The 56,768-nt window shown below is 61.8% G+C and carries 56 protein-coding genes, 1 CRISPR repeat array and 1 riboswitch (2 of these 58 cut by a window edge); of the genes, 20 read left to right on the forward strand and 36 right to left on the reverse strand.

The features are described from left to right. From ADJ70_RS08040 to ADJ70_RS08070, 7 genes are all read right to left on the reverse strand, one after another. Window positions 1-1,383 carry the 5' portion of a glycoside hydrolase family 1 protein gene (locus tag ADJ70_RS08040; RefSeq protein WP_050340655.1) on the reverse strand. 60 nt of this gene lie to the left of the window's left edge, so 1,383 of the gene's 1,443 nt are visible here — the first part of the coding sequence; the start codon lies at window positions 1,381-1,383; its stop codon lies beyond the left edge, outside the window. 55 nt (window positions 1,384-1,438) lie between these two features. After that, on the reverse strand, window positions 1,439-2,359 hold the full coding sequence (locus ADJ70_RS08045; RefSeq protein WP_172674467.1) for an AEC family transporter: 921 nt from the start codon (window positions 2,357-2,359) through the stop codon (window positions 1,439-1,441). A gap of 13 nt (window positions 2,360-2,372) precedes the next feature. Then, window positions 2,373-3,833: a glycoside hydrolase family 1 protein gene (locus ADJ70_RS08050; protein ID WP_050340657.1), complete on the reverse strand. Its 1,461-nt coding sequence runs from the start codon at window positions 3,831-3,833 to the stop codon at window positions 2,373-2,375. 160 nt (window positions 3,834-3,993) lie between these two features. Then, window positions 3,994-5,271: a PTS sugar transporter subunit IIC gene (locus ADJ70_RS08055; RefSeq protein ID WP_050340658.1), complete on the reverse strand. Its 1,278-nt coding sequence runs from the start codon at window positions 5,269-5,271 to the stop codon at window positions 3,994-3,996. A gap of 116 nt (window positions 5,272-5,387) precedes the next feature. After that, on the reverse strand, window positions 5,388-5,699 hold the full coding sequence (locus tag ADJ70_RS08060) for a PTS sugar transporter subunit IIB (protein WP_050340659.1): 312 nt from the start codon (window positions 5,697-5,699) through the stop codon (window positions 5,388-5,390). Between the two features lie 192 nt (window positions 5,700-5,891). Beyond that, window positions 5,892-6,212, reverse strand: a complete 321-nt coding sequence (locus ADJ70_RS08065) for a PTS lactose/cellobiose transporter subunit IIA (protein WP_050340660.1) — start codon at window positions 6,210-6,212, stop codon at window positions 5,892-5,894. Between the two features lie 12 nt (window positions 6,213-6,224). After that, complete coding sequence (locus ADJ70_RS08070; protein ID WP_050340661.1) at window positions 6,225-8,108, reverse strand: BglG family transcription antiterminator; 1,884 nt, start codon at window positions 8,106-8,108, stop codon at window positions 6,225-6,227. A gap of 885 nt (window positions 8,109-8,993) precedes the next feature. Between ADJ70_RS08070 and ADJ70_RS15325 the strand changes: the two genes are divergently transcribed. The 3 genes from ADJ70_RS15325 (at window position 8,994) to ADJ70_RS15335 (ending at window position 10,093) form a co-directional block, all read left to right on the forward strand. Next, window positions 8,994-9,383 carry an ATP-binding protein gene (locus tag ADJ70_RS15325; protein ID WP_253273145.1) on the forward strand — a complete coding sequence of 130 codons (390 nt, stop codon included), beginning with the start codon at window positions 8,994-8,996 and terminating at the stop codon, window positions 9,381-9,383. A gap of 48 nt (window positions 9,384-9,431) precedes the next feature. Continuing rightward, the gene (locus ADJ70_RS15330) at window positions 9,432-9,644 is read left to right on the forward strand and encodes a hypothetical protein (RefSeq protein ID WP_253273146.1); all 213 of its coding nucleotides are present in this window, start codon (window positions 9,432-9,434) and stop codon (window positions 9,642-9,644) included. 62 nt (window positions 9,645-9,706) lie between these two features. Continuing rightward, window positions 9,707-10,093 (forward strand): hypothetical protein, encoded by a 387-nt coding sequence (locus ADJ70_RS15335; protein ID WP_253273147.1) that lies wholly within the window; start codon window positions 9,707-9,709, stop codon window positions 10,091-10,093. Between the two features lie 72 nt (window positions 10,094-10,165). Here ADJ70_RS15335 and ADJ70_RS08080 read toward each other — a convergent pair whose 3' ends face one another. From ADJ70_RS08080 to ADJ70_RS08135, 13 genes are all read right to left on the reverse strand, one after another. Further along, window positions 10,166-10,528 carry an arsenate reductase family protein gene (locus ADJ70_RS08080; RefSeq protein WP_050340662.1) on the reverse strand — a complete coding sequence of 121 codons (363 nt, stop codon included), beginning with the start codon at window positions 10,526-10,528 and terminating at the stop codon, window positions 10,166-10,168. 731 nt (window positions 10,529-11,259) lie between these two features. Further along, the gene (locus tag ADJ70_RS08085; RefSeq protein WP_050340663.1) at window positions 11,260-12,681 is read right to left on the reverse strand and encodes an FtsX-like permease family protein; all 1,422 of its coding nucleotides are present in this window, start codon (window positions 12,679-12,681) and stop codon (window positions 11,260-11,262) included. Between the two features lie 9 nt (window positions 12,682-12,690). Next, window positions 12,691-14,778, reverse strand: coding sequence for an ABC transporter permease (locus ADJ70_RS08090; protein WP_050340664.1), 2,088 nt, complete (start codon window positions 14,776-14,778; stop codon window positions 12,691-12,693). Next, window positions 14,768-15,538 carry an ABC transporter ATP-binding protein gene (locus tag ADJ70_RS08095; protein WP_050340665.1) on the reverse strand — a complete coding sequence of 257 codons (771 nt, stop codon included), beginning with the start codon at window positions 15,536-15,538 and terminating at the stop codon, window positions 14,768-14,770. Before ADJ70_RS08095 ends, ADJ70_RS08090 begins: the two co-directional genes overlap by 11 nt. A gap of 28 nt (window positions 15,539-15,566) precedes the next feature. Then, window positions 15,567-15,722, reverse strand: a complete 156-nt coding sequence (locus tag ADJ70_RS14610) for a hypothetical protein (protein WP_157051459.1) — start codon at window positions 15,720-15,722, stop codon at window positions 15,567-15,569. A gap of 269 nt (window positions 15,723-15,991) precedes the next feature. After that, window positions 15,992-17,056: a sensor histidine kinase gene (locus tag ADJ70_RS08100; protein WP_050340666.1), complete on the reverse strand. Its 1,065-nt coding sequence runs from the start codon at window positions 17,054-17,056 to the stop codon at window positions 15,992-15,994. Window positions 17,057-17,065: 9 nt separating this feature from the next. Continuing rightward, a complete protein-coding gene (locus tag ADJ70_RS08105) occupies window positions 17,066-17,728 on the reverse strand; it encodes a response regulator transcription factor (RefSeq protein WP_050340667.1) in 663 nt (220 codons plus the stop codon). Between the two features lie 379 nt (window positions 17,729-18,107). After that, window positions 18,108-19,871 carry an ABC transporter ATP-binding protein gene (locus ADJ70_RS08110; protein WP_050340668.1) on the reverse strand — a complete coding sequence of 588 codons (1,764 nt, stop codon included), beginning with the start codon at window positions 19,869-19,871 and terminating at the stop codon, window positions 18,108-18,110. Window positions 19,872-19,873: 2 nt separating this feature from the next. Continuing rightward, a complete protein-coding gene (locus ADJ70_RS08115) occupies window positions 19,874-21,796 on the reverse strand; it encodes an ABC transporter ATP-binding protein (protein ID WP_083443902.1) in 1,923 nt (640 codons plus the stop codon). A 645-nt stretch (window positions 21,797-22,441) separates the two neighbouring features. Continuing rightward, on the reverse strand, window positions 22,442-22,675 hold the full coding sequence (locus ADJ70_RS08120) for a hypothetical protein (RefSeq protein WP_050340669.1): 234 nt from the start codon (window positions 22,673-22,675) through the stop codon (window positions 22,442-22,444). Window positions 22,676-22,740: 65 nt separating this feature from the next. Next, window positions 22,741-23,421: a TetR/AcrR family transcriptional regulator gene (locus ADJ70_RS08125; protein WP_050340670.1), complete on the reverse strand. Its 681-nt coding sequence runs from the start codon at window positions 23,419-23,421 to the stop codon at window positions 22,741-22,743. A 252-nt stretch (window positions 23,422-23,673) separates the two neighbouring features. Beyond that, on the reverse strand, window positions 23,674-24,414 hold the full coding sequence (locus ADJ70_RS08130; protein WP_083443904.1) for an ATP-binding cassette domain-containing protein: 741 nt from the start codon (window positions 24,412-24,414) through the stop codon (window positions 23,674-23,676). Between the two features lie 3 nt (window positions 24,415-24,417). Then, window positions 24,418-26,634, reverse strand: a complete 2,217-nt coding sequence (locus ADJ70_RS08135; RefSeq protein ID WP_050340671.1) for a hypothetical protein — start codon at window positions 26,632-26,634, stop codon at window positions 24,418-24,420. Between the two features lie 261 nt (window positions 26,635-26,895). Here ADJ70_RS08135 and ADJ70_RS08140 point away from each other — a divergent pair, with 261 nt between their 5' ends. The 6 genes from ADJ70_RS08140 (at window position 26,896) to ADJ70_RS08160 (ending at window position 31,885) form a co-directional block, all read left to right on the forward strand. Next, a complete protein-coding gene (locus ADJ70_RS08140; RefSeq protein ID WP_050340672.1) occupies window positions 26,896-27,876 on the forward strand; it encodes a VanZ family protein in 981 nt (326 codons plus the stop codon). 554 nt (window positions 27,877-28,430) lie between these two features. Then, entirely contained in the window at window positions 28,431-29,057 is a 627-nt protein-coding gene (locus tag ADJ70_RS08145; protein ID WP_050340673.1) for a DUF4230 domain-containing protein, read from the forward strand. 4 nt (window positions 29,058-29,061) lie between these two features. Beyond that, window positions 29,062-29,211 carry a hypothetical protein gene (locus tag ADJ70_RS14615; RefSeq protein WP_157051460.1) on the forward strand — a complete coding sequence of 50 codons (150 nt, stop codon included), beginning with the start codon at window positions 29,062-29,064 and terminating at the stop codon, window positions 29,209-29,211. Window positions 29,212-29,547: 336 nt separating this feature from the next. Continuing rightward, entirely contained in the window at window positions 29,548-30,297 is a 750-nt protein-coding gene (locus ADJ70_RS08150; protein ID WP_050340674.1) for a methionine ABC transporter ATP-binding protein, read from the forward strand. Continuing rightward, window positions 30,290-30,964: a methionine ABC transporter permease gene (locus ADJ70_RS08155; protein ID WP_050340675.1), complete on the forward strand. Its 675-nt coding sequence runs from the start codon at window positions 30,290-30,292 to the stop codon at window positions 30,962-30,964. The genes ADJ70_RS08150 and ADJ70_RS08155 overlap by 8 nt, the downstream gene beginning before the upstream one ends. Window positions 30,965-31,039: 75 nt before the next feature. Beyond that, on the forward strand, window positions 31,040-31,885 hold the full coding sequence (locus ADJ70_RS08160; RefSeq protein WP_050340676.1) for a MetQ/NlpA family ABC transporter substrate-binding protein: 846 nt from the start codon (window positions 31,040-31,042) through the stop codon (window positions 31,883-31,885). Between the two features lie 201 nt (window positions 31,886-32,086). Here ADJ70_RS08160 and thiC read toward each other — a convergent pair whose 3' ends face one another. The 9 genes from thiC to ADJ70_RS08205 all read right to left on the reverse strand — a co-directional run bounded on the left by thiC (window position 32,087) and on the right by ADJ70_RS08205 (window position 41,071). Then, complete coding sequence (gene thiC, locus ADJ70_RS08165) at window positions 32,087-33,397, reverse strand: phosphomethylpyrimidine synthase ThiC (RefSeq protein WP_050340677.1); 1,311 nt, start codon at window positions 33,395-33,397, stop codon at window positions 32,087-32,089. Between the two features lie 40 nt (window positions 33,398-33,437). Continuing rightward, entirely contained in the window at window positions 33,438-34,256 is an 819-nt protein-coding gene (thiD, locus tag ADJ70_RS08170; protein ID WP_050340678.1) for a bifunctional hydroxymethylpyrimidine kinase/phosphomethylpyrimidine kinase, read from the reverse strand. After that, window positions 34,253-34,999 carry an HAD family phosphatase gene (locus ADJ70_RS08175; RefSeq protein ID WP_050340679.1) on the reverse strand — a complete coding sequence of 249 codons (747 nt, stop codon included), beginning with the start codon at window positions 34,997-34,999 and terminating at the stop codon, window positions 34,253-34,255. Before ADJ70_RS08175 ends, thiD begins: the two co-directional genes overlap by 4 nt. Further along, window positions 34,996-35,709: a thiamine phosphate synthase gene (gene thiE, locus ADJ70_RS08180; RefSeq protein ID WP_050340680.1), complete on the reverse strand. Its 714-nt coding sequence runs from the start codon at window positions 35,707-35,709 to the stop codon at window positions 34,996-34,998. The genes ADJ70_RS08175 and thiE overlap by 4 nt, the downstream gene beginning before the upstream one ends. Continuing rightward, window positions 35,696-36,517, reverse strand: coding sequence for a hydroxyethylthiazole kinase (thiM, locus tag ADJ70_RS08185; RefSeq protein WP_050340681.1), 822 nt, complete (start codon window positions 36,515-36,517; stop codon window positions 35,696-35,698). The genes thiE and thiM overlap by 14 nt, the downstream gene beginning before the upstream one ends. A gap of 91 nt (window positions 36,518-36,608) precedes the next feature. Then, window positions 36,609-36,692, reverse strand: a riboswitch (TPP riboswitch). A gap of 2 nt (window positions 36,693-36,694) precedes the next feature. Next, window positions 36,695-36,889: a hypothetical protein gene (locus ADJ70_RS14950; RefSeq protein ID WP_050340682.1), complete on the reverse strand. Its 195-nt coding sequence runs from the start codon at window positions 36,887-36,889 to the stop codon at window positions 36,695-36,697. An 878-nt stretch (window positions 36,890-37,767) separates the two neighbouring features. Beyond that, window positions 37,768-38,730 carry a YitT family protein gene (locus ADJ70_RS08195; RefSeq protein ID WP_050340683.1) on the reverse strand — a complete coding sequence of 321 codons (963 nt, stop codon included), beginning with the start codon at window positions 38,728-38,730 and terminating at the stop codon, window positions 37,768-37,770. A 173-nt stretch (window positions 38,731-38,903) separates the two neighbouring features. Then, the gene (locus tag ADJ70_RS08200) at window positions 38,904-39,743 is read right to left on the reverse strand and encodes an HAD family hydrolase (RefSeq protein WP_050340684.1); all 840 of its coding nucleotides are present in this window, start codon (window positions 39,741-39,743) and stop codon (window positions 38,904-38,906) included. Between the two features lie 149 nt (window positions 39,744-39,892). Continuing rightward, window positions 39,893-41,071 carry a LacI family transcriptional regulator gene (locus tag ADJ70_RS08205; RefSeq protein WP_050340685.1) on the reverse strand — a complete coding sequence of 393 codons (1,179 nt, stop codon included), beginning with the start codon at window positions 41,069-41,071 and terminating at the stop codon, window positions 39,893-39,895. A 296-nt stretch (window positions 41,072-41,367) separates the two neighbouring features. Here ADJ70_RS08205 and ADJ70_RS08210 point away from each other — a divergent pair, with 296 nt between their 5' ends. Further along, window positions 41,368-42,411 carry an aldose epimerase family protein gene (locus ADJ70_RS08210; RefSeq protein ID WP_253273148.1) on the forward strand — a complete coding sequence of 348 codons (1,044 nt, stop codon included), beginning with the start codon at window positions 41,368-41,370 and terminating at the stop codon, window positions 42,409-42,411. A gap of 491 nt (window positions 42,412-42,902) precedes the next feature. On the opposite strand, the gene ADJ70_RS08215 is transcribed toward ADJ70_RS08210, so the two are convergent. Further along, window positions 42,903-43,358 (reverse strand): DIP1984 family protein, encoded by a 456-nt coding sequence (locus ADJ70_RS08215; RefSeq protein ID WP_050340686.1) that lies wholly within the window; start codon window positions 43,356-43,358, stop codon window positions 42,903-42,905. 516 nt (window positions 43,359-43,874) lie between these two features. Here ADJ70_RS08215 and ADJ70_RS08220 point away from each other — a divergent pair. Further along, window positions 43,875-44,993: a 5-methyltetrahydropteroyltriglutamate--homocysteine S-methyltransferase gene (locus ADJ70_RS08220; protein WP_050340687.1), complete on the forward strand. Its 1,119-nt coding sequence runs from the start codon at window positions 43,875-43,877 to the stop codon at window positions 44,991-44,993. Between the two features lie 452 nt (window positions 44,994-45,445). Here the strand turns inward: ADJ70_RS08220 and ADJ70_RS08225 are convergent, their stop codons facing one another. From ADJ70_RS08225 to ADJ70_RS08250, 6 genes are all read right to left on the reverse strand, one after another. Next, window positions 45,446-46,129, reverse strand: a complete 684-nt coding sequence (locus ADJ70_RS08225; RefSeq protein ID WP_050340688.1) for a B3/4 domain-containing protein — start codon at window positions 46,127-46,129, stop codon at window positions 45,446-45,448. A 428-nt stretch (window positions 46,130-46,557) separates the two neighbouring features. Further along, a complete protein-coding gene (locus ADJ70_RS08230) occupies window positions 46,558-47,073 on the reverse strand; it encodes a hypothetical protein (RefSeq protein WP_050340689.1) in 516 nt (171 codons plus the stop codon). Between the two features lie 40 nt (window positions 47,074-47,113). Further along, complete coding sequence (locus ADJ70_RS08235; RefSeq protein WP_157051463.1) at window positions 47,114-47,599, reverse strand: DUF4355 domain-containing protein; 486 nt, start codon at window positions 47,597-47,599, stop codon at window positions 47,114-47,116. Between the two features lie 195 nt (window positions 47,600-47,794). Continuing rightward, entirely contained in the window at window positions 47,795-48,043 is a 249-nt protein-coding gene (locus ADJ70_RS08240) for a hypothetical protein (protein WP_050340691.1), read from the reverse strand. An 83-nt stretch (window positions 48,044-48,126) separates the two neighbouring features. After that, complete coding sequence (locus tag ADJ70_RS08245) at window positions 48,127-48,561, reverse strand: hypothetical protein (RefSeq protein WP_050340692.1); 435 nt, start codon at window positions 48,559-48,561, stop codon at window positions 48,127-48,129. A 112-nt stretch (window positions 48,562-48,673) separates the two neighbouring features. Further along, on the reverse strand, window positions 48,674-49,087 hold the full coding sequence (locus ADJ70_RS08250; RefSeq protein ID WP_062393124.1) for a minor capsid protein: 414 nt from the start codon (window positions 49,085-49,087) through the stop codon (window positions 48,674-48,676). 283 nt (window positions 49,088-49,370) lie between these two features. Here ADJ70_RS08250 and ADJ70_RS08255 point away from each other — a divergent pair, with 283 nt between their 5' ends. The 9 genes from ADJ70_RS08255 to istA all read left to right on the forward strand — a co-directional run. Next, on the forward strand, window positions 49,371-49,571 hold the full coding sequence (locus ADJ70_RS08255; RefSeq protein WP_050340694.1) for an HK97 family phage prohead protease: 201 nt from the start codon (window positions 49,371-49,373) through the stop codon (window positions 49,569-49,571). Window positions 49,572-49,610: 39 nt separating this feature from the next. Next, window positions 49,611-50,249: a phage portal protein gene (locus tag ADJ70_RS08260; RefSeq protein WP_050340695.1), complete on the forward strand. Its 639-nt coding sequence runs from the start codon at window positions 49,611-49,613 to the stop codon at window positions 50,247-50,249. Then, entirely contained in the window at window positions 50,167-50,781 is a 615-nt protein-coding gene (locus ADJ70_RS08265) for a hypothetical protein (protein ID WP_157051464.1), read from the forward strand. Before ADJ70_RS08260 ends, ADJ70_RS08265 begins: the two co-directional genes overlap by 83 nt. After that, window positions 50,742-51,449, forward strand: coding sequence for a hypothetical protein (locus ADJ70_RS08270; RefSeq protein ID WP_050340697.1), 708 nt, complete (start codon window positions 50,742-50,744; stop codon window positions 51,447-51,449). Before ADJ70_RS08265 ends, ADJ70_RS08270 begins: the two co-directional genes overlap by 40 nt. 100 nt (window positions 51,450-51,549) lie before the next feature. Beyond that, window positions 51,550-51,777 carry a hypothetical protein gene (locus ADJ70_RS08275; RefSeq protein WP_050340698.1) on the forward strand — a complete coding sequence of 76 codons (228 nt, stop codon included), beginning with the start codon at window positions 51,550-51,552 and terminating at the stop codon, window positions 51,775-51,777. 253 nt (window positions 51,778-52,030) lie between these two features. Beyond that, window positions 52,031-53,791: an IS1634 family transposase gene (locus ADJ70_RS08280; RefSeq protein ID WP_050340699.1), complete on the forward strand. Its 1,761-nt coding sequence runs from the start codon at window positions 52,031-52,033 to the stop codon at window positions 53,789-53,791. Between the two features lie 68 nt (window positions 53,792-53,859). Beyond that, a complete protein-coding gene (locus ADJ70_RS08285; protein WP_050340698.1) occupies window positions 53,860-54,087 on the forward strand; it encodes a hypothetical protein in 228 nt (75 codons plus the stop codon). Between the two features lie 267 nt (window positions 54,088-54,354). After that, entirely contained in the window at window positions 54,355-54,531 is a 177-nt protein-coding gene (locus ADJ70_RS14625; protein ID WP_157051465.1) for a hypothetical protein, read from the forward strand. Between the two features lie 302 nt (window positions 54,532-54,833). Next, window positions 54,834-55,544: direct repeats of the CRISPR family, unit length 33 nt; unit sequence GTTTCAATCCACGCGCCCCGCACGGGGCGCGAC. 140 nt (window positions 55,545-55,684) lie between these two features. Next, a protein-coding gene (istA, locus tag ADJ70_RS08290; protein WP_050340700.1) for an IS21 family transposase crosses the window boundary here: on the forward strand, window positions 55,685-56,768 show its 5' portion. It continues 413 nt past the right edge of the window; the window shows 1,084 of its 1,497 coding nt (coding positions 1-1,084); it begins with the start codon at window positions 55,685-55,687; the stop codon falls past the right edge of the window.

Genomic DNA, 56,768 nt, shown 5'->3' on the forward strand with positions numbered 1-56,768 from the left:
CTTGCGACTGCGCGCGAGCGTTCCCGTGCCATCATCGTGCTTGTCGACGAAGATGAATCCGTAACGCTTGCGCATCTCGCCGGTTCCGTTGGAGACGAGGTCAAGGGGACCCCACCAGGTATAACCCATGAGGTCCACGCCATCGGCAACGGCCTCACGCATCGCCGTGACATGTCTTCTCAGATAGTCAATGCGGTACGTGTCATGAACGGACCCATCGTCCTCGACCACGTCCTGCGCACCAAGCCCGTTCTCGACAACCATCAGAGGAATCTGATAGCGGTCATAAATCTCGTTCAGAGAGAAGCGCAGACCGTCGGGGTCAATCTGCCAGCCCCACTCCGAGGCGGCCAGATAGGGATTCCTGCCGCCTCCGGCAACATTGCTGCCACCCACCTCCTCCAGGTCATCATGCGTCCCGACGAGATTGGTCATGTAGTAGGAGAGGCCGAAGAAGTCTACTGTGCCCTCGCGCAGGACCTCCTCGTCACCAGGCTCCATCTTGAGGTGGACGTCACTCTGGGCCCACAGCCGCTTGGCATAGCTTGGGTAGCAGCCTCTCACCTGCACGTCTGAGGTATACCACACGTGCTGTCGCATGTTGTGCTGGTTCTTCAGCTCGTCAGCAGGATCGCAGGTCGCGGCATAGGTCTGGAGGAAGACGGTCATGCAACCCATCTTGAACTGCGGATAGCGCTCGTGCGCATACCTCACCACCCTCGCAGAGGCAACAAGCTGGTGGTGCAGGGCCTGCAACCGGTCATTTGGCGAGACCTCAAGCTTGTCGCGCGAACCCTCGAAACCACGGAGGATGGAGGTGCCAAACATGGCACCAAAGCCCAGGGTCGAGCAGTTGATCTCGTTAAAGGTAAGCCAGTACCTCACCTTATCCTTGTAGCGCTCGAACAGAACATGGCACAGCTTCTCGTAACAGGCAATCAGCTCGTGCCCAAGCCAGCCGTTAAAGCGCCTGACGAGGGCGTAGGGGGTCTCATAATGCGAGAGCGTTACCAAGGGCTCGATCCCATGCCTCAGGCACTCATCGAAGATGGCATCGTAGAACCTGAGGCCGGCCTCGTTCGGCTCGGTCTCGAGGCCGGTGGGAAAGATGCGACACCAGTTGATGGAGGTACGAAAGACGTTAAAGCCCATCTCGGCAAAGAGGGCTATGTCCTCCTTGTAGTGATGATAGAAGTCTATGGCCTCATGACTCGGATAGAGTTGCCGAGGATCGATGTCGACCGTGATGACCTTCTGCTTGTTGAACACCCCTCCCTTGCAGTGATCGGGTACCGAGTCACCCTTGCCATCAAGGTCCCACGCACCCTCGAACTGGTTCGCGGCGCAGGCGCCGCCCCACAGGAACCCCTTCTTGAAACCCATGACCAACCCCTCTCCATAGAGACGTAACAGAGCAAGACGGCAAAGCAAACGAAACCTACGAGAGCACCATCATGCCCAGCCCGAGCATCAGAGGCATGGTCGCGAGCGAAAGCAACGTCGAGAGCGAGACGAGTCCTGCCCCATATTCGTAGTTACCCTTATACTTCTGACTGAGCATGGCACACATCGCCCCCACTGGCGTGGCAAAGGTAATGAGCACGACCATTTTGATGTCAGCGGATATGAGCTGCGCAGGCAGCAGCCAGAGCAGTGCGCAACAAAGAAGCGGAGACACCACGAGCCTCAGGAGGCTCACCTTGTAGATGCGCAGGTCGCGTATCATGTGTCCAAGCCTCGTCTGTGCCAGGTAACAGCCCAAGACAATCATGGCGCCCCCCGTGTTTATCGAGCCTAGCGTCGAGCAGGCGACACTCAGAAAGTCTGGCAGCCGCACGCTCAGCAGAAAGAGAGCGAAGCCCAAAAACAGGGTGGTGACCGCAGGATTCGTGAGCACCTTGGCAAGCGAGACCTCCTGAAAAGACCCCGTAACAAGATAGACTCCGTAGGTCCATACGAAGAAGATCGAGACTGCGATGCATACCGTGACGTAGAGCACATACTCCTGGCCAAGGATGCTCTGGACGAGCGGAATGCCCACAAAGCCCGTGTTCGAGAAGATGACGCCAAAGCGAGAGATCCTGCCCTCGCCGCCACAGAAGATCCTAGCAACGAGGGCGCACATAAGCAGGATGACGATGGTGAGAAGCGCACAGGCTCCTGCGTTCACGAGCTTCTCCATGCGAAAGGCCCCCAAAAAGGAGGTGACCATGACCGCAGGCGAGGCGACATACATGACGACATTCGCCAGGTCCCCCACGCCCGCGTCACTGAGAAGATGCGCACGGTAGGACACATATCCTACGGACAACATCACGAGCATGGCCAGGACCTGCGTGATGAGTATCGTGAACGGCACGTCCATGACCCTACTACAGGACCTCTCCGTTCGACGCAATGACCCCTTGGTACCACCAGAAGCTCTTCTTACGGCTACGGGCATAGCTGCCGTTGCCGTCATCATCAAGGTCCACGTATATGAAGCCATACCGCTTGCTCATCTCGCAGGTGGAGAGCGAGACCAGATCGATGCAGCCCCAGGGGGTGTAACCCATGACCTCCACGCCATCGGCGATGGCGGCGGCAATGGCCTTGATGTGGCTGCGGAAGTAGTCGATGCGGTAGTCATCGTCGATCGAACCGTCCTCGTTCATGACGTCATGGGCGCCCAAGCCATTCTCGACGATGAAGAGGGGCCTCTGATAGCGATCCCACAGGTCGATGAGGGCATACCGCAGGCCCTGAGGGTCAACCTGCCAGCCCCAGTCCGAGGTCTCGAGGTAGGGGTTCCTGACCCCTGTGGCAAGGTTACCCCCAACCTTCTCGCGCCTGTCGGCATCCGTGGAGTCTACCAGCGACATGTAGTACGAGAACGAGACGAAGTCAACCGGGTACTGCGCGAGAATCGCCTCGTCGTCGAGGCCAAAGTCCACGCGAATACCCCTGTCCTGCCAGTAGCGCCATACCCAGGAGGGATACGCGCCACGCACCTGCACGTCGGCATAGAGGTAGTTCTCTCGGTTGTCACGCTGGGCAAGCAGCATGTTCTGGGGATCACAGTTCAGGGGATAGGTGAGCGTGCGCGTGAGCATGCAGCCCATCTGTGCGCCCGGCACCAGCTGGTGCAGGAGCTTGGTCGCGAGTGCAGAGGCGACGAACTGGTTGTGAACGCACTGGTAGATGATCTGTTCGAGCTCATCTGCAGGATAGCGGTCCTCGCAGATGCCTATCGTGGTCCAAGGGTGGCGAAAGACGGAGTCAATCTCGTTGAAGCTGAGCCAGTACCTGACGAGATGCCCAAAGCGCTCGAAGCACACCCTGGCGTAACGCACGAAGAGGTCGATGACCTTACGATCACGCCATCCGTCATAGTGGTTCGCAAGATAGAGGGGCTGCTCGTAGTGATGCAGGGTGACAAGCGGCTCAATGCCCCTCTCCCGGAGGTAGGAGAGCAGACCCTCATAGAACGCGACACCCTCCTCGTTGGGTTTTTCCTCCGTGCCCGTGGGGAACAGGCGTGCCCACTGAATCGAGAGGCGCAACGTCTTAAATCCCATCTCGGCAAAGAGGTCGATGTCCTCCTTGTAGCGGTGATAGAAGTCGATGCCATGGCGACGAGGATACTCGTGTAGGTCATCAGAGGCCATGGCGGCCTCGATCTGCGCGGAGGTGATGCCATGGAGCGCCTTGTAGTCACGTTTGTCGACGTGAGGCTTATACGCTACGACATCGGCGACCGTAAGGCCCTTGCCCCCAACGTCCCAGGCCCCCTCGCACTGGTTCGCCGCCGTGGCTCCACCCCACAAGAAGCCATCTGGAAATGCCTTGCCCATATCTTGTCTCCTTTCGCTTGATGCGATCTGTCTCCAAGTCAGGCGTGCTCGACCCATGCCGACCACGACGTCTAGGCCTCTTCACCTATGACTGCGCCGCCTGAGCTTCCTTGGCCGATTCGTTCTTAGCCTCGCGGTTTGCAATGAGGACAAAGGGCACTCACACGGCCGTGCATATCACAAGGGTGACCAGCTGAACGACGATACCTTGCCAGCCGAAGCTCATGAACGCATTGAGCAGCACGGGCACACCAAAGGGCACGTCGAAGGTATTGCAGGACAAGAAGCCAACATTCATGGCGACCATTGCTATGGCAGCCGATATCGACGAGTTGAGGATGAAGGGAATCGCGAACGTGGGGTTAAGCACCAAAGGGTAACCAAAGACGACTGGCTCCGAGATGCCCATGATCCCGGGGAAGAGGGCAAGCTTTGCCACGCCACGGTGGTCATCGCGCTTGGAGAACAGAAAGGTGGCAAACAGCAGGCAGAGCGTCATGCCGGCACCTCCCTGGACGACGAAGCACATCCAGAACCCCTGGGTAAAGATGCGGTCGGGCGCACCTCCGGCCGCAAGGGCAGCGGTGTTGGCGGCTATGGCCGTTGCCCAGATGGCATTGCGCACGGGACTTACGACAAGACCGCCATGGATGCCCAAGAACCAGAAGAGCTGAGAGAGCATGATGGCAACGAGAATGCCGGGCATCGTCTGGAAGAGGCCTTCCATGGGTGCCTGCAAGATGGCATACACGAGCTCGTTGATGTACTGACCAGAGACAAGCTTGACAAGCAGGCCCACGATGCATGTCACGAGTAGGGTAACGGCAACGGGAAGCATGACGTTGAAGGACTTGGTGATGCCCGCAGGCACCGAGGGAGGCATCTTGATCTTGATGGCCTCAACCGTGCAGAGCCAGTCAAAGAACTCTGCCACGAAGATAGCCGTCAACATGCCCACAAAGAGTCCCTGCGCGCCAAAGATCGTCTGACCCATGGCAGCAAGACCGGTTGCCTTGGTGGTCCCGTCAGCCAGGGTCTGTCCCGCACCAAGAAGCTTCGTGAGGTCCGCCGTGAACGTCGAGGGAACCATCGAGACGTAGGCGGCAATACAGATGACGCCGGTCACAACAGGGTCGGCATCATTGTGCTTGGCTATGTTATGAGCAATGAGATACATGACGGGAATCGTCATGAACGACAGGCAGCAGAAGTTGAGGGCCGAAAACGCGGGACCCAGCTGAGCCGCTGCGGGGACGACCTGCGCGAGACCGGTTGTCTTGGATGCGATAAGCGAGTTGAGCAGCGAGCCAAACGAGCCGACGATGACGAAGGGCATGAACACCGTGAAGGCGTCCTTGATAGAGTTGAGGTACTTGTTACTGTCAACCCATTCCGCGATGTCGAGAAGCTTGTCCTCGAAACCTTGGCTAAATGCCATGAAAGCCTCCTATCCCTATATGTGTAGTATGGGTTCAATACGATGATGGGCTGAGGGAAGCCGGCGCACGACCGCAGTCGGGCGCCGATGCTTAAGCGACCCCCCTTGCGCAGATGCTACTTCTTGAATCCGGCAGCCAGCTTGTCTGCCTGCGCCAAAACGGCAGCACCATCTCCGCGCCCATATGCGGTGGCCTCGATGACATCCACCGGTGCGGCACCATTGACGATCTTGTCGACCTTGCGCCTGATGTGGCGAACCTGCGGACCCAGAAGGAGGACGTCGAAGTTACCGATCTCGGACTCGATGGATCCCTGCTCGACCGCCCAGATCCTGTCATCGCGACCAGCAGCCTTCGAGGCCTCCTCCATCTTTGCGACCAAGATCGAGGTGGACATTCCGGCGGCGCAGGCAAGCATGATTCTCATGATTCCCTACCTTTCCGCAGGCATGATAGCCTGCAACCATGCGGGGTCCCTCTGACCCCGACATCCTTACGTCAGCTGACGGGCACCCTCCGTGTCAGTGGAGGCAAACTGGCCTTTCCTTGAGCAAGGACCAACCTTTATGGCGCGTCGCCTCGTCTTGATGCAAGACGAGGCCTCCCCCATCGATGGCACCTAGCCCTTCTCGGCGAGCCGCCGATAGAGGTTTATGAAGCGCTCGGCAAGGTCGATGCACATGATGGCCATCGTGAGGTGGTCCTCGGCGTGAAGCAGGATGAGATGCACCTCGACAGGCTTGCCCTGTGCCTCTTGCTGAATCATCGAGAACTGGACGTCATGCGACCCCTTCATCTCATGACGAGCCTCTGCGAGGCTGCGCTCGGCACCCTCGAAGTCACCCTCATCCGCCAGATCAATGGCCTCCAGCGCGCAAGACTTCGCGATGCCTGCATGCGAGATGATCTCCATGGCCAGTTCGTACTTGTCTTCCTCCATTACCGCTCCTATCTACGTGGGGTTTTTGCACTCAATGAGGGACACGAAACCATCGTGCCTCTGCTCCCGTATAACCTGCGCAACCCTCGTGGCATCTGTGACGAAGCGAGCCGTAGCACGGTAGAATCCCTGCAGCTCCCTACCCTTCTCTCGCGCGACCGATGTCAACAGCACCAAACGCACGGGCTTACCTCCCCAATCAACAGGCCATTCATTGATGCCCACACAGACGACGGTCTCGTTACCCATGGCCTCCATGGGGTGGGGGATCGCGACCTGATTTCCAAACGACGTCTGCGCGACCTCCTCGCGACGCCAGACGAGATCGCGAAAGCCCGTTGGAAGCCTTCTCCTCTCGCACAGCTGGTCAATGAGGTAGTCGAGCAGCGACTCCTTGCTATCGAACTCGAGGTGCGCGAGAAACAGGTCTGGGGGGAAGCAGGCTGACACATCATCTGCCTGACCCCTACCAAGAAGGCTTCGCACGTTAGAGATATCCACGTCCTCCAGAAAGTTGCTCACTACGAGCGTGGGTCGGGAAAGCCTCTTGCCCAAAGGGACCGTGGAAATCACGTAGTCAATGCCCGTGAGGTCGATGTCTTTGATGCACGAGGCATCACAGGTGACAATCCTATCGATGTACGTCCCAAACTCCTGGCGAAGCCGACACTCGAGCAACCGGGCGCTCCCCTCGCCAGTCGCGCAGACGACGAGCAAACTTTTCTTGTCGAGGGCGGTCCGCGCGCGCTCAAGGGCCAAGGCGAAGGACAGGGCAATGTAGCCCACCTCGTCCTCGGTCAGATCAAACCCCCATGCATCGACCAGCAATGGTGCGCAGTCCAGCGCCATGTGATAGGCAAGCGGATAGTGCTGCTTGATGTCCTGCAGGATAGGGTTCGCGACGGACATGTGATGCCTCATCCTCACGGACAAGGGGACAATGTGACGAGCGAGGTTCATCCTCAGCTCAAGATCGCCACCAAGGTCAAAACGGAAGTCCAGCCGCACGAGCTCGATCATGCGCGCGACAAGTTCCCATACCTCATCGGAGATGACTGGTTGCCCGTCCTCATCCTCACCATCAATCATCTGCTTACCTCCCAGGTGGATGGCAATGTAGGCCACTTCCTCCTCTGGGAGCTCGATGTCGAAGCACTTCTCGATGGAACGAGCGACGCTCTGGGCGACATCGTAACTTCGCTCTGACCGCAGCCGCTCCATCTCGACGGCATCCATGGGCACATAGCAGTGCTTCCTGATACGCATGATCGCTATGGCTATGTGGACGAGGAGATTGCGGTACACAAAGTCCTGCATCCCAGAGGCGACCGAAGAGATGCACTGGTCTATCTGGCCAAGCATCAGGGAACTACCGCTTGCTTCGATGAGATCAGATGCCTCGGAATCAACCACGAGGGAGGCAAGGCAGAGCCTGCGGTCAACCTCTGATCCCACAACCCGTATCCCATGGTGAGGACGCCTCTCGAGTGAGAGATCGAACTTCTTTAGGGCGGACTCCACGTGACGCAGGTCTCCCGAGATGGTAGTGCGCGACACATAGAGCAACTCGGACAGCTCATCCAAGGTTATCCAGTCGCTGCGGGAAAGGAGGTCATCGGCCAGGTAGGCAACGCGCTCCCTAGGCATGGAGGGCAGCCTGACACGGCCGGACCCCTCTACGAGGCGATCGAGGGCAGTCCCGTCCTCCACCACCAGGCGATAGCCCCTGCCGCGCTCCGCCTTGACGTGCGCAACACCCCTCAGCGCCATGTTAGCCCTCTTCACATACGTGCGCACGGTTCGCGTACTCACCGAGAACGACTCGGCGAGCTCCTCCGCAGGTGTGGTCTCCCTCTTACGAAGCCGGTCTATGAGTTCACGCAGCCTTGCCTCCACGACGCCTCTCCCCATACGCAGAATCTAGGCGAATCGAGAGCGCGACTCCATAGCAAAAACTTCCAACGGTACAGGAAGAGGACTTGTGCAATGCCAGGGCACCCCCACACAGAGCCCTTTCACCCGGGTTATTTCCTCTCCTCCAGCAAGACAATCCTCCAGCGAGACAAGCTGCCCTGTACCGCATCGCGGTAAACAGCCGTGGGGCGCTTGCTCTGGAAGAAAACCGTACATTATGTGTGAACTGGGGACGCAGGAGTGTACACAGATTGGTCGCGAGGGCCTCTCGGCATCGTTTTGGGCCATTTGTGTACACTGTTGTGGCGCGAGGGTGGTGGGCAGCCTCGGGCCGCAATAGTGTACACAAATCAGTTGTGAGGACCTCTTGGCATCGTTTTGGGCCATTTGTGTACACTGTTGCGGCGACCAGCAACCGTGGGGACGCAATAGTGTACACAGATTGGTGATAAGAGCCGTGGGGCGCCGGTTTGGGGCATTTGTGTACACTATCGCGCTGTCGTAATGGCCGCAGAGACGCAATAGTGTACACAAATTGGTCGCGAAGGCCTCTCGGCGCCGAATTGGGCCATTTGTGTACACTGTTTAGATACGAGTTACAGCGAGTGATACGAGTGACTCAACCACCCATGATCTGCCCGTGGCGCCGATGAGACCTGCGCTAGCAGGGCACCCACAGCGCACGGGAGAGTAGACCAGCTATACGTAGATGCGCTCACCCGGCGTAGCATGCGCCTACCCAGCCCCCTTACGCGGGGACAATGCTCCTTCAGGCGCATGCTCTCTCGTGCAACAGAGTGCCAGCTCAGGATAGAATAGAAAAGAAAGGAAAACTTAGGAAAAAAAGGAAAGGACACGACTCGCGTCATGAGAGACACGGTATTCTCCCCCTCCTTTGGCAACCGTCCCAGCCAGCTGGTCGGGCGGGACCAAGTGCTCACGGCCCTCCTCGACGGCCTGCTCACGAAGCCGGGAAGCCGAGAGCGGGCAAGCCTCCTCTTGGGCCAAAGAGGGTCTGGGAAGACGGTCCTCCTCCTTGAACTTGGTGACTGTGCTCGAAAGCGGGGCCTTGCCGTGGCAACGCCGACCATCGTCTCGTCCGACATGCTGGAGCGCATCCTCGAGAAGCTGTGGGTCGAATGCGACCGCATGCTCGGCACACGGGGACCGCACGTCATAGGTGGGGGCATCTCTGCGCTGGGGTTCTCTGCCAACCTGCAGTTTGCTGCGCAACAAGAGGCGACGGGAAGCTTTTAGAGGCAGCTCGCAGGACTTGTCGACAGGTTCAACCAGCACGGCATACCCGTGCTCATCCTCACTGACGAGGTGCAGGCGAACAGCGAGCACATACGACAGCTTGTCATTGCCTATCAGGAGCTGATCGGGCAGGGGGCAGACCTTGCACTGTCCATGGCAGGACTTCCGGGTGCCATCTCCGCCACCCTCAACGATCACGTGCTCACGTTTCTCAACAGGGCCACGAAGGTCAGACTGGCCCCATCCCCATCGGGGAGATAGACGCCTTCTTTGAGGACTCCTTTCGCAAGCTGGGACTCAGCATATCTCCCGCCCTCAGGAGAGTGGCTGCCGAGAGTACCCTGGGATCTCCCTACCTGCTGCAGCTGGTTGGCCATTACCTCTGCCTGAGGGGTCAGCCTGGCACAGAGCTTGGGAGGGTGGAAGTCGATGCCGCACTTGCCTTATCACGAAGCGACTTCGAGACGGACGTATGCAGGACGACGCTCAACGCGCTCTCGGAGGTGGACGTCAACTTCTTGGTATCCATGTCCGAGGATCAGGGCAGCAGCAGGATCTCTGACATCGCCGCACGGCTCGGCGTCAGCCGGGACTACGCACAGAAGTACCGCAAGCGGCTCATTGACGCGGGCGTCATCCAGCCTGCAGGACGTGGTCGCCTGAGTTTCTCGGTGCCCTACCTCGCACACTACCTGCGAACCTCCCGGTAACGCGCCCGTCGGCCCGCACGAACGAGTGCCTGACCTACCGATTGCTGTAGGCAGACCCATGCCCACGTCCCCCTAAAGACCGAGCGCCTCAGCCCACGTCCCTTCCCTGAAGCCGGGGATGGCAAAGTCCTCACCCACGAGCAGCGGGCGCTTGACGAGCATGCCATCGGTGGCGAGCAGGTCATAGCACTCGGCATCGGTCATTCCGGCATCGAGCTTGGTCTTGACGTCCAGCTCACGGTACCGCATGCATGAGGTGTTGAACAGGCGGCGCACGGGTAGGCCCGAGCGCTCGTGCCAAAGGGCGAGCTCCTTTGCCGTGGGGTTGTCGGCCACTATGTCGCGGTCGACATAGCCAACACCGTGCGCATCCAGCCATTTCTTGGCCTTCCTACAGGTAGAGCACGTAGGGTATTCCAGAAGCAGTACGCTCATTGCATCTCCTATCCACGAACGGGGCTGAGTGACCCGTCGATGGGCATCCACTCCCCCTCATATGAGGAAGAGCGAACGATGATCCTGTTCGCACGAATCGATCCTCGACTTTGACCAACCTCATCATCGCAGCCTACCTCACACGCAAGCTCGACATCGTGAGAGAGCTGCGAAAGAGCACACCCCTGCCTGACTCGTGTGACCGAAGCGCCGAAACGTCCCGAGACCTGGATGCTCGAGTAGGATCACTACGCGTCTGTCTCGACTGACCACCCTGGATCCGTTCGATCGTGGCCACCATCATGACCTGCCATCTGCCGCCATAGGCTTTTGCTCCTTGTCAAAGCAGCTAGCGACACACACTGCCACTCGGCAGTGAACGTACGGGTGCTTCACGTTCAGGGGCGAGTGGCAGTGTATCCTACACTGCCACTCGACGGTGAGCGTACCGCATCGGTACGATCGAGGCCGAGTGGCAGTGCGGAGGGTACGATCGAGGGCGAGTGGCAGTGCGACTCTTACTGCCACTTGGCGGTGAACGTACCGAGCAGCACGTTCAGAGCCGAGTGGCAGTGCGGAGGGTACGTTCAGGGGCGAGTGGCAGTGCGGTTCATACCACCAAGTCCAATCCGCCACCGCGCCCGACCTCGCCAAGGCCCTGGCATCTCTCCAATGGTTGTGTCTGGCCATTCTCTGGTGAGAAGCACGCTCGCCCACCCCGTCCCCAGGCGTCAGGCCGCCCCGCCCGCCGCCTCGGGTCCCGCCCCGCCGGCCGTCGCAGGCGCCAGCCATCCCAGGACACTGCGCTTGCAGCCACGATAGGTCACAAGCAGGTAGGCGACAAACACCACCATTACCACTGCGAGGACGAGCGTGAAGTTGACGTTCTCGACGGGTATGCCCAGCATATCTAACATCCCCGCGGCCACCATGAAGCCAAATGCGTCGTGCACGACAGCCATCGTCCCCGGGAACAGGAAGTAGACGGCCACCTGCGCCAGAAGCGCCCGCGAGAGGGCGTCCCTCTCGGCCCCAAGCTGCGTCAGCTCAACGAAGCGCTCACGGCTCTCGGAGGCCTCGCTCATCTGCTGCAGGGCAAGCACCGCCGCAGCAGAGACCATGAACGTCACGCCAAAGAACAGTACGATGTAGACGAGGGTCCCCGTTCCCGCCAGCATCTCAAGATCACCACCTGCCTGCTCGACGTCCACGACAGAGCGTATGCCAACGGCAAGCGAGAGGGCGCACACACCCACCGAGAGAAGCGCACTCGCGCAGGTGAGGGCGGCGCAACTGCTTTCCACGTGGGCCTCGACCTGACGGGTCACGAAGCAGGTGAGACCCTTGAGGTACACGCCGCGACGGCTCCTGACCACTGCGGGGATGAGGGCGGCAAGTGCGCGAAGCAACCAGAACGTCCCCATGCAGGCGAGGATGGACGCAGGTATCATGAGCCCCAGGAACCCGACCACGGTCCAGCAGAGGAAGTACACGATAGAAAGACAGACAAGACCCTTGACCACGTCGCGCCCAATCGAGTGATGCCGTCGCGCACGAGCCACCTCAGGCACATGGCGCGCTTGCATGAGATCGAGCAGCGACGTCCTCCCAAGCTCACGGAGAGCCCCGATCGCCGAGGCGACCAGGACTGCGGCAAAGCCCGCAGCCGTAAAGGTCATGCCGACCGTCGACACCACCACGACCGGCCGCCACGTGAGCCTGAAGGCCCATGCGGCAAGCATCGCGAAGACGGGAGAGAGCACGATACCGACAGCGATGCCACCCGCCAGGGCAGCGAGGGCGACCGCTCCGCACTCCATGAGCAGCACGCGCGCCACGGCCGCCTTGCCCATGCCCGCAAGCTGGAGCGTGGCAAGCTCCGCCTTGCGACGACGCACCAAAAAGCGGTTGGCGTAGCGGGCCAAAAAGCAGAACACCACGATCGAAAAGACCCCCACAGGGATGATATACTCCATCACCCGGGCGAAGACGTCAAGCGAGAACTGGCCCGTGTCCAGTACAAGCAGGTAGTCTCGGCAGGATGCAAAGGTGTAGAGCAGACAGGCGCAGAAGGCGAAGGTGGCAAAGTAGACCGAGTAGTCTCCCACGCTCCTGCGGATGCTCCCCACCGCGAGCTTTCTCTCCAACGACATGATCTCCCCCTATCCTCGTGCCTTGGACGTACGGTAAGACACGATGCCACGCGCCATGAAGTAGGTCACCATGAGGTACGTGCCATAGACGGCCACGAAGGCAACGGCCGTGATGAGGATGGGAATGGCCCAGTTGCTGCCTTGACCGATGAGGCTCACGACCGTCATCACCTGGGAGAGCGCAACCGCGCTGTGCGCCAAGGCCACCACAAGCGGCAGCAGGAAGAAGGTGAGGGTCTGCGCGAGGAGCGATCCCATGGACATCTTTGTGGGGCAGCCGAGCTCGGACAGGAGCAGGTAGCTGGGTGCCGCGTCCGAGGCGCTGGAGAGCTGCTGGATGGCGAGGATGGCCGCGCAGGCGATCACGAGCACGAATCCGATGTAGATGGCAAGATAGGAGATGATGGCGCTCGAGCCCCGGGAGGTGGTCTCGGCCTCAGTACGCGTAGTGCCCAGGACTATCCCCACATCATCCTTTGCGCTACTGAGGGTTTCCAGGGCTTGCGACATGAACCTATCGCCCTCGGCCTTGGGCACGGAGTAGTTGAGATTCACGTAGATGATGGTAGGCTTGATATCCGCGAGTAGGTCATCGGGCACGACAAAGACGCCTGAGGAACTATACGAGTTTGAGAGCGTGGACGCCGAACTCTCGTCCACCACGTTCGAGACAGGCTTGAGCGCGCGCCCTCTCAGGCTGACGGTGGGACGTGCAGCCAGCAGGTCGTTGTATACCCTCACGAGCGCACCGCCGGCGTTGCTGGCAACCATGTAGCCGTCACTGCCCATGTCCACTGCATCGAGCCCACCCATCCTGCGTAAGCTGTTGTAGTCCGATGCCGAGATCAGTGACAGGGGGATGTCACGGTAGGTGTTAGTAAGGGGACTATCCGGAAGGCTCACCCCCGCCCTCCTGGACAGGGTGTCGATGGTGAGAGGGTCGCTATCATCGACGTCGTTCGCATAGTGGCTTGACACCTTCACCACCTGACTGGAGATGGCAGAGAGATCGATGCCGTGGGCCGCAAGCAACGCATCGGCGTCATACTGGTACGTCACGCCCCTGCCCCCCTTGTCGTCCGCATGCCCGTAGCGCAGCGAGAGCGAGGCGTCATAGGGCGTCTGGCGCCGTATGCTATCGCTGATTCCCGCGCAGATGCCCAGACCACTCGAGACGCTCGTGATGGCCAAGAAGAGGATGAGCGAGATGACGCCCATCGAGAGGGAGACCGTGTTTATCCTCGAGGAGAGCTGGCGCACCGTGAACATGTTGAGGCCTCGGTAGTAGCTGCCCTTGAACGCGTGCGCGACATGCAGCAGGACACCCGAAAGCGCATAGAAGAGCACGAGCGTCCCCACAGTGACGATGCCCGTGGTGAGGAAGAACCCGCCGAACTGCTCAGCCGAGTTGATGGGCAGGCCGTCTTTGAGCAAGCGGGCGTAGGACCAGATGATGAGCGCAAGCCCCAGCATGATGCCCACCACACTGACGGGGAGGCTGCGCACGCGCGTACGCTCGTTGACGCGCGACGCCCCCATGAGCTCGACAAGCCTGACCTTGTGCAACGTGCGCAGGTTAAAGACGAGCATCACGACGAACACAAGCGAGAAGCAGATGAGGGTGAAGAGGGCCGCCTCGGGCGAGAAGCGAAAGCTGAAGTTGGTGACCGTCTCGTTGAAGAGGGCCGCCGTCACAAACACCAGGATCTGAGAGAAGAGCACACCCATGGCGAGCCCCACCAGAAGCGAGGCAATGGACGCAAGGAGCGTCTCGAGCACGAGGATCAGCGAGACCTGACCCTGCCTCATACCCAGCAGCTGGTAGAGGCCAAACTCCCTCTTGCGACGCTTGACCAGGTAGTTGTTGGCATAGACCATGAGGAAGCCCAACACGAAGGCTAAAAACACCGTGACGAAGCCCATGAGCATCGCGACGGTCTTCACCATCTGACGCGTGTCCTCAGAGAGGAAGTCCGCCTGTCCGGAAATGGTATTGAACGCGTAGAACACCGTCACGCCCAGCACGAGCGTGACAAAGTAGACCGTGTAGTCGCGCAAGGACTTGCGCACATTGCCCAAGGCCAGCCTAAAGAACATCGGACTGCCCACCCCCCATCGTCGCGACGACCTCCATGATGCGATCGAAGAAGGTGCGCCGAGGCAGGTCGCCACGGTGGAGCTCCGTGAAGATCTTCCCGTCGCGGATGAAGAGCACACGCCTGCAGTAGCTTGCCGCGAACGTGTCGTGCGTAACCATGAGGATCGTGGCCCTGAACTGCGTGTTCAGGGCATCGAAACGCTCAAGGAGGAGCTTGGAGTTCTTGGAGTCAAGGGCGCCCGTCGGCTCATCGGCGAGCACGAGCGTGGGGTCGTTGATCATGGCCCTACAGGCTGCCACGCGTTGGCGCTGGCCACCTGAGGCCTGGTAGGGAAACTTGTCGAGCACCTCACGGACCCCCAGGGTCGCAGAGATACGCTCTACGCGCTCGTCTATCTGGGCCGGCGCGACGCGGGCGATGGTGAGGGGCAGCGCCACGTTCTCGCGACAGGTCAGCGTGTCGAGGAGGTTGGAGTCCTGGAAGATGAAGCCCAGCTGCTCACGCCTGAACGTGGACAGCTGCTTGGCGCGCATGTGCGTCACGTTCGTGCCGTCGATGAGGACGCTGCCCGCCGTAGGACGATCGATGGTGGCAATGCAGTTGAGCAGCGTCGTCTTGCCAGAACCCGAGGGTCCCATGATAGCGACGTACTCACCGCGATCGATGGAGAAGGACACGCCATCGAGCGCACGGGTGGCGTTGCCAAACATCCCGCCATAGACCTTCTCGACGTTCGTAACCTCTAGTGCCTTGCTCATATTAAGTCCCTTTCCTTTGTTGCGAAGACTAGCGAGGTGATACCCAGAGGAGCACCACGATGCCGACGCATATGCCAACGTAGCAGATGGACCAGGCGATCCACTCGAAGGGTGACAGGTTGCCCGCAAGCAGGCGCTCGTTGGCCTCCCAGAGCCTCTGTGCCTTGGGGTTCATTCGCCTCATGATGTCCTCCTTGTCTTGTGTGCCAAGCTATACCATCATCTTGGCGCGAGACGGGTTGGCATGCCATCGAAGCCGCTTACGAAAGGGTGACACTTTCGTAAGCTTGCACGGCGTCGTGGGCAGGAGGCGGGGTGAGGTCGCGGGGCGGCGTAGACGGAAGGCGAAGCTCGGGCGGGGCGGGTGGCGACGGGTCGGGGCGGGTGGCATGGCGGGCCAAGTGACGGCGGGGCGGGTGGCGACGGGTCGGGGCGGGTGGCGACGGGGCGAAGCTAGTCTAGGCGGTCCACATAGTGCATGCGGTTGGTGGGAAACGTGATGCTCACGCGCGTCCAGCTCCCCTCAACGGACTCCATGCCCACGGAGAGGCCCATCTTGTCGCAGAGCCGCTTGACCAAAAACAGCCCGATGCCCGTAGACTTGCCCAGGCTCGTTAGCCTGCCGTTCTCCCCCACGAAGCCTTTGTCGAAGACGCGAGGCAGGTCCGAGGCCGGGATACCCCGGCCGTTGTCCGTCACCTTGAGCACGACGCGCTCGTTTGCGAGACCCTCGTCATAGCGCACTGCGGCAAAGCACAGAAGCGCCTCGTCGCGACCCCACTCCCTGGGCGCACGGTACTTTGCCGCGTTCTCTATGAGCTGACCCAGCACGAAAGCGACCCACTTCACGTCGGCGAAGACCATCATGTCCAGACCGTCTGTCCTGACGCTCACCTGCTGGTCGATGAGGGAGCGCGCGTGCGCCCTTACCGCACCATGCACGAGGGCCGAGACCTCCACCCTCCGGATCACGTAGTCGCGGTCGAGGCTGCCGGAGCGGGCATAGTAGAGGGCCTGCTCCACGTAGCCGTCTATGCGCCCCAGCTCTCGCGAGACTGTGGAGGAGGCCTGACCCGGGTTGTTATCGCACACCAGACGTGCGGCAGCGATGGGGGTCTTCACCTCGTGCACCCACGCCTCGACGAAGTCGCGGTAGTCAGCGCCCTCCGCGCGTATGGCATCGACCCGTGCACGATAGTCCTGCGCGAGGGCATCCATGACCTCCCACGCGAGCTGGCCCTCGAGGAAGCGCGGCTCATCGACGAGGTCGGCCACGGCAAGGGGACTCGCCTCGTGCGGGACCAAGGCAGAGGCCACCAAAAGATTCCAGAACTCGCTCCGGGGCACGTAGCCCACGAGCAGCCTCAGGACGGCGGCCACAAGCAGGATGCCCGAGACGAGCGCGACGATGGAGTCTTCCGTACCCACACCGCGTAGCACCAAGACCACAATAAGCAGCGAGAGCGCGGTGATGTAGATGGCGACGGCACGGTCCCTGAGGTAGCGAAAAAAGCTCATGCCCACGGCCTATACCGAGTACCCCTGCCCGCGTCGCGTCACGAGCAGATCGCCCTTGCCAATCTTGGCGAGCGTCTGGCGCAGGCGGTTCACATTCACGGTAAGTGTGTTGTCGTCCACGAACGCGTCGGAATCCCACAGCTCGCACATGATGGTCTCGCGCGGGACGATGGTACCCGCATTGCGCATGAGAAGCGACAGTATGCGAAGCTCGTTCTTGGTGAGCTCGACCGTCTTCCCATCGGCAGAGGCGACGGAGCGCGACGCGTCCAAGCTGAGGCCCTTGTGCGTGAGAATGGCGCTGGTGGCGCCCCCGACGCGTCGGAGCAGCGCCTCCACGTGGGCGAGCAGGACATAGCTGCTGTAGGGCTTTGGCACGAAGTCGTCGGCACCAAGCGTCATGCACATGACCTCGTCCATCTCTGTCGAGCGACTCGTAACGACAATTATGGGCACGCTCGCCCGCGAGCGCAGCTCTCGGCAGACAGCCGTGCCGTCAAGGCCCGGAAGGCCAAGGTCGAGCAGGACCAGATCGGGAGAGCTTGCGAGCACGTCCTCGACCACGTTGCCAAACGAGTGAAGCACAAGGGGCTCGTGTCCGTTCTTGCTGAGCAGCTCAGAAAGGGAGCTGCGGATGGCCTCGTCGTCCTCGATGACCGCTATCCTTGCCATACGTCTTGCCTCACCTGTCCTGCGACACCTTCGCCGCCCCCGTCTGCCTCGTCCACCCGTGCGCGCTCGTGCAGCCCCACGCCTTGTTACGCTAGCGTGTGGCCTCTCACTATAGCCGATTTCGCCATCTGTTAGGTAAGTGGGCAGGGGGTGTAAGTGGCGGAGGACGGCGGGGGCGGAAAGTGCCCCGCAGACTGGCGGGTACCGAAAAAAATTTGCCAACTGGGCAAACGTCTTGGGGAAGGTACCCGCCAGATTGGCGGGTGGTTCTGCCTCGATGGGCGGGTCGCCCTCGCCGGGTGGGGTTGCTGGCAGGCGGGTCACCCTCGCCGGGGTGTGGCCGCCGGCGAGGGCACCAGTGCTCGCCCTGCTCGCCTGCCTACGCCTTGGCGAGCTTCCAGCCTATGGAGCGCTCGCGCATGTCCACGAAGCTGCGGTAGAGTCCATCTTTTGCCATGAGCTGCTCGTGAGTCCCCTGCTGGACGATGCTCCCACCATCGAGCACGACTATCTGGTCCGCGTCGCGTACGGTCTTGAGGCGGTGCGCGATCATGATGACCGTCTTGCCTCGCTCCAGCTCGGCGATGGCCCCCTGCAGATCCTGCTCGTTCTCGGGATCGACGTTGGCCGTGGCCTCATCCAGGATCACGATGGGCGCGTCCTTGAGGATGGCCCGAGCGATGGAGAGCCGCTGCCGCTCGCCACCAGAGAGCATGTCTCCCCCCTCGCCGATGACGGTGTCATAGCCCTTCTCCAGAGAATCGATGAAGTCCGCGCAGCAGGCACGGCGTGCCGCCGCGACCACCTCCTCGTGCGTGGCGTCAGGATGGCCGAACTTGATGTTGTTCTCGATGGTGTCGTCGAAGAGGTAGACCCCCTGAAACACCATGGAGAAGTTCGAGAGCAGGGCGTCGACCTTCCAGTCGCGCACGTCGCGTCCGCCCACGCTCACCCTGCCCTCGCTGACGTCCCAGAACCTCGCCATGAGGTGCGCGAGGGTCGTCTTGCCGCCACCGCTCGGGCCGACGATGGCACAGGAGCTTCCCTGGGGTATCGAGAGCGACACGTGCCTGATGACGTCCCTCTCGCCGTACGAGAAGGACACATCGTCCAGCTCGATGTCGAAGCTTCCGGTGCCCTCGATGCCCGCCCCCTCGCCCATCTTTGGGGTCGCGATCAGGTCGTTGACCTTGTCCATGCAGATGTCTATCTGACGCAGGAGACTCGCATAGGACCCGGCAAGCTCGAGCTTCGTGTAGACCATGAACGCAGCGACTATCATCAACAGGCAGGTGCCCGTCTCCATGGTCTGGCTGACCCAGCTGAAGACGGCGAGCAGGCAGAGGGCAATCGAGGCGAACTTGGTCACGAGCGTCTCGACGATCATGTAGCCGATGAAGTGCAGCTCCATCGACAGGTTCATGCGCTCACATTCGTCGATGGCCCGCGAGAGCCTGCCCTCAGCGCTGTCCACGAGGTTGAAGGCGCGCACGACGGCGATGCCCTGCACGTACTCGAGGATCGCCCCCACGATGGCGCGCTGTGCGGCAACACGATGGCTCGAGATGGCATGGGAGCTGTGCTGCATGAGGGCGTTGATGGCGAGCACGCAGACAATGGCCGCCACGACGACGAGACCGCAGCGCCAGTCCATCACGCTGAGCATGACGGCGACGATGGCGGAGAAGACCAGGCCCGAGATGACGTTGGAGTACACGAGGCCTCCGACGTTCTGCACGTCATCGAGAGTATTGGTCATGGTGCTCGATATCTCGCCCAGGCTGTTCTTGTTAAAGTAGCCCATGGGCAGGTAGCGCATGTTGTCACCGATGCGCGTGCGCTTCTCGGCGGTCATGGAGAAGTTGCCGTCGCAGAAACATGCACTCCTAAAGTGGGACGCCACGAAGGTTCCTGCGATGGAGACAAGCATGATGACCAGGGCGGGAAGCGCCGTCTGGCCCATGTCCGCATTTCCGGCGGGGCCTGCGCTTACGTTCGCGGCGAGCGACGAGAGCACGACGGCCAACGCCATCATCTGCCATGACTCGAAGAAGGAGGTGAGCAGGGTCCAGCCCATGCCACGCATGAGCTTGGGTGCATTCGTGCCGCCAAAGCGAAAGTACTTGATGATGGTGGAGATCATGGCTACTCCTCACCGCTCGTCGAGTTGGGGTCAGATGAGAGAACACGGGCGTCGGAAGCGTCACGGGCGCGGGCCTCGTCGGCCCCGTCGCGGACGCCGGACTCGTCGCGGGTGCCGGACCTGTCGGCCGTGTCGACCGCATCGCGAGCACCTATGTGAGCCAGGTACATCGCGCGATAGAGCCCACAGCCCTCCATGAGCTCGCCGTGGGTCCCCGCTGCCTCGATGCGACCGTCGCTGACCACGACTATCCTGTCGGCGTCCGTCACGGTGGAGAGGCGGTGTGCGATCACGATGAGGGTCCTGCCTGCCACCAGCTTCGAGACGGCAGCTTCTACCTGCGCCTCGCTCTCGGGGTCCGTATAGGCCGTGGCCTCGTCCAGGATCACGATGGGTGCGTCGTGCAGCATGGCGCGCGCGATGGCGATACGCTGGCGCTCGCCGCCAGAGAGGTGACCGCCGCCTCCCCCGACCACCGTCTGGTACCCATGATCAAGCCCCTCGATGAACTCGTGACAGCCGCTCTGACGCGCGGCCTCGATGACCTCCTCGTCGCTCGCCTGGGGACGTCCCATGCGGATGTTCTCCATAACCGTCTCGTCAAAGAGGTAGTTGTCTTGGGACACGTAGGCAACAAGATCGCTCAGCTGCCCGGCAGACATGCGTTTGAGCGGCACGCCACCTAAGCGGACCTCTCCCTCATCGGGGTCCCAGAAGCCCGCCATGAGCCTGGCCAAAGTTGACTTGCCTGAGCCAGAGGGTCCCACGAGCGCGGTCACCGTCCCCGGCCTCACAGAGAGGTCGATGCCGTGGATGACCTCGCCGTGCCCGTAGGAGAAGTGCACGCCCGCAAGCTCGATGCCCGGGACCTCTCCCTCTGGTGCAGCTAGGGTCGTGGCACCCTCGGCGCGCGTCTGCTCCCTCTGGTCGAGCACCTCGGAGATCTGGTCAACGGTGGTGCCCACCTGAGCGAGCGCATCAAGGAAACTGATGGCAGCGTACAACGGCGGGAACACGCCTACCGAGAGTATGGACACGAGCACGAAGGTCGCAGGGTCTATCCAACCCTGGGCAAGCATGAGGCAGCCCACGGGAAGCACCGCGACAAGGGTTGCCGGCGCGACGGAGAGCGCAAGGTCCTGCCAGACCTGGCAATGAGCCATCCAGTCGATGAAGGAGTGGGCGTAGTTGTCAACCGCGCGGGCGAATCTCTCGTAGGAGCTCGCCGAGCGACCGAAGGCCTTGATGACCTCGATGCCGTTCACGTATTCGACCGAGGTCTGCGCCATGTCGTTGGAGGACGTGATCGTGCGGCCGTACCACTGCTCAAAGTCCCTCATCATCTGGCTGTAGGCGAGCACCGCGACCGGGATGGTAACGAGGGAGACGAGCGTGAGTGCCCAGTTGAGCGTCAGCATGTACACGACGACGACCACGGGCACGAGCAGATCGCTCGTCATCTCGGGAACGACATGAGCCAGGGTCGTCTCGATGCTGTCGGCCTTCTCGACCATGATGTTCTTGAGCGTGCCCGACGGCGTGTCGAGCACGTAGCCCATGGGCACGCGGGTGAGCTTGCGCGCCAAGAGGCGACGTATCTCGGAGATGGTCCTGAACGTTGCTATGTGCGAGATGGACGTGGACACGTAGTGAAAGACGATGTAGACGGCATAGCACGCCGCGGCAAAGGAACACCAGCCCACATAGAACGAGAAGTCGCGGTTGTTAGAGAGCACGCCCACGACCATCTGCCCGGCCGCGTAATAGGGCAGGACGTTTCCCGCGACACCGATGACGGCACATATGACCGAGACGACGTAGAGCCCCCTACTCGGACCAGCCCACTCGAAGAGGCGTCCTGCGGGGTTCCTCCGCTTGGCCTTTTGCGACCCATTCGGCGCATTCGTGTTGACAGACGCTTCCATGAAGCCTCCCATAAGTTAGTTACGGGTAATATCACTTAGCAATATAACAGTGTTACACCAGAAGGCAAGGGTGCGTGGGGATGTTTTTTTGCGCTCGCGATATTTTCGGTCTTGGGTGGGTGGCGCAAAGAGGCACGTGGGGGCCGCACGTGGACAGCGAGGCGCTGCAAAAGTGGCTTGTGGCGAGGGGTAGCAACTGGACGGATGCGGCCGCGCCTACCGCAGGGGCAAAAAGAGACTCTCACGAGTCTTGTGACGCCCATCCGACATTACCTGTCAGACGAGTGGCGCAAAGGCCAAAAAATCAGGGGCACCCCCTCTCGAAGGCGTCCCTGCAAAACGGAGACCGTTTTTCGTAGCAAGGTTATTCTCGCCCGATCAAACGTCATCGGTCAACAACTCCTAAGACAAATCATACGTAATCCTCAAAGAACCGCTTGGGCCTCCTTCGGATACCACGCTCTAATGAGCTGGATAACGTAGGTCAACCCCGTCCTTATCTGGTCACACTTCTTATAATACTCAGAGTGGCGCATGATTCGCTCTGCCAGCTGATTCATTTCGCATGCCCTCAGACAGTGAATCTCCGATGAGGCAACACAATGATGAAGGTAAAGCGCCGTCGTCAGCTGAATAAGACGGTCGTTACTGAGCTTCGACTTTGCTGTTTGCCGCGAAGTCAAGATTGACGTACCTGCCCTTGCTTGGCCCGTCAGAGACGCGTTCGAACCCATGTCGGTAGGACCGCAGCCGGTAATAGTTGTTATTCCGGCGCAAGTAGTCAGCTGCCTCATCGGCATGCATGATCTCGAATTGCACGCCATTGTTGCGCATATGTTCGATCTGTTCCTCAACTTTGAGCAGCGGATGGCTTTTCATGACCGTAATATCTCCTTCATGATTATGCCTCGGGATTGTACCGATGGACGAGGCAAAAGAGGCTCTCACGAGTCTTGCGACGCCTGCACGCCACCAGCTGCCGATCCCTGCGGCTCCATCAGCGCACGAGCCCCCTCATAGTAGAAGCGACCGTACTCCATAATGAAGGCGCGCGCCTCCTCTCGCCCCACACCCCGCACGATAGGTTGGAGGAGCGCTTGAAAAAACTGACGCGCAATGACCTCCAGCACGAGGGGGTTTGGATCTCGTACGTCCCAGCCCGCCGCGCGCAGCTCAGATCCGTATGCCCGCGTACTCCTTACCTCAAGCTCGACAAGGCAATCGAGGTCGCGCTCCCACCTGGTCGCGACGGGATGTTGGGCTATGAGGGAGAACTCGTCGTGATGGTCATAAATGTAATCGATGATACGCAGCTGGACGTGTTCCTCGTAGGCACCCATGTTGGAAAAGCTGCGCTCCTCTATGGAGCGTGACTCGAACTCGACGAAGGCCCGCTGGCACAGCTTGCAAAGTCCCTCGCCCACGTTGCCGACCGCCGCGCCAAGAAGGGCCTCCTTACTGGAGAAGTACCCGTAGATGGCGCCGGTCGTGACACCCGCCTCTGAGGCGATGGACCTCAGCGACGCCTCATGGAATCCCTTGGAGAGAAACTCTCGCCGCGCGGCGGCGACGATGGCATCTCGCGTGTTCGCGACGCCCCGTCCGCCACCCCCTATGCCGACCATCCGCTCCTCCGCACCTCCCATGCGACACCGATCTCGCAGCCAGCCCTGCTGGCAGTCTACCATGCCGTTAGTGCCCCGCAGGCTGCGAGGCACTAACGGCATGGGCTCAACTGGGCAAACGTCCAAAGGATAGTGCCCCGCAGATTGCGGGGCACTTAGCGCCAAGTCCGCGCACAACGCTACTCCGCCACCCGGCAACGTCAGGTGGCGGGACGACGTATGACCAGGCAGAGGGGCGGGGCCAGGGCATCCTCAGCGCGGGTGCGCGATGTCCAGCACCTCGTCACAGCGCCGCGCTATCTCCAGGTCATGGGTCACGACCACGATGGACTTCCCCAGGTGCTCGCGCATCGAGAGGATGAGGCCAAACACCTCATGGGCGAGCCTCCTGTCAAGGGAGCCGGTCGGCTCGTCGGCAAGGACGACGTTTCCCGGCTTGAGCATGCAGCGGGCAATGGCGACACGCTGCTGCTCACCCCCAGAGAGGACGTTGACCCTGGTCCTCTCGCTGCCCTTGAGACCCACCGCCTGAAGCGCACGGCGAATCTGCTCTGCCTGCTCGGCGCGGCTCGCCTTGGCATAGTGCATGCCAATCAGGAGGTTGTCGGCAACGCTGCGGTTGGTGACGAGCGCGTTGGTCTGGAACAGGTAGTTGATGTAATCCCTTCGCATGTGCGTGGCGCGACCCGAGTTGATGCGCGGCGCGGGCTCCCCGTTGATGGTCAGCGTGCCGGACGTGGGCTCCTCGAGCAGGCCGAGGATGTTCAGCAGCGTAGACTTGCCCGAGCCCGAGGGACCCATGACGGCCATGACCGCCGCCTGGGCGAGCGTAAGGTCGAGGTCGCTGAGCACAATGCGAGAGCCGAAGCTCTTCCCCAGCTTCCTTGCGACAAGCGGGGCCACCTTGGTGGCGTTGGTGGCGGCAGCAGTCCCGCCTCGGGCGGTAGCGGCGGTGCTGGCAGCGGCGGCGAGGGTGGTAGCGGTGGTAGCCATACTCTACTCCTTTAGCATGAGGTTGAGCTGCTTCAGGCTGTTCGCGCGCACGTAGATGGCAAGGGCGAGCAGCTGCGTCACGAGCATGAACGACACGTAGACCACGCCGAGTGTCGAGCGCTGGACGAGCATGACGGCAAAGCCACAGGCAGACGCCAGGCACACCAGCAAAAACGGCAGCGGGTAGATGCGTAGCACCGGGTAGCCCATAAGGCGCTTGACGGCGACATCCTCCCCGTAGATGTACTGGTAGGCAGCTATGAGCCCCAGCACGAGAGCCACGAGCAGCACAGAGGTAAGGAGGCAGACACCCCCGAACAGCCTGAACGTGAGCCACAGTGTCTTGGTGAGGCCCTTGACGAACTCCGCCGTGCTCACGAACTCAGGCTCGTTGTCCTTGAGGTCAAAGCGCTCAAGCGTCTCCTCGGAAAGCGCGGTGGACAGCCTGTCCTGCCTCAGCTTGACCCAGCTGTTGTTCAGGTCGCCGGCACCAAGGCTCAAGCTCTCCACGAACGTCATGTTCTCGGGCGTGCAGATGAGGATGACGGAGTCGTTGGAACTCTGGGGCGCGGTGGGGTCGGTGTCCCAGTTGAAGAGGCTGACGGAGGGGTCGTAGCGCACGAACTTGCACTGCCCGACGTCATCGAACTTCGTGTGGATGTCGCTCTTGCCCCTAATCTCCACCGAGAGCCTGGTCTCGAACGACTCGATCTCCCCCGCAAGCCGCTCGTCAAGCGTACTCGGCACAAGGTAGACGCGCACCCCGGCATGCGCCTCGCGCACCAGCTCGTCATCTAAGGCAAACCCCTGGCTTTTCAGGTAATTGGGCGACGCCGTATACATGCGGAATGGCGCAGAAGGCGCGTTCTCGTATGAGCCCGCCCCCCGGAGGTTGTCCAGCATCTCCTGGGTCCAGAGCGTCGTGCTTACCGCATAGACGCCATCCTCGTCTGCCTGGGAGGCGTACCAGTTATAGAAACACTGACTCAAGTAGCTCGACTGTCCCGTGACGCTGCTGGCGTCGTTCCCTACCTTCCTCGTCTTAAGAATATACAGGTCTGACACCTGTGCCCACTGGGTGGCAATCTGGGCGTTCTTCTCGATGCCGCCCATCACGCCGTCCAGGTAGTTGCCGCTCCAGTCGGCCACACAGGTGCACGCAAGGTAGAACAGCAGCAGCACGACGATGGCCACCCGCCGGGAGACCTGGTTTCGTATCGCCGCAACCGGGGCCGCACACAGCGTGATGAGTCCCGCCACAGCGGAGAGCAGGAGCACGGCGAGCAGCACGAGCAGCCCCGCGCTCGCCATGAAGGAGAGGTACGCGGGCGAGCCGAGCGTGCCCTCGCTGGCGACAAGCCCACCGGCTACCCCCAGGGGGGCCGCGACGCAGGCAAGCAGCAGCCAGCCAAGGCTCTCCTGCACCCAGAACTCCAAGCGAGACCATCCGCAGAGGAGGTGAGTGCCCATGGCGCGCAGGCCCATGAGGTCCGAGACCACAAAGAGGGCAAACAGCAGCGCCAAACTCGCCACGGCAAGGCCGAGGGCAAGGATGGGAGCCAACCCAAGATCCACCCTTTCCCCGTGCAGCGGGCTTGACATCGACTCCATCGAGATGCCGGATGCCTCCGCCACAGCCGCGCTCAGCTCGCGAAACTCCCCGGGGCTCAGCCCCAGCACGCGGTAGCTACCGTTTACGGTGCCCGTCTGCTCGATGAGGTTATCGAGCCTCGTGACGACGACCTTAACGCCCATGATGGTGGGCAGCCCCTCCACCTCGTCCACCTGCGAGACATCGAGCCCCAAGGTAGCGGTGGGTGAGGGGCTCCCAAGCAGCCTCCCGAGCCGTTCGGCATCCAAGACGCGCTCCCCCATGAAGGAGAGCGTAAGACCGTCGGACTGCGCGGCCACGTCACCATAGATGCCTATCTTGACATAGCCGAACGACAGCGTATCCGCGTCCGCCCCACGATTCCCGATGCCCCTGTCAACCCTCACGATGACCGCATGCCTCGTGCCGATGTAGTCCGAAAGCGTCTGCCAAGTCTGGTCCTGCACGTCACGTTTGACGCCAGAGAGGTCTAGGCTCACGCCCTCTTCGGGGTAGCTGGAGGCCGCATCAAGATATGCGTCGGAACAGCGAAAAATGAGCAGTGCTGACACCGAGAGGGAGAGCAGAAGGATCACGACTGTCTTGGCGCACGCAACGAGCTTGGTCATAGGTCATGGACCCCTTCGTTTACTACTTGGCAAATGGTTAGCCACACCTTGGTCTGTAGTATCTAACTTGAAATTCAAGCTGTCAACGTCTTTCGGCCTTCCCATGCTTGCAAAAGCGTAAGGCAAGGGTAAGCCATATCGATGGCAGCCCCACCCCACAAGATGGAACATGGTATGCAACGAACGCGCGCCAGGGCACCAGCGACCTTGGGACCTGTGGCGCACTGCTTGCCCACCTCGACATCGTAAGGATGTGCAACCATGCGTTTCCTCATGAGCTACTCGAGCAGCTTCGCGACCGCGCTGAGCCTCTGGCCCCTCGCCTCTCTCGTCCTGACCGTGCCTATCCTAGCCTTCCTGTATCACCGCGACGGTCGCCTGCACCTTCGGGCGACGGCGGGGGCCTACCTCTCGGTCCTCTACGCGCTGTCGCTCGTGTGCTTCACGCTTCTCCCCCTTCCTACGGGAAACTCCGGACTGGGCATCAGCTACGGCATCGCGCCGCAGCTGAACCCCCTGGGGTTTGTGGGTGACCTGCAGAAGGACGGGGCCTCGGCCATCCCGCAGATAGTGGCGAACATAGGCTTCTTCGTGCCTCTTGGCCTCGTCTTTGGCCGTGGGTTTGGCTGGAGCCTGAAAAGGTCCATGGCACTTGGGCTCCTCGTCTCACTGCTTATAGAGACGGCGCAGCTCACGGGACTCTTCTTCCTGTATCCACACGCATACCGCACCTTCGATGTGGACGATCTGCTCTGGAACGTCTCGGGCACGGCCATCGGCTGGAGCTGCGCGCAAGCCCTGGAGCGTGCGCTGCCCTCCCGCAGGGTCGAGTTTGCCAACGTCACGCACATGCCCAGCCTGCTTCGCCGCACCGTGGCCTTCTGCCTGGACATGGCGCTCGTGGGCGTCGCGACTGTGGGTACGTATATAGCCGCTCGGGCAGCCCTGTCTTTGGTGGGGGCAAGGCCGGTCGCCGCCGATCTCGCTGCGATCGCGGCCGCCGGCCTCGCCTTTCTCGCCGTCGAGGGTATCGTGCCGTGGCTGCACGACGGATCGACCCCCGCAGGCGCCGTGGTGCGCATGAGCTGCCAGACGACGGACCGCACGCCTGGGCGCCGCCTCGCGTTCTACGCGGCGCGCCTGATCACCCTGACATCGGCGCTCGCCTTCGCCCCCGTCGTCATCCCCATCATGGCCATCAGCTGGCTTCTCTGCCGGCAGATGCCCTACGACTTCATCTAAGGCGCTGCGAGTGCGCTGCGAGCACAGCATGGGACAAGTCCGACGTGGGCGCGGCGCGGGCAGTGGGCACGGCGCGGGCAGCGGGCACGGTGCGGGCGGCGGGCGCGGCGTGCCCATCGCGAAGTGAGTGAATCACTCACATCACGTTGACGAAGTGAGTGATTCACTCACATCGAGAGTATGTTCAGCAACTCTCTGAACAGCGGATATGTAATTTGTTACCTATGGCATACACCGTCTGAGGGCGCAAAAATCACTCACATCGCGTTGACGAAGTGAGTGATTCACTCACAACGCGCAGTCGTATGCTCCAGATAACAGGGTAAGTTCAGTTACGATGTTCAGCTCTGATGCATTCTGACTCAGCCACGCTGGCGTATACCGCAATGTCACGAGCCCCGCAGCAGGACAAACCCGCATACCGCTATCGATCGCGCCATGGGGAGCCACAAGCTCGTAACGCTTAACGAACCCTCAATCCCTGTGCATACTGCGGGCGAGTCGGGGTATCAGGATTACGTCATAGCTACGGCACGCTGAATCGGGGGGTCCCCATGGGTGGTCTCAAGTTGCTGAAGAGCAAGGTGTTTATCGGCCTCATTTGTCTGGTGATTGGCGGCGCAGGAGTTCTCGCCATCCAGAACCTCAGCCCAAAAAACACGTCAGACGGACCGAAGATAGTGGAGGCATCCACCATCTTCGAGCGGATCCAAGCGCAAAACGAGATGGTCGGCGCCTCTCAGCGCTACAACATCACGGAGAAGGCGAGCAACGACAACACGATGGACACGTTCCTCGGACGCATCCATGTGCCTTTCACCGAGAACAGCTTCTGGTATCGCTACGTGGGCACCATCAAGGCTGGCGTAAACTTGGCAGATGCGAATTTTAGCAAGAAGGATGACGGCACGATCGTTGCGTCCCTGCCTGCTCCCTACATCATCTCGAACACACCCGACAAGGACGCGTCGGGGGTACTTGAGGAGAATAACAACATCCTCAACCCCATTCACATCGAGGACATCGATGCCTTCATGAAGCAGTGCGTGGAGAAGAGTGAGTCCGAGTCGATCAGCAACGGACTGTACGACGAGGCGAAGAAAAACATCGAGAAGAACATAGAGGGCATGTTCCAGGCGGCCCTCGGCCCCGACACCAAGGTCACCTTCGAATGGAGGTAGCGCCATGAAGAAGCGTATCACCATCATCGTGGTAGTCATCCTGCTCCTGCTCGTGGCGTTCGTCGTCTTCAATAACGCAGTCCTCTCCTGGAGCTCGAACGAGGGCGCTACGCGACGGGATGCGACGGGTCTCATACACCTCATACATGAATGAGAGGTCCCCATCGATCCCAGCTATAGCCAGTCACCTAAAACATGTGGGACATGTCAGGTTGACCTCAGAGATAGGGTGCCGCTACACTTAGCCCCATGTTTGACGTAAGGGAACATACCACGCGTTTGATGGCTGCGAGAGCCGTGCAGATGCCCAAGCCCGGGCACCTCCTTTTGGCTTACGCCGAAGGGGGACCGGGCGCCTCTTTGAGTTAGCCCTCGGCAGAGGGCGACCTCCCTGTCCGGGGCAGGAACGAAGCACTGACGAAGCGCTTTTGCCAGCGATGCGAGTTCCTCCCGTCAAGCGCAGTCGGCATTGAGCGGAGCCAGGCACGTCATGATTTCCTTGCAGCACCTCACAAAAACCTACGACGCGAGCGCGAGTGGTGACCACGCCTTGAGGGACGTGTCCTTAGACATCCCCGATGGCGACGTCTTTGGCGTCATAGGCATCTCGGGCGCAGGGAAGTCGACACTCGTTCGCTGCATCAACCTGCTCGAACGCCCCACGTCAGGTCGCATCGTGGTCGATGGGAGCGACGTGACTGAGCTTGAGGGCGCCGAGCTTCGCCGCTATCGCCGCCGCGTGGCCATGATCTTCCAGGACTTTGGCCTGCTTGCCCAGAAGACCGCCCTCGAAAACGTCTGCTTTCCCTTCAAGGCGAGTACAGGACGCGTCACGGCCGACAACCGCAGGCGCGCGTTGGAGCTGCTCGATCAGGTGGGACTCGCCGACAAGGCGTCGTCGTGGCCTGCCCAGCTTTCCGGTGGCCAGCAACAGCGCGTCGCCATCGCCCGCGCGCTCGCCTGCGAACCCGAGTACATCCTCTGTGACGAGGCGACGAGCGCGTTGGATCCTGCGAGCACCGCGTCGGTCCTCTCGCTTCTCAAGCGGATCAACGATACGGCGGGTGTCACCATCGTAATCATCACGCACTCCATGGACGTCGTCCGCCAGGTGTGCAAGAGCGTCGCCGTGCTGTCGCACGGCAAGCTGGTCGAAAGGGGAAGCGTGGACGAGGTCTTCTCGAACCCCCAGAACGAGACCACAAAGGCACTGCTCGGAAGGGTGAGCTGGAATGACTGACGCCATCCTCTCATTCTTGCGAGACTTTGGGACGCTTTTGGGACAGGGCATCGCAGACACCCTGGCGATGCTCTTCGTCTCGACTGCCATTGCCTACGTGTTGGGCATCGCCCTGGGTGTTGTCCTCTACGTAAGCGCGCCGGGCAGCCTAAGGCCCATGCGCGCGCTGTACTCCGTGCTCGGGTGGATCGTCAACATGGCGCGCTCCATCCCGTTCATCATCCTGATCGTCTCGGTCATCCCCATGACCAAGGCCATCGCAGGAACCACGGTCGGCGTCCGGGGCGTCATCTTTCCGCTCGTGCTCTCTGCTGCGCCCTTCGTGGCACGCATGATCGAACAGTCCCTTGCCGAGGTGCCGCACAACTCCATCGAGGCAGCAGAGGCCTGCGGTGCGTCACTTCCGCGCGTCGTGTTCTCGGCACTTCTGCCCGAGGCGTTGCCCTCCATCGTACGCGGCGTGGCAGTCACGCTCATCTCGGTCTTGGGTTACACGGCCATCGCGGGCGCTGTCGGCGCAGGCGGCCTGGGAGACATCGCCATCCGCTATGGCTACTACCGCTACCAAGACGAAGTGATGCTCGTCACCATCGTCCTGCTTATCGCGTTGGTCCAGCTCATCCAGACAAGCTGCGACCTCATCGCCAGGCACATCGATCACAGGTAACCACAAGAATCCGTACAAGCGCATACCCAAATACCCAAGCGAATCATCACCACCATTCTATAGAAAGGAACTGTCATGCCAGACATCACCAGAAGGAGCTTCATCCTTACCGCCGCTGCCGCTTCCTCTGCCATCCTGCTCGGGAGCGCGCTCACGGGCTGTGACTCCACCGGCGCCAATGGCCCGGGGGCTGCTAAGAGGCTCACCGTCGCGGCATCACCCACGCCACATGCCAAGATCCTCAGCGAGTTCGCGGCACCCAAGCTCAAGGACCAGGGCATCGAGCTTACGGTCAAGGAGTACACCGACTATATCATCCCCAACCAGGTCACCAGCTCAGGAGAGGTGGACGTCAACTACTTCCAGCATATCAACTACCTCGATAATTACAACGAGAAGAACGGCACCGACCTCGTGGGCGTCGCCGCCATCCACTATGAGCCGTTCGGCATCTACGCCGGCACGTCATCTGACCTCTTGAGCATCGCAGACGGCGCTCAGATCGCCGTCCCCAACGACCCCACCAACGAGGGTCGCGCGCTGCTGCTCCTGCAGCAGGAGAAGATCATCCGCCTGAGTAATCCCAACGACCTTGAGGCCACGGCGACCAGCGTTGCCGACAACCCCCACAATGTACGGCTCGTCGAGGTCGAGGCAGCCGCCGTCCCACGTCAGCTGCAGGATGTCAACTTTGCCGTGATCAACGGCAACTACGCCATAGAGGCCGGCATGCACGCGTCTGACGCCTTGGCCGTCGAGTCCGCCCAGGGCGTCGCGGTGCAACAGTATGCCAACTACATCGTGACTACGCCCGACAAGAAGGACGACGAACGCATCGCCGCGCTCGTGAAGGTGCTCACCTCGGATGACTTCAAGAAGTATCTCTCAGACGCCTATGGGAAAGACGTGCTGCCGGTCTAAGGCGCAGGGTCGCGACGGAACGCAGGACCGCACGGCAGGCAAAGAAGAGATAGGACCGCAGGATCGCGCCTCGCGGCGTACGGCGTCGTGAGGTGCGATCCTCCATAGGCGCGGCACCCGAGTCGGATGGGCAACCCGACTCGGATGCCCAGGCAAGTGGCCCGCGCAGCGACGACGCCATTTACGTCACCGGCGGCAGGATTACAGGATGTCGATATACTCCCCGGCAAGCACCTTGTTCATGCTTCTCACGGCACAGAACTTCCCGCACATGGAGCAGGTCTCGCTGTGGTCGTCCTCGGGAGCGCGGCTGTCACGTATCGCCCTCGCAACCTTGGGGTCGAGGGCCTCCTTGAACTGTGCGTCCCAGTCAAGGACGCGGCGGGCGTCCGCCATGCGCTCATCGGGCTCCTGCGACCCCGGGATCCCCTTGGCGATGTCTGCCGCATGGGCGGCTATCCTGCTGGCGATGATGCCCTGGCGCACGTCATCCACGTTTGGCAGGGCGAGGTGCTCGGCTGGCGTCACGTAACACAGAAACGCCGCTCCTGCCCAGGCGGCGATGGCGCCCCCGATGGCCGCCGTAATGTGGTCGTAGCCTGGTGCGATGTCAGTCACGAGAGGTCCGAGCACGTAGAAGGGGGCACCCTTGCAGATGGTCTGCTGCACCTTCATATTGGCGGCTATCTGGTCCATCGGCACGTGTCCCGGACCCTCCACCATCACCTGGACGTCCCTGTCCCAGGCGCGCTGCGTCAACTCACCGAGCCTCAGGAGCTCCCCCATCTGGCAGCCGTCCGTGGCATCGGCGAGGCAGCCCGGTCGACACGCGTCGCCGAGGCTTATGGTCACGTCGTGCTCGTGGCAGATCGTAAGAATATCGTCGTAGCGCTCAAGGAAGGGGTTCTCCTCTCCGGTCATGGCCATCCACGCGAACACGAGGCTCCCTCCACGACTCACGACGTTCATCTTGCGCCCTCCCGCGCGAATCTCGTCGATGGTCTTCCTGGTGATGCCGCAGTGCAGGGTAACGAAGTCGACGCCATCCTCTGCGTGCAGGCGGACCACGTCAACGAAGTCGTCGGCGCTGAGCGTGGCGAGATCGCGCTGGTAGTGAATGACCGCGTCGTAGACGGGGACGGTGCCCACCATCGTGGGGCACTCGCGGCAGAGCTTGCGCCTGAAGGGTTGCGTGTCGCCGTGGCTGGAGAGGTCCATAATGGCTTGTGCGCCGAGCTTGACGGCACTTTTGACCTTTTCCATCTCGATGTCGTAGTCTTTGACGTCACGACTGACACCAAGGTTGACGTTGATCTTGGTCCTAAGCATGCTCCCAACGCCGTTTGGGTCCAGGCACGCGTGCGCGTGGTTGGCCGGGATGATCACCTTACCCTCGGCGACCCAGGCGCGAATCTCCTCGACTGTCCGGCGCTCCTTCTTTGCCACTACCTCCATCTGGGGCGTGATAGTGCCCTTGCGAGCCGCTCCCATCTGGGTGTCTAGCTCCTCCATAGCTCCCTTTCCTTTCCGTTATGAATCACGTAAGCGGACGTCAGCCGCCAACCGGTCCCTCGGCGTAGCCGCCCGTAAGGGCAAAGGCGTGGTTCATGGGACCACTTCCCTGCCCGAGGTCGAGCATCGCCAAGAGGGCGTCCGTGACGTAGGACTTGGCGCGGCGGGTGGCCTGCGTAAGGTCGAAGCCCTTGGCGAGGTTCGAGGCGATGGCGCTCGAGAGCGTGCAGCCAGTGCCATGCGTGTTTGGATTGTCGATGCGCCTAGCCCTGAGCCAGTGAGCGCTGCCGCACGACCAGAGCAGGTCGTCGGCATCGGTGTCGCTCAGGCCATGCCCACCCTTGCAGAGCACGGCGCAGCCGAAGCGCGTGGCGATGCCCTCGGCTGCGGCGAGCAGGTCTGCGGCGGTCTTGATACGAAGGCCCGAGAGGACCTCGGCCTCGGGGATATTGGGAGTGATAACGTCCGCGAGCGGGATGAGCCTCTCCTCAAGGACGGCAACGGCGGCATCATCGATGAGCCTCGCCCCGCTCGTCGCGACCATCACGGGGTCAAGGACCACGTTTCTCGCTTCATGACGGCGCAGGCGATCGGCGATGGTAAAGACGAGGGCAGGCGAGCTCACCATGCCAATCTTTACCGCGTCGGGCCTGATGTCCGCAAACACCGCGTCTATCTGCGCCGCCAGAAACTCGGGCGTGACATCCATGATGGCCGTCACGCCCATCGTGTTCTGGGCAGTTAGCGCCGTGATGGCGCTCATGGCAAAGACCCCGTTCAGGGTCATCGTCTTGATGTCCGCCTGGATGCCGGCTCCCCCACTGGAGTCGCTCCCGGCGATGGTCAGCGCTGTTTTCATCTGGTACCTCCCTTGCGTGGGCTCTTCCCGATCGCAGAGACGATGGCCGCACCCTCCTGAAAGCTGCCGAGATAGACGTCGACCGTCGCCCTGATGGCGTCCTGGTCCGCTGCGCTCGCCTCGTCTTGGACTGCACAGGTGGGAAAGCCCGCCTCGTGGGCGCAGCGCAGCGCCAAGAGCGTGTCCTCGACGACGAGCACGTCTTGGGCAGGAAGGCCCAGATGCTCGGCGGCCATGCGGTAGATCTTCGACTGCGCCTTGGTGGTCGCGTAGTCGTCGCAGGAGAGCAGACACTCGAAGCAATCCCAGACGCCCAGGCGCTCGAGGGCGAGACGCCCCAGCGCGGGGTCACCCGCGGTCGTGAGCAGCATGTGCACTTCCGCCTCCCGAAGGCCCAAGACGAACTCTCTTGCACCTAGCTTGAGGTGGACCTCCTCGCGGTAGAAGCCCTCCAAGATGGCAGAGATCCCCTGGCGCACCTGCTCGGGCGACTGAGAGAGGCCGTAGCGCTCCTTCATGTACGCAACTCCCTCGTCGAGGGTCAGCGTAAAGAGTCGCTCTGCAAGGTCTGGGCCAGCCCTCACGCCGATGGAGGCGAGGTAGCGCCCAGCAAGACCGTCCCAGATGCCCGTGGAGTCGAGCAGCGTGCCGTCGATGTCAAAGGCGACCCCGCGAACCTTGCGAACCCCAAAGGCCTCGTGGGCCCCGCGAACGGCGCATACCTCGCGAGCCTCGTGGATCATACGCCCAGCACCTCTCTGATTCTGGCCCTGAGCTCGCGCGTCGCCGCCTCGACGTCCGGCTGGGCAAAGATGGCCGATATGACGGCCACACCACAGATACCCGTTCCCGCAAGCTCCCCCACGTTGGCGGCCGTGATGCCTCCGATGGCGACGACGGGAATGCTGACCGCCTCGCAGATGGCTGAGAGCTCCTCGCGACTGATGACGTCGGCGTCCGCCTTGGAGCCGGTGGGAAAGACAGCTCCCACGCCGAGGTAGTCAGCTCCGGCTCGCTCGGCAGCGCGGGCCTCCCCCACCGTACCTGCCGAGACACCCAGGATCCTGCCCTCGCCGATGTGCCGCCTGACCGCAGCTGCCTCCATATCGCCCTGCCCTACGTGCACGCCGTCCGCCTCGCACGCGAGGGCGAGCGCCACGTCGTCGTCCACCACGAACGGCACGGCCTGGGAGCGGCAGAGTCCTCGCAGCTCACGGGCCTCGACAAGGTACTCATCATGGGGAAGGGCCATGTCGTCCTTCTCACGGACCTGTATGAAGGTCGCACCACCTCGCAGGGCCTCCCTCACACACGAGTCGAGCGTGCGCTCGCCCAGCCAGTGGCGATCCGTCACCGCATAGAGCGCGAGCGAGTGTGCGAGCTTCTCCCTGTCAAGGCGGCCAGCGGGCCCTCCTGCGGCTGCCGCCGTGCCCGAACGCCTATCGAAGCTCATAGCGCGCCTCCCTGTCAAGCTGCTCGCCGTCGATGTTGTAGATGGCGTCGATGATGCGGTTGCGGTAGGTGGCGTTGCCGTCGCCCTCCTGCATGCGAGACCAGCCGACCTCGCCGGCAAGACCCATCAGGCAGACGGCAGCCGCAGCTGCCTCGAGCTTGTCCTTGGGGTTGGCGATAAGATAGGCGCACAGGACTCCCGAGAGCATGCAGCCCGTACCCGTGACCCTGCCCATCTCGGCGCGTCCGTTGCGGATGACATAGCAGGTCTCCTCGTCTGCCACGAGGTCGATCGCCCCCGTGATCGCGACGATGCCTTCCACCTTACGGGCATAGCCCTTGGAGAAGGACACCATCTCGTCGAGCCTGGCGTCGGTCACGGCGTCGGCAGCGCTGGCGTCGACGCCCCGTGTCGTGGCACTGCCGAGGGCCAGAGCCTTGAGCTCGGAGACGTTGCCTCGGATAGCATCGAAGCCGATAGTGTCCACCAGCTCAGATGCGATGCGCGTGCGCAGCTTGCTCGCACCGGCTGCCACGGGGTCGAGCACCCTGACGTGACCGAGCTCGCGCGAGCGCCTGCCTGCGATGCGCATGGCCTCTATCGTCTGGCTGTTGAGGTTGCCTATGTTGATGTTGAGGCCACCGCAGATGGTGGTGATGTCCTCGACGTCCTCGGGCTCGTCGGCCATGATGGGACTCCCGCCGCAGGCGAGCACCGCATTTGCGACGTCGTTGATGGTGACGTAGTTGGTGATGTTATGCACGAGCGGCGTTGTCTTACGTACAGTGCGCAATCGATCAGAAAGCATGGCCTCAGGCTCCTCTCACAGAACAAGCGGACGCACCCTTTCCGGGTGTGCCCGCTCGGGCGAGAGCTCGCGTGGCCGTCTGAGGCCGCAGTCCCTACGCTGGCATTACCCAGATCAGGTTCTTGGGTCGGGACCGCACTGGGTCCCCTCTCAGCCGGCATGCGCCAGCTCCCCTAATCAGCTGCAATTGTAGCACAACAAGTGCAAAGTCAGCTCGGCACCCGTGACAAGAGGGACCGCGAGCTCCTTGTGAGCATGCGCCGAAAGAGCGAGGCCATTCCCGCATATCTCCACCGCGCCGTATATTGCGAGGCACTCCTGCACCTCAGCGTCGACGACGCGTGGCATGTACCCCTCGGGGCATATGCTCATGTCCACTTCCCTCTCGATGACTCTTGATGGGATGACAGCAGGACCCCCTGTCATAATCACCAGAATCCGATTATTACACCGCCATTTACCGAATATCTTACCACCAGAATACGACATACCGAACAGCGCTGAGAGACGCGAGCTACATCTGCTGGGCACAAACCCTTATCCTGAGTTCCCGGCACCTCCTTAGCCCACAACTGGCAGCCTGATGGTATCCCGACCTGGCCCGGGGCGCGCCCTTAGCGAGGCCCTCTGCCCAGACTGCGCCTTTCCGTGCGGTCAGGCCCCAGGTCGAGGCCTGCGGGCCCCGGCGCAACCCCCCCCGCAGGCTGGCGGGGGGTTGCTCGAGCGCGTTTGCCCAGTTGGGCCATTTTCCATAGTGCCCCGCAGGCTGGCGGGGGGTTGCGTCCCACGCCTCCCGGGCGGCGACGTGACGGAAAAGCGCAGTCTGCAGCCCCCCAAGCTAACAGAGTGCGCTTTTCCATAAGACGCAACTCCAAACTGCGTCTTTCCGATCGGTGACGATCGCAGAGTGCGCTTTTCCGTGAGTCCATCAGGACAGAGTGCGCTTTTCCGTGAGCCGGCGCCGCGTTTGCCCAGGTGAGGAAAAGCGCATTTTACGGAAAAGCGCATTCTGGGGTTTGACGTCACGGAAAGGCGCATTTTGCGAGCTCCAGAACCGCCAGAGTGTGTCTTTTCGTAAGACGCCTCACGGAAAAGCGCATTTTGTGAGCTCTAGAACCGCCAGAATGCGTCTTTTGGTGAGACGCGTCCCGGGGGCGCGGCCAAAGTGCGCCTTTCCGTGAGGCGCTGGGCAGCAGACAGCGGGATGTCCGGCTGTCCCAGAACCTCCCCCACCTCGCCTTTCGCCTTGATCACTTTTTGCCAGACACAGTGCCCTCGTCGCGCGCAAGCTCCTGCGGCAGCGGCTCATCGATGTTACCGCGATAGAACCCCCCAAAGAAGTTCTCGGTACGTAGCACGTTAATCACTGCATGTGGCTCGACGGCGCGCATCAGGCGGATGATATCATCCTGCTCGTAGGCCGACACCACGGTGTTAAGCAGCCACATCTTCTGGTGGCGGTAGCCGCCGAAGCCCTCGACGCAGGATACCCCATGGCGATAGCGCGCCTGGTACGCAGCCATGATCTCCATTGGACGCCTCGTCGTGACCTGCAGTGTCACACGCTCGTAGCGGTGGTAGAACATACTGATCGCATTGGTCGAGATGAACTGGAAGATGATCGACCACGCTGCGTTCTCCCAGCCGAACATCGCGCCGAAGACGAGCAACATCACGCAGTTTCCGGCAAATATCTGCCCCCAGATCGTCTTGCCCGTACGGTTGGACACCATGAGCGATATGAAGTCGCTGCCGGCCGTCGATGCCCCTCCCTTGAGCGCGAGCGCTATCGAGAAGCCGTAGAGAAAGCCCCCAAAGACCACGTCGAGAAACTTTGACTCGAAGGAGACCAGCCCTGTCAGGACGTCTGGAGGAAGCACGCGCAGGAAGAAGGCCGCAAGAAAGACCTGTGCCATGGAGAAGAGCACGAAGCGCCTCGATATGTGCCTCCAGCAGAGTATCGCGACCGGAATGTTGAGCGTGATCATGCCCACGAAGGTGGGAAATGAGATGCCAAGAAGCGAGGTGATCCTATCGAGCAAGATGGCAAGGCCCGTGAACCCGCTGGAGAGCAGGTCGGCGGGCCGTATGAAAACAATCAACGTGAAGGCCTGCAAGAAGGCGGAAACGACCACGGAGCAACCCGTGATGACGCGACGCACCCCAGCGTAACGACCAAGACCTAACGCCTTGTCAATGAGCTCGTCATCCATGCAGTGCCTCGCTCTCTTGGTCATGGCCACGTATGTGCTGTATGATACCATGCCTTGTTTTCAGTGACATGCGGCAGGAACACATCAACTTTAAGTCGGCCTCGGACGCGAGCCTAGCGCCCGGGCGCGACCCGACCCGCAGACGCGGCTTAGCCCTCGGGCGCAAGCTTGGCCTAGGCCTTTTCATCCCACAGCCTGAAGGCAGCGTCACCCATCTCGGCAAGCTGCTCGAGGGCACGACCCACCGCGTCGTCGGTACAGGGACCTATGTGGTGCACCGATACGTCACGCACGGCGTCGTTGGCGTTCGCCACCGCGACGGAATGCCCAGAGACCTTGAGCATCTGCAGGTCGTTGTCCGAGTCGCCGAAGGCGACTATCTGGTCGGCGTTAACGGCGAGCAGGATCTGCAGGACGCGGACCCCTGATGCCTTGCTCCAGCCGTGCGGAACGACATCGAACATGCGGCTGCCAGGCGAGAGCAGGTCGAGCTTGGGGCAGGCGGCACGGATGCGATCGGCCCACTGGTTGTTGTCAATGCCCTCAGAGCCCTCCTCGAAGTGGAGACCCGCCGTGATGATGGGCCAGGTCGGGATGTCGTCTGGATCCACGAGCTCGCTCGCGCGCCTGCCACCCCAGGTCGTCCCCATGAGACTCTCCATGTCGCGCGCGCACACGAAGCCTCCCGCGTCGCCGCGTCCACTCACATAGACGCCCGGTAAATCGTGCACAATCTTGGCCATGAGCACCATCGAGTCGCGGTCTACCGCCGTCTGGTTGGTGAGCACGCCTCCCACGTAGATCTTCTTGCCATTGGAGAGGAGCGCCGTCTGCATGCAAGCCTCGTCACCGCGAAACGACTCGAGCACACTCGCATAGTCGCGACCAGACGCGGGACCAAAGTAAACCCCCTGGTCCACCAGGGCATGGATGGCCGAAAGCGCCCGGTCGCTCGCCTGCCTCCCCGGCGCGAGCAGGGTGTTGTCCATATCGGTAAGAACGAGTTTGACCATGAGGGCCTCCAAGCACGTCGCTTCAATCCATCATCTGATGATAGGACATCGAGCGCCTACGGATGTCGGCACACCTCCCAACGGACGACAGGGAAACAGGCGAGATGACTCGCGTCGCAGCCCGTACGTCGCGGCACACCGCACCTCGGCTAGGCTCTGCCGTGGCGTGCCCTGATCTCCTCGATGGAGAGGGATGCGGCGAGCTCGGCCAGCTGGCCGGGGGTAAGCTCGGCCATATGGCGCATCTCGTCTGTAGAGTAGGGATCCTCGTCCAGAAAGGCCGCCTTGTACGCCGCATACTCACTAGCGTTCGTGGCACGGACATACGGAACCAGGATATTCACCACATCCCCACCTTGACTCACCTGTAATTTACCCGTACATGCCTGGTAGGTGAGGATGAACGCATAGAGCGCGTCGCAGAAGTTCCCTCCCGTCGCGCAATAGACGCTGCCGTCAGAGAGGTGCTCTCCCATATTGTCGAGGAAGTCTGTGGTCGCCACGGCAACCTTCCCCGTCAGCCCCATGTTCTTGAGCTGGCCGATCGCGCCCACGAGCGGCACTCCTCCTCCCCCGGAGACGATAAGTGCATCCATAGAGGGCACGTCGCCCTCGAAGCGCTGCACCGCGCTCGCCGACTCCGAGGCCGAGACGCCCACATATATGGGTTCGGAGAGCTCGATTCGATCTGCCTCGTGGGTGGCGTTCCACTGATCGCGGGCATTCCTATACCCCCGCCACCGCAACTCGAAGGTCGCGTCCTTCTCGGTCCAGCCCTCAAGACAGATGTGGCGCCGACCGCCATCGATGAGGAGGCCAGCGAGGGTCTCACCGTTTCTCACCTCATCCTCGTGAACCGCTCCCACGTAGTAGGGGGAGTCGAGGGCTGCCTGATAGACCTGGGGCGAATCTTCCTGTGAAATCGCGCGGTAGAACTGGGTGAGGTATACAGAATTCTTGTTGCAGGCTTTGATGAGGTGAGGCATCTCGCTATCGGCTGAGTTACAGACCATCACGCCCGTGCAGCCTTCTGAGATCAGCGTGCTCACCGAGGCGATGACCTGCTTCGAGACGTGCTTGGTCTCCACGATGGCAAGGCTGCAGCCAAGGGCGTCGGCCGCCCTCTGAATGATGTTGATGGTGAGGGAGCCGAGTGCGTCTGTAGCGCTCCAGATCGACACGCCTATCCTCATCCTGCCATCCGAGAATGCGGCACCGCCACCGGAAGGCGCGATCGAACACGCGGGCAAGAGGGCTGAGGCACCAAGGCCCGCAGCCACGGCACCTGCCCTTCGGACGAACCCTCTTCTCGAAAGCACTTGCGCCATCTCCCCTCGTGGGCATGCGTCGCATGCCTCGCCGCCTACCTGCCTCGCCAAGCCCGCACGCCCTACCAGCCGTGCGCCTCATGCTCCTGCATGCTCCCATCATCTCATACCTCACGGCTTTCGTGCTCACCTAACTTCATGCTCACCTAACTTCGTATTCACCCAAGCAATTTCTCCTTCTGCGGACCTGTGGGGCACGGGTAGACCCAACCCACGTATGATAGGGACAGCGGCAGGGTCCACGTATCTTTACCATATCGGTGCCTTGTGCCATCTCTACACCGAGGAAAGGGGTCATGATGTCCGTCCATATCAGAAACTTCGGTATGACCGCAGATAGCAAGGAGGTTCATCTCTACACGCTCGAGAGCGTGAGCGGCATGCGTGTCTCCGTCACTGACCTTGGCGGCATGCTACAGGAGGTCTCGGTTCCAGATGGCAAGGGCGGCTTCATCGACGTGGCCCTGGGCTACGACGGGGCGAGTGGCTACCTGCGCTTTGGGGGATCCCTTGGGGCCATCATCGGACGCAACGCGAACCGCATCGCCGGCGCCAGCTTCGACCTTGGGGGCACAACCCACCGCCTAGCCAATAACGACGGCGAGAACAACATCCACTCTGGCCCGCACGTGTGGCGAAAGCGCCTGTGGGACGTGACCGAAGATCCCAAGGACGATCCCGATGGTGGGGCTAGCATCACGTTCGGGCTCGTGAGTCGCGACGGTGACCAGGGCTTTCCCGGTGCAGCAGACGTGAGGGCGACCTACATCCTGCACCCGGACTGGCGTCTGGAACTCGCCCTTGAGGCGCAGGTCACCAAAACGACGATAGTCAACTTGACGAGTCACGCCTACTGGAACCTCAACGGCCATGCCTCGGGATCGGTGCTACGCCACAGCTTTAGCCTGGACGCCGACGCCTACACGCCCGTAGGTAAGGGCCTCATCCCCACCGGAGAGATCGCACCCGTGGAAGGCACGCCCTACGACCTGCGCGAGAGCACGAACTTCGAGAATCGCCTGTATGCGCTTCCCGATGGCCTTGACACCAACTTCGTGCTCAAGAACGACGAGCGCCTCGAGAAGGTCGCAACGCTTGTGGGAGACGAGACGGGCGTATCCATGGACCTCTACACGGATGCGCCGGGGCTGCAGGTCTACACGGGATGTGGCCTCAAGGCCCGGGGCAAGGGTGGGGCACACTACAAGGCTTTCGACGGCGTGGCGCTCGAGCCACAGTTCTTCCCCGATGCCATACACCACAAGAACTTCCCGCAGCCCATCTATGCGCCGGGCCACCCCTTCGTGTCGAGGATGGTGTTCGCATTCGGGCTGCGGTAGGAGCGCAAGGATCGGGGCCTGGGGGCGGCGGGTCCGGGCGCGGGGCGGCGGGGCGCGCTCAGTGCTCAGTGCCCCGCAATCTGGCGGGGGGACTTCGAGGGACGTTTGCCCAGTTGGCAAGAAAAACAAACCCCCCGCCAATCTGGCGGGGGGTCCGGGACGAGCATGGAGTCCGAAGCGAGAAGTTCGAAAGCATGGGAGCAGGTGCTTTCGACCACAGAGATGGGGCGTCTCGTCCTTGAGTGCAGGGTCCCCGTACCCACCCTCGCCTGTCAATCAGTGCCGTGGTAGTGACGATGCGCGCTCACGATACGTTCGTGCATGATTTGGACCTACGCGATCCTTAGGGGAGTTGAACCCCAGGTCGTCCATAACCTTACCGTATAGGCACATTCTCTGCCTTGGAGATGGCACTCGCCTCGATCAGGCTACCGACTCTCCCGCTTTCAAAGATTTGCCCCATCCTGCGACGTTCCTGCAGGTCATCATACTCAAAGGACAAGCTCTGTCTGCCAGTTCGCCTCCTGCAGACTGTTATCAAGCAGGCGCAATTCCTTGGCTAGGGCATCGGTCCTCTCCCGCAGGGCAGAGACGTCCACCGTGCGCATAAGCTTGATCTCCCTGCGCGTATAGCGGGTGACCGACGCGCTGGCCTTGCTAATGAGCTGCTCAAGCGTGTTGATTCTCAAGATGAGGCAATCCTTCCGCGCGATAGTCTCGGTAAGCGTCCTGCCGTTCACCTTCGTCACGTTGTTCGTCGCGTTGATCGCGGCGATGAGCAGCTCAAGGCGACTCACGGCGGCCTCAAGCTCGTCGAGCAGTCGAGCGGGTTCCTCCGCAGGCCTCTCGCCCTCCTGCACGAAGCAATTGTCGGCGAGACGCTCCCCTATCTGGCTGATCTTCTTGTTCAGGTCTGCCCGCTCCTGCAGGGCCTCCGCAAGCTTCATGGTAGCTTCCTCACTGTCGCCTCCATACGACGAGGTTTGTTTCGATTCTCCGTATGCTACATGTAGTTTTTTGCCATGACCTCTGGCACACCTTGTTCGCAACTCTTTCGCAACGTATGCCCCTGCCTCTATCTTCCGCTACGGGCGATGTCTCGAGATGTGAGTGAATCACTCACTTCGGGGGAGCGATGTGAGTGAATCACTCACATCGAGCTTTCTTTCAATAGGGCTCTGACCTGCTATTTCATGTTTCTGTATAGCTCCTAAATCTCAGTTTTATCGAAAAAATCACTCACTTCGCGAGAGTACTCACTTCGCGAGAGCTGAACAGAGTGAGGGGCGGAGTAAACGCGCGACCCGCACGAGAGGAAGCTGCGTCGTACCGACGCCTACACCGTTATATTCCACACCGATAACGCGGGATAGAAAACGCGTAGTTCCCAGGGAAGAATCCGCCCCCTATACTCTTTTCAGCGCATGCGACACATAAGATCGCGAGAGAATGGGAGACGTGACATGGCTACGCTACATGCCCCTTTCAGGTATGACTACGTGGGAAGCTTCCTGCGACCAGAAGCACTCAAGAAGGCCCGTGCCGACTTCGAGACGGACGCCATCTCGGCGACGGAGCTCGCAACGGTCGAGAACGACGCTATCGAAGACCTTGTCGCCAAGCAGAAGGCGGCGGGCTACCATGTCATCACTGACGGAGAGTTTCGCCGGAGCTACTGGCATCTTGACTTCATGTGGGGGCTCGGTGGTATCGAGCACATAGAGCTCGACCATGGCTATCAGTTTCACAGCGAGGAGACGACGCACGGCTCCGCGCGCGTAACGGGCAGGATAACAGGCGAAAACCATCCGTTTGTGCAGCACTATGCGTTTGTGAAGCAGTTCGAGGAGGAAGGTGTCATCGCCAAGCAGACCATACCCTCCCCCGCCCAGACGCTGGCCGAGCTGTTCCGTGAGGACAACGGGAACGAGACCACGCGGGTGTACCCAAAGCTCGACGAGCTTATCACGGACATCGCCACAGCGTATCGCCAGGTTATCAGCGACCTCTACGCTGCGGGGTGTCGTACCATACAGCTGGATGACTGCACCTGGGGCATGATCGCGGACAGCTCGTTCTGGAAGGCAATGGCTGGCTCAGGCTTCACCCTTGAGGACGAGGCGGAAAAATACCTGCGCATCAACAACCTCGCCATCGAGGGCAAGCCAGATGACCTGGTCATCAACACCCACATCTGCCGCGGAAACTACCACTCTGACTACGCGTGCACGGGTCCCTACGACGCCGTGGCGCCCTACGTGTTTGCCCAGGAGAATGTCGATGCGCTCTACCTCGAGTACGACGACGAGCGCTCAGGCGGATTTGAGCCTCTGGCCCAGGTGTCGCCAGGCAAGAAGGTCGTGCTTGGGCTTATCACCACCAAAAGTCCCACCCTTGAGGACAAAGACAGCGTGATCCGCCGCATCCGCGAGGCGGAGCAGTACGTTCCCCTCGATCGGCTCTATCTGAGCCCACAGTGTGGGTTTGCCTCTTGTGAGATAGGCAACAAGCTCACCGAAGACGAGCAGTGGGCCAAGCTCGCGCTCGTCAAGGAGATTGCCGAGGAGGTCTGGGGCTGCTAGCCTTAGCACGCGCTAAGAGATGGCTGTAAGAGCTTTGGTAGTGTGACACGAGGCGAGAGGCGAGCCTCTCCCTCTCAGGAGGCGGCTGCGCAGACGCGCAGGACTCGGCAGCATCGTTGGCACAGGCGATGTCGCGCCTGAGAGGGAGAGTCGCCCTTGGAAGTGGTTTTTGAGAGTCACCTGGTCCGTGTCGCCTTGTCCGCCTATTACGAGCCTGACGAGCCTGAGATTCACATCGCCCCTCGGAGATCCCGAGGGGCCTTTCATGAACGTCTGCGAACGTCGAGTGTCGCGCCACGCTCTATGCTGCACATGATGGCATTGCACGTCGTGCGTCGCCGCTAAGGGTATAGGCAGCTGCGGGGCCCTTTGGGAATTACGCACGCTCGCAACTCGGGGGCAGCGGTAGCCCTGCGGCTTCCTCGCAAAGTCCGCTTGGAAATCAGCTTTGCCTAGCACTCCTCGGCATGTATGACCTGCATCTCGAACTCCATGGCCGGCATGCACTCCGACAGGTCAGCCTGAATTCTCCCGAGCGCATCCAGGCGCATCTCGACGGAGGTGTTTGCGTTCCCCTGTATGATGAAGACTGCATTTTGTGTCTCATCAGCAAACTTGTAGTTCTCTCCGTCACGAACGTCCAGCCATGCCATGATTCCCTCTGTGTCACGGTAGACGTAATCCGTCTTGGCAACATGCTTTGCCTTGGACAAAATTGGAAGGAAGGTCCCCTCTTCCTTGTTGACGGTGAACTCTATCTGTCCGTGAACCTTATCGAGATCGTGCCCACCGATCGCCAGCAGTGAGCGCAGTGACTCGACGTTGTAGATGTCGATAACGCTGTTGATGCGCGGTAGGGAGCCGCGATGCTGGACGTTTCGGATAAGCGCCGGAACAGTGGGGGGATTTCTCTTCACACTGCGCCCCACGCGCTGCAGCAGGTTCTTGTAGCCCTGGATAACGGGATGGCTCGATACCTCGTCGACATCGCACCTCAGTGCCCAGTCCTCCATCTCCCTCTGTTTCTTCAAAAATGAGTCGGATAACGTTGCCCCTGGATCTACGTTGCGCGCAATCCCAACCACAACGTGTTGTATCCCAAGCGCCGCCATGCTCTTGTCGATATGGAATCTCATGGGAGACGTACCTCCATGACTGTGGGCAGAGCCCTCACGTTACGTTTGGGGAACGGCCGTCTGACCGCACACCCACCTACCATGGGCATCATAGCATCCTTGCTGGGCTCGGGTGGTGTTCGAGCAGATCGCATGTGCTAAAAGGTGGATTGAGCTTAGGGTGATAGAGCGCAGGGAACGGTACGGGTGACATCTGACGCCGCGATCGAGGAACGCCTCGAGTCGGGGCCGACCCACCGCTTTGCCTCGACGAACCAGAGGCGCTCGCGCGCCACGAAGCCGCAGCCCGCGACCCTGGCGCACGACGAGCAGGCAGCGCGACAAACGACCTTTCTTATGGCCTCCTGCCCCCAATTCAGGGTATACTGTCATTGACGTCGAGCTCCACCCGGGTTGGTTAGTGCCGGGGCAGAGAATCGGCGTCTTTGCTATTTGACGCGTTCCATATACCTATGGTGCAGGACGATCAGCCCCCTGACATCGCGAAGCCTCGAAACGAAGCCCACCAACGCCTTCTCGTCATCCTTTTCAAGCGTCTCCAGCGACAAATCAACGATGACCCTCTGGGACTGGCTCAAGCCTGACCCGACGCGCTTCTTTGCCTTGGCAAGGCTGCTTGTCTCGATGCGCTTCACTTCCCATAACTTCCCATCGATTGTCAGGTCAGGATTCTTTGATCCTGGCGCGCTCGACTCTCGATTGAATCTTACCGGATCACCGCCTGATGACAGCCAAACTGCAGCCTGGATCTCCTTCGCCTCCGGCTTGGCACGATACTCGGCGCTCACGCGACCATCGGAGATAGATGCCAGATAAGCGTTTACGGTCTCGTCGTAGCCCCTGCGGCTTTTCCCTGTGACCTTGTAGCTCCCCCACACCCTCTTGAAGTCGGACTCGATACCATCACACTCAGACCTGACGGCATCGGCCAATACCCTGCGCATATCGTCTTCCGTGGTATGCCGAATCACCAGCTCCGTCCTCCTACGGTTTACCTGGTCGCGCCCGCGCGCCCAGGTCATCCACGGCGGCGCCATCCGGCAGCGGCAGTCGGGATGTGGCGGCGGCAGGGTTACCCCACCCCGCACCATCGATTGAGAAGACCCAGCCGACGAGCGCGGAGCAGGCCTCGCGGGACCTCTCGTCGCCCACCAGCACCACACGGTACTTCCCGAAGCCCTCACGCGCAAGCTCGGCGAGCTCCTCTTGGAGTCGTTCGCGCCCGTACTTGACCTTCTGGGTGGCACCCATCTCCTCGAGCTTGGCAGCTTCGGTCACCTTGGCCTCCTGCCACTCCCACCGCTTTGTACACTTCCGGTTGATGGCCTCGTCCACGTTGGCATCAAAGTGCCTGAGGTGCTTGCCCCGGTCGGCCTGCTGTGCCTGCGCAGCGTCCCCGCTGCCGTCCACCCCTGCCCTGTTGCTGTCCCGACTGTTCTGCCATCTATTACGTCCCTGTCCTCCAGCCATCGCGGCTCGCCGGCTCAGCCTTCGCTATGGCGCCTTCAGCGCTGTCACGTCTCGGACGCGCGGGTGGGGCCTCCCTCCCGGACGACCTCTACCCGCAAAGCTCTGTGATGCGCTCGGTCGTCTTCTTCGTGGGGTGGCCACGGCAGCGCAAGAGCTTCTCGTCACCGTCATCCGCGATGATTGTAGACAGGTAGACTACGTGCTGGTCCCTGGCCGCGCACGGGCGCAGGTCCACGTCGGCGAGGGCGGGCGCTCCACGCCCTCCTCGCGCAGGTGCTGCACGATGCGCGCCCTGGATTCCCCGCACTCGCCGAAGGTGCAGCCGTCATCGGCGTCCACCCAACGGTCCAGCTCCGTGCACCAGAGGCGCTCGCGCGCTATAAAGCCGTAGCCCGCGACCCTGGCGTACGAGGAGCAGGCGGCGCGACGGACGACCTTTCTCATGCATCCTCCCCGCGTAATCGGGTATACTCAGTGCGAAGGGGTACACCCACCCAGCTAATTGGGAGGGCAAGGCCCCTTTCTCATTAGCGTCCGAGGAAGAGCGAGCTGGCACCGTCCCTGAAGATGTAAATAACGTTTGCGGCGTACCTCCTCATCCTGCGCCTAATCTCATCGACAATCTCCGACTCGCTCCGCATGCCACCGTACGAGGTCATGACCACCCTCGTCTCATTGGGGGCGTCAAGCCCGAGCCTCACCCACTTGTGGTAGGCGTTCCTCATGTTGTCCTCAATGGCATGCTTGCCGTCGCCGACGTTCTTCATCTCCCAGAGCTGCCCGGACTCACCGAGCCTCAGGTCGATGTTAGCGGGCTTCTCAAGGTCCTCGTCCAGCACTTCGACTTGATAGCCGAGTGATTCCAGATGGCTGACGCATGTTTGCTCGTTTCCCGTAAGCCTTTCCTTCGGCTTCCCATACCTGACGGAGCCCCTGCCCGGAACCGGGTGCAGCGGATTCACTGCCTCATCGCCTCCGACTCTCCTTCAGTCCACCTGATCGCGCACCCACGCGCCCCAGTCGTCCACGGCGGGTGCCATCTGACATGACAGCAGGGCCTCGAGTGTAGCGGCATCAGCATCGCCCCACCCTCGCGCCATCGATGGAAAAGGCCTTGCCGACGAGCGCCGAGCAGACCTCGCAGGTCCTCTCGTCGCCCACGGGCTCCACGCGGTACTCCTCGAAGCCCTCGCGCGCGAGCTCCGCGAGCTGGGCCTGCCTGGAGACGTAGGTGCCCTCGGTCACGACCAGGCGCATGACGTCGCGCTCCGAGACGTCCACGAACCTCCTCGACAGCTCGTCGCACAGGCGCCGCCAGGACTCGCCGCGCGCGAGCGCCTTGGCCATGTCGTCCTGGACCCAGGCGGCGACCCTCTCTGAGTCTCCCCATATGGCCTCGCTGTAGCTCTTCCCCGAGGCCCACCTGGTGCCGACGAAGCGGAGGATCGTGTCGTCGTCGAGCGCGTGGAAGCCCTTGCCATACCCCATCACATCAGCGACGGTGTTGGCGCCGCGCACGAGAAGCAGTTGAGAATGCCATGGCAAAGACGAGGGAGGCAATCGCGGATGGTCTCTTCGAGAGAGGTCGAATCTTGATTCTCGACTGGCATGGGGCCGAGCACATCGTCTAGAGACAGAAAAAGAGGGCGTACCTGCCCCTCAACCCGAACCTAATGCTCGGGCGGACAGCGCTGCACCCTTAGTTGCAGTATACCCGATTCCCGGGAAAATAGGAGGCAAGATAATCCTCTTCAAGGACGCCACGATTCCCGTGGACGTCGCCGATGGCGGCGGCGTCATGGGCTACGCGGCGACGTTCGACCGCGAGCCGGACTGCTACGGGGACGTGATCGCGCCCGGGGCCTTCGCCGACTCGCTCGAGAGATGGGGGAAGGTCGGAAAGCCGATACCGCTGCTCTACGGACATAACACCCAGGACCCCAGGTACAACATCGGGGCCGTCACCGAGTAGGAGTGGGACAGGGAGGCGCGGCGGCGCTTCGCCGCGAGCATGAAGTACCGCTTCTCCGGCGGCGAGGGCACGGACTCGGGCGGGATCCCCATCCTGGAGGACAGCATGAGGTTCGTGGACTCCGCGATCAACGATAAGGAGGCGGAGTGGGCGGAGTCCATGCGCCTCACGCGGGAGGACGTGGCGGCCGCCTACCACGTCAACCCGTCCATCGTGTGGAGCAACGATGGGCAGACGTACGCGAGTACGCGAGTGCGCGAGTGCGCCCGGTCCCTGTACGCGGACACGCTCGGGCCGCTGCTCAGGCTCGTGCAGGACGGCATCAGGTCCAAGCTGGTGCCCATGATCGGGGCCGACCCGAGGAGCTACGCCGAGTTCGACATCACGGCGAAGCTGGCGGGGAGCTTCGAGGGGCAGGCGTCGGTGCTCTCCACGAGCACCGGAGGGCCGTGGATGACGCGCAACGAGGCGAGGGCGAGGCAGAACCCGCCGGCCATCGAGGGCGGCGACGAGCTCATCGTGCCCATGAACGTCACCGAGGGGGCTCGCCTCCCCGACGGACACGGACCCGACTCAGGCGTACTCGGCGGGGCCCATGGCCAAGGCCCTCGCCGGCGCGCCTGGGAGACGGCACGGGGCTGGGTCACCCAGGCTGAGGGCACGCCCCGGGGAGGGTGACGTCGAGAGGGTCGAGGAGGCCCTAGAGGCCTTCTACAGGCGGCAGGGGGCGAGCCTGGCCGACGAGGCCCTGCGCATGGGCGCGGAGGACATCGTGCTCTCCGCCGACGCGGACTGGCTCGATGGGCCGCGATGGACCGACGAGCTCTGCGACGACCTCTTCGACGCCATGTCGGGGCTCGCGCCGGCGTGGGCGGCTGATGCGATGACCTCGCTGGGGGCCGATGCCGGCCACCTGGACGAGGACGCCGTCCTCGCGGAGGTCCGCAGGCTCAGCCGCTTCCGCGCGGCCGACATCGTCCGGTCCGCCTCGGAGAGGGTCGTCAGCGACCTGGGCGACCTCGACGAGCTCACACCCAGGGGCGCCATCGAGGCCACGACCAGGAGGCTCATGGCGTCGGGCGCAACGGCAGGTCCATCACGTCTGCCGCCGCCAACGGCGCGACGGTCACGGGCGCGAGGCAGTCCGGCGTCGAGTGCCAGAAGGAGTGGGTGGCGGGGCCCAACGCCAGGGCGACGCACGCGGCCATGAACGGTCAGCGTGTTCCCATCGGCGGAAGGTTCTCCAACCAGGCGAGGTGGCCGGGCGACACGAACCTCAGTGCCGCCGAGTCGTGCGACTGCAACTGCCGCATCGAGATCGTGAGCGGCGAGGGGCGCTCGAAGGACTCGCGCGGCAGCAAGGTGCGGAAGCGCGAGGCGGGCATCCAGAGGGAAACCGACAAGCGTTACAGGGAATACAAGAGCGGCATGAACGAGCTGAGCGAGAGGGACCGCGAGGCGAGGTACCGCAGGGCGATGGGTGAATACGTCGGCTCGTTCACCGTCGAGGGCAAGGTGTCGGCAAAGTACCAAGCCGAGCCGTGGGCCAAGGAGCTTCAGACCACGCAGACGCTTTCCGAACTCGGCCATTCGGTCGAGTTTCTTCCCTCAACGGGTGATGGGAGACATCCGGACGCGATGCTTGATGGTGTCATAACTGACTTTAAGCGTGTCGAGGCTTTTGACCCGGACAGGGTCTTCAAGCTGATACGAAAGGCTGGCTCCCAGGGCGCAGAAATTGTCGTGATAGATCTCTGCCTCGACACCGTTTCGCTTGACGCGGCGCTTGAGAAGGCCGCCAAGGCGGTGAGGCTCGGATTCGTCGAGGAGGGCCACGTCATCGTGCTCGACTGGAACAGCGAGGAGCACGTCATCTAAAGCAAAGGAGCCGGCATCCCTATACCCGGACCTAATGCCCGGGCGGATGCGATCGACTCCAAAGCAAGTATACCCGATTCCCGGGAAAATAGGAGGCAAGATGCCCTACTTCAAGGACGCCGCGACCCCTGCGGACGTCGCCGACGGCGGCGGCACCGTCACGGGCTACGCGGCGACGTTCGACCGCGAGCCGGACTGCTACGGGGACGTGATCGCGCCGAGCGCGGGATCATCCCCGTACGTGGGGAACAGCTCCCAGGCAGACGTCTTCAACGACTACTACGCCAGGCGCATCGCCAGTGAGATGGGCTCCCGCGACCGTCGATGACTCTATGATGACATGATACCAAGGTCATCGTTTGTACCAAGGATAAAAGGCCGTGCGCGAAGGAGACCCGTCTTTAGGATCTAGCACTAGGATTCTTTGACCCGACGACAACGAAACCGAAGCCGACGCCAGCCCCGAGCTGGCGTTTTTGCTGTCTCCGCGAGACTTGACAAGATTTCTCACATGGATCATGTTTCTAGTGCTATAGTGCTATATCAGAGCATGGGAACCGACGGGCGGAAGGGGGCCCGGGATGTCGTACTTCCTCAAGCAGACGAGGAACAAGAAGGGCACGTACCTGCAGATCTACGAGAGCACCTACGACCCCGGCCGCGGCTACGGCACGCACCGCTCGGTGAGGGCCGTCGGCTACGTCCACGAGCTGGAGCAGTCCGGCATCCCCGACCCGGTGGCGCGCCTCAGGGCCGAGGTGGCGGCGATGAACGAGGAGGCCAGGGCGTCGAGGGCGAGGGAGGGGGCGAGGCTCGTCGGCGACTCGACGCCCGAGCGCCACATGGGCCACTTCCCCGTCAAGGCCCTGTACAGGCGGCTCGGCATCCCGGCCGACATCGGGTACCTGCAGATGGCGTCGGGGTTCCGCTTCTCCCTCGACGGGCTCCTGGAGTCGCTCGTCTGCGCGCGCGTCGTCGCCCCGTGCTCGAAGTCGAGGACCTTCCACGACGTCCTGCCGCTGCTCGGGGAGGAGCCGTCCTTCTCGCTCGGCCAGCTCTACGACGGGATCTCCTACCTCGGCCACGAGTACAGGAAGGTCGTCGAGGCCGCGAACGCCCGCGTGGGCGAGCTGTTCGGCCGCGACACGTCACGCTCCTACTTCGACTGCACGAACTTCTACTTCGAGATAGACCGCGAGGACGGCCTGCGCAGGAAGGGGCCCTCCAAGGAGCGGAGGGCTGACCCCATAGTCGGCATGGGGCTCCTGCTCGACGCGAGGTGCGTGCCGATGGGGCTCGAGATATATCCCGGCAACGAGAGCGAGAGGCCGAGGATCCGGGAGGTCATCGGGGCGCTCAAGGAGCGCCACCACATGACCGGCAGGACCGTGCGAGTGGCAGACAAGGGCCTCAACTGCGCGGACAACGTCGCCGACGCCGTGCTGGCGGGCGACGGGTACCTGTTCTCCAAGAGCGTGAGGCGGCTGCCCGCGAGGGAGCTCGCCTGGGTGCTGTCGGAGGAGGGGTGGGAGGACCACCTGGGGAGGGACGGCAGGATCCACCATCGCACGAAGTCCGTGACCGGGGACTTCGAGTACAGGGTGTCGAGGGAGGGCGGCGGGAAGGGGACTGTCGAGCTGCGGGAGCGGAGGGTCGTCACCTTCAGCCCCAGGCTCCGCTCCAAGCAGCTCCGCGAGATCAACCGGCAGGTGGAGAAGGCGAGGAGGCTCAGGCTCGCGGAGGCGAGGAGGTCAGAGTACGGCGACAGCGCCAAGTACGTCACGTTCGTGGCCGTCGACTCCGAGGGCGAGGTCAGGGACGACGAGCGCGTCGTCGCCACGCTCAACCGCAAGGCCATAGGGAGGGCCCGCTCGCTCGCCGGCTACAACATGCTGGTCACGAGCGAGGCCGACATGCCCGAGGCCGAGGTGTACGACACCTACCACCGCCTGTGGCGGATCGAGGAGACGTTCCGGGTCATGAAGTCCGAGCTCGACGCGCGACCCGTCTACCTGCGGAGGCACGACTCGATAGTCGGGCACTTCCTCATCTGCTACGTCGCCGTGCTGCTCGTCCGCCTGCTGCAGGTGCACGTGCTCGGAGACGAGTTCGGCTCCGGACAGCTCTTCGGCTTCATGCGCGGGTTCAGGGCGGTGAGGGTGTCGGAGCGCAGGTACGTCAACATCTCGCGGTCCTCGCCCGTCATCGACAGGCTCAAGGAGGTCACGGGGCTCCCCCTTGACCACTACCACCTCACGAAGGGTGAGTACGACAGGATCCTCGGATACAGGTTCCCCTCCCTCAAGGCCACAGGCCAGGAGGAGTCGAAAGGGTCGATTTAGCACTAGAAATCAAGGTTGTACGCCAAAGTCAGGAAGTATACCCGATTCCCGGGAAAATAGGAGGCAAGATGCCCTACTTCAAGGACGCCGCGACCCCTGCGGACGTCGCCGACGGCGGCGGCACCGTCACGGGCTACGCGGCGACGTTCGACCGCGAGCCGGACTGCTACGGGGACGTGATCGCGCCGAGCGCGGGATCATCCCCGTACGTGGGGAACAGCTCCCAGGCAGACGTCTTCAACGACTACTACGCCAGGCGCATCGCCAGTGAGATGGGCTCCCGCGACCGTCGATGACTCTATGATGACATGATACCAAGGTCATCGTTTGTACCAAGGATAAAAGGCCGTGCGCGAAGGAGAGGGAGATGGAGCACTTACTGGGACAGAATGGGTTCAAGTCAGCCTTCGTAACCCTGCCAACAGAAACGGACGCCCGACGTATTCTTTGTATCCGACTGCGACGAGAAGCTTGTCAAGACGGGGTGAAAGTTCAAGTGCTCCGAAAGCGTCTACCAGAAAACCGTCAAGAACCAAACAAAGAAGGCCTCCGGGACAGGGAACATGCAACCCCAATGCGACAGGGTCCTCATCTCGAACGTGGAGAGCGGCCTGTCGTTCGATGAGATGTACTCGTGGCTCGAGGACCAAGGTGACGAGTTTCCGAAAGTCAGAGAGATGATCATCGTGTCTCGCGACGGCAGGATCAGACATTACGTAAGAGGGAAGCCAGCCGAGTAACCCTGAATTAACCGGGCCCCAGCTGACTTTACGAAGAGCATACCACAACCAGGGGAAGTCCAGGTCATTTCGACAGGGGCATTCCCCCGCTACGCCGCCACAGGCGGGGACCGTGGCGGCGTAGCGGGCAGAGACGGGTTGAAGCTGCCTCGGTTGAGGCACAATGAGCAATGAGACGAGTACACACTTGGGTGAGGAATCGAGGCCTGTGTCCGTCTCCTTCCTGCAGGTCCTGCATAACGTCGGAATCATCCCTGCGCGGGAGCAGTATAGGGACATAAACAAAGGCGTCGTCAGATCGGGATCTTCCCCACGCGCCCCGTGCGGGGCGCGACGGCCAGGTGGCGCCGCCTGTGAGCTACAGCTGAGGTTTCAATCCACGCGTCCCGCACGGGGCGCGACATGCCGAGATACCTGCGCTCCAGACGGATCCCGAGTTTCAATCCACGCGCCCCGCACGGGGCGCGACCTGGTACGAGGTAGTCATGTTGCAGTAGCTAGCTTCGTTTCAATCCACGCGCCCCGCACGGGGCGCGACCTCTCAGTATCGTCTATCTCGGGATGCGCGACCTCGTTTCAATCCACGCGCCCCGCACGGGGCGCGACTTGACCTGCCACTTGTTGGCCATTGGGAGTTGACTGTTTCAATCCACGCGCCCCGCACGGGGCGCGACCCGGATCGTCCGGCAGCACGCGCACCGCTAGCGCGAGTTTCAATCCACGCGCCCCGCACGGGGCGCGACCGCGATTAGCTCATCGCCCATCACGAGATCACTCGGTTTCAATCCACGCGCCCCGCACGGGGCGCGACGGCTGGAGGAGCTACCAGAGCTTTTATCGGTCAAGTTTCAATCCACGCGCCCCGCACGGGGCGCGACTTTGTAGTCTCCGTATCGTAGGAGCACACAATCTCGTTTCAATCCACGCGCCCCGCACGGGGCGCGACCCTCTGCGCTTGTCATGTTATGTATCCTAGCCGTGTTTCAATCCACGCGCCCCGCACGGGGTGCGTACAGCAGGCCCTAGCGACCGGCATTCCATCTCCCACTGACCGCAGTTCCAGGCTCCGCCGACCGCCGCTGCACGCATCACCGACCATGATTGACCCAGTGGGGCGCACTGGGTCGCCCCGTCTCCCGAGAGAGGGGAAGACATGATCAGGCACGGGGAGATCCTCAGGCTCACGGCCCTGGGGATAAGCCAGCGGAGCATAGCCGGCTCCGTGGGATGCTCGAAGACGACGGTGCAGGAGGTGCAGCGTAAGGCGGCGACGCGGCGCCTCGAGTGGCCGCTGTCCGACGAGATGGGGGACGAGGCCATCCGTGCCAGGCCCTGCCCGCCTCAGGACCGCTCCGACGCCAGCAAGGCGGAGATCGACCACGAGTGGGCCCGGAGGGAGATGGGCCGCAGGGGCGTGACGATGACCCTGCTGTGGAGCGAGTACGCCGAGCGCGCCGTCGCCGCCGGTAGGACACCCTACATGTACTCCTCGTTCTGCCACAGGCACCAGCGCTGGGTCGACGCCAACCCCGAGTGCGCGATGCACGTCGAGTGGGTGCCGGGCGAGTGGACGCAGGTCGACTGGGCGGGCGACACCATGAGGGTCTCAGACCCTGACGCCTCGTCTCCGTCGAGGGTTCACGTCTTCGTCGCCTGCCTGCCGTTCTCGGCCCACGTCTACGCGGAGGGCTTCTACCGCATGGACGAGAGGGCTTGGGTGGAGGGCCATGTGCGCGCCTTCGCCGACTTCGGGGGGTCGACCCCGCTCATCGCCCCGGACAACCTCAAGACCGGCGTCGTGAGGAACACCATCGACAAGCTGATAGTCAACGAGCAGTACCGCAGGATGCTCGAGTACCACGGCTCGGCGGCCGTCCCCACCCGCGTGAGGAGGCCACGTGACAAAGGCGGCGTCGAGGGCGCCGTGCTCATCGTCGAGCGAGAGGCGATCGCCGCTTTGAGGGACCGGACCTTCTTCTCGCTCGCCGAGCCCGACCAGGCCCTCCGCGAGCGCGTCGACGCGATCAACGCGAGGCCCTTCCAGAGGAGGGAGGGCAGCAGGGACGAGATGCTTCTCGGCCAGGAGAGGGCATGCCTGCAGCCCCTGCCGCAGGCCCCCTACGAGCTGGTGGAGCGCAAGTCGGCGACGGTGCAGTTCAACTACCACGTTGCCTTCGACGGCAGGTACTACTCGGTGCCGTTCACCCACATCAGGAGGTCCGTCGAGGTTGTCGCCA

It is taken from the genome of Olsenella sp. oral taxon 807, from assembly GCF_001189515.2.
GTDB lineage: Bacteria > Actinomycetota > Coriobacteriia > Coriobacteriales > Atopobiaceae > Olsenella_F.

Bases quoted from the DNA above. Each gene is read 5' to 3' on its own strand.
- ADJ70_RS08130 (WP_083443904.1), bottom strand. From the start codon at position 24,414: ATGGCTACCACCGCTACCACCCTCGCCGCCGCTGCCAGCACCGCCGCT.
- ADJ70_RS08205 (WP_050340685.1), bottom strand. From the start codon at position 41,071: ATGGCGCAAGTGCTTTCGAGAAGAGGGTTCGTCCGAAGGGCAGGTGCC.
- ADJ70_RS08060 (WP_050340659.1), bottom strand. From the start codon at position 5,699: ATGAGAATCATGCTTGCCTGCGCCGCCGGAATGTCCACCTCGATCTTG.
- ADJ70_RS14625 (WP_157051465.1), top strand. From the start codon at position 54,355: ATGCAACCCCAATGCGACAGGGTCCTCATCTCGAACGTGGAGAGCGGC.
- ADJ70_RS08125 (WP_050340670.1), bottom strand. From the start codon at position 23,421: ATGGTCGGCATAGGGGGTGGCGGACGGGGCGTCGCGAACACGCGAGAT.
- ADJ70_RS08215 (WP_050340686.1), bottom strand. From the start codon at position 43,358: ATGAAGCTTGCGGAGGCCCTGCAGGAGCGGGCAGACCTGAACAAGAAG.
- ADJ70_RS14610 (WP_157051459.1), bottom strand. From the start codon at position 15,722: ATGAGGCGAATGAACCCCAAGGCACAGAGGCTCTGGGAGGCCAACGAG.
- ADJ70_RS08210 (WP_253273148.1), top strand. From the start codon at position 41,368: ATGATGTCCGTCCATATCAGAAACTTCGGTATGACCGCAGATAGCAAG.
- ADJ70_RS08175 (WP_050340679.1), bottom strand. From the start codon at position 34,999: ATGATCCACGAGGCTCGCGAGGTATGCGCCGTTCGCGGGGCCCACGAG.
- ADJ70_RS08160 (WP_050340676.1), top strand. From the start codon at position 31,040: ATGCCAGACATCACCAGAAGGAGCTTCATCCTTACCGCCGCTGCCGCT.
- ADJ70_RS15325 (WP_253273145.1), top strand. From the start codon at position 8,994: ATGAGAGACACGGTATTCTCCCCCTCCTTTGGCAACCGTCCCAGCCAG.
- ADJ70_RS08120 (WP_050340669.1), bottom strand. From the start codon at position 22,675: ATGAAAAGCCATCCGCTGCTCAAAGTTGAGGAACAGATCGAACATATG.
- ADJ70_RS08115 (WP_083443902.1), bottom strand. From the start codon at position 21,796: ATGGAAGCGTCTGTCAACACGAATGCGCCGAATGGGTCGCAAAAGGCC.
- ADJ70_RS08275 (WP_050340698.1), top strand. From the start codon at position 51,550: ATGCCCTACTTCAAGGACGCCGCGACCCCTGCGGACGTCGCCGACGGC.
- ADJ70_RS08055 (WP_050340658.1), bottom strand. From the start codon at position 5,271: ATGGCATTTAGCCAAGGTTTCGAGGACAAGCTTCTCGACATCGCGGAA.
- ADJ70_RS08085 (WP_050340663.1), bottom strand. From the start codon at position 12,681: ATGTCGTTGGAGAGAAAGCTCGCGGTGGGGAGCATCCGCAGGAGCGTG.
- thiE (WP_050340680.1), bottom strand. From the start codon at position 35,709: ATGAGCTTCGATAGGCGTTCGGGCACGGCGGCAGCCGCAGGAGGGCCC.
- ADJ70_RS08220 (WP_050340687.1), top strand. From the start codon at position 43,875: ATGGCTACGCTACATGCCCCTTTCAGGTATGACTACGTGGGAAGCTTC.
- ADJ70_RS08110 (WP_050340668.1), bottom strand. From the start codon at position 19,871: ATGATCTCCACCATCATCAAGTACTTTCGCTTTGGCGGCACGAATGCA.
- ADJ70_RS14615 (WP_157051460.1), top strand. From the start codon at position 29,062: ATGAAGAAGCGTATCACCATCATCGTGGTAGTCATCCTGCTCCTGCTC.
- ADJ70_RS08080 (WP_050340662.1), bottom strand. From the start codon at position 10,528: ATGAGCGTACTGCTTCTGGAATACCCTACGTGCTCTACCTGTAGGAAG.
- ADJ70_RS08250 (WP_062393124.1), bottom strand. From the start codon at position 49,087: ATGGGGTATGGCAAGGGCTTCCACGCGCTCGACGACGACACGATCCTC.
- ADJ70_RS08235 (WP_157051463.1), bottom strand. From the start codon at position 47,599: ATGGCTGGAGGACAGGGACGTAATAGATGGCAGAACAGTCGGGACAGC.
- ADJ70_RS14950 (WP_050340682.1), bottom strand. From the start codon at position 36,889: ATGAGCATATGCCCCGAGGGGTACATGCCACGCGTCGTCGACGCTGAG.
- ADJ70_RS08285 (WP_050340698.1), top strand. From the start codon at position 53,860: ATGCCCTACTTCAAGGACGCCGCGACCCCTGCGGACGTCGCCGACGGC.
- ADJ70_RS08105 (WP_050340667.1), bottom strand. From the start codon at position 17,728: ATGGCAAGGATAGCGGTCATCGAGGACGACGAGGCCATCCGCAGCTCC.
- ADJ70_RS08050 (WP_050340657.1), bottom strand. From the start codon at position 3,833: ATGGGCAAGGCATTTCCAGATGGCTTCTTGTGGGGTGGAGCCACGGCG.
- ADJ70_RS08260 (WP_050340695.1), top strand. From the start codon at position 49,611: ATGAAGTACCGCTTCTCCGGCGGCGAGGGCACGGACTCGGGCGGGATC.
- ADJ70_RS08195 (WP_050340683.1), bottom strand. From the start codon at position 38,730: ATGGATGACGAGCTCATTGACAAGGCGTTAGGTCTTGGTCGTTACGCT.
- ADJ70_RS08090 (WP_050340664.1), bottom strand. From the start codon at position 14,778: ATGTTCTTTAGGCTGGCCTTGGGCAATGTGCGCAAGTCCTTGCGCGAC.
- ADJ70_RS08280 (WP_050340699.1), top strand. From the start codon at position 52,031: ATGTCGTACTTCCTCAAGCAGACGAGGAACAAGAAGGGCACGTACCTG.
- ADJ70_RS08135 (WP_050340671.1), bottom strand. From the start codon at position 26,634: ATGACCAAGCTCGTTGCGTGCGCCAAGACAGTCGTGATCCTTCTGCTC.
- thiC (WP_050340677.1), bottom strand. From the start codon at position 33,397: ATGGAGGAGCTAGACACCCAGATGGGAGCGGCTCGCAAGGGCACTATC.
- ADJ70_RS08100 (WP_050340666.1), bottom strand. From the start codon at position 17,056: ATGAGCTTTTTTCGCTACCTCAGGGACCGTGCCGTCGCCATCTACATC.
- ADJ70_RS08150 (WP_050340674.1), top strand. From the start codon at position 29,548: ATGATTTCCTTGCAGCACCTCACAAAAACCTACGACGCGAGCGCGAGT.
- ADJ70_RS08140 (WP_050340672.1), top strand. From the start codon at position 26,896: ATGCGTTTCCTCATGAGCTACTCGAGCAGCTTCGCGACCGCGCTGAGC.
- ADJ70_RS08265 (WP_157051464.1), top strand. From the start codon at position 50,167: ATGGCCAAGGCCCTCGCCGGCGCGCCTGGGAGACGGCACGGGGCTGGG.
- ADJ70_RS08225 (WP_050340688.1), bottom strand. From the start codon at position 46,129: ATGAGATTCCATATCGACAAGAGCATGGCGGCGCTTGGGATACAACAC.
- thiD (WP_050340678.1), bottom strand. From the start codon at position 34,256: ATGAAAACAGCGCTGACCATCGCCGGGAGCGACTCCAGTGGGGGAGCC.
- thiM (WP_050340681.1), bottom strand. From the start codon at position 36,517: ATGCTTTCTGATCGATTGCGCACTGTACGTAAGACAACGCCGCTCGTG.
- ADJ70_RS08145 (WP_050340673.1), top strand. From the start codon at position 28,431: ATGGGTGGTCTCAAGTTGCTGAAGAGCAAGGTGTTTATCGGCCTCATT.
- ADJ70_RS08240 (WP_050340691.1), bottom strand. From the start codon at position 48,043: ATGAGAAAGGTCGTCCGTCGCGCCGCCTGCTCCTCGTACGCCAGGGTC.
- ADJ70_RS08095 (WP_050340665.1), bottom strand. From the start codon at position 15,538: ATGAGCAAGGCACTAGAGGTTACGAACGTCGAGAAGGTCTATGGCGGG.
- ADJ70_RS08230 (WP_050340689.1), bottom strand. From the start codon at position 47,073: ATGCGCAGGGTATTGGCCGATGCCGTCAGGTCTGAGTGTGATGGTATC.
- ADJ70_RS08155 (WP_050340675.1), top strand. From the start codon at position 30,290: ATGACTGACGCCATCCTCTCATTCTTGCGAGACTTTGGGACGCTTTTG.
- ADJ70_RS08065 (WP_050340660.1), bottom strand. From the start codon at position 6,212: ATGGAGGAAGACAAGTACGAACTGGCCATGGAGATCATCTCGCATGCA.
- ADJ70_RS08200 (WP_050340684.1), bottom strand. From the start codon at position 39,743: ATGGTCAAACTCGTTCTTACCGATATGGACAACACCCTGCTCGCGCCG.